Origin of the sequence: Maribacter taeanensis, from assembly GCF_047345145.1 — a bacterium.
Classification (GTDB): domain Bacteria; phylum Bacteroidota; class Bacteroidia; order Flavobacteriales; family Flavobacteriaceae; genus Maribacter_C.
Genome location: NZ_JBLFER010000001.1, coordinates 692057 through 749727 on the forward strand (window position 1 = coordinate 692057; position 57671 = coordinate 749727).

The window sequence follows — 57671 nt, forward strand, 5'->3', positions numbered from 1 at the left end:
GGGAAATTTGACGAGGTAAAGAGAGCGGGCTTTCAGGTTGCAAACGATCCTGCCTATAAATACTACGATTTTCAGGAAGAATTCGGAACAGCAGGCTATAGATTATTGACCAATGGAAATCCTGAGGGAGGTATTTTCATATTGCAACTGGTGGCCGATTTTTATCCGGAGTCTGTGGGAGCTTGGTATAATCTTGCTGCAGCCCAAGAACAATTAAACCAAATCGATAAGGCTAAAGAGAGTTATAAAAAGATAATGGAATTAGATCCTGAGGGTATGACTGGGCGTTCCGCAAAAAATAAACTCGATAATTTGAATAAACAGTAGGCATTTGATATCTTTTTAGAATGACCAAGATAGATCTTAAAGGCAAAACCATATTGCTCACCGGAGCTTCAGACGGAATAGGGAAGGGGCTAGCCGCTTATTTACTAGAAATGGGAGCGAAGGTTGCGGTGCATTATAATGGCAACAGGGCTTCCGCCGAAAATTTGGCAGAAGCGTATCAAGGAACTGCAAAAACTTTTCAAGCGGACTTATCACAAGAAAACGAAGTGTTTTCACTTTTTGAAAGGGTAGAAGCGCATTTTAAGAAAATCGATGTAGTTATTTTAAATGCGGGAGTTTTCCTAAAACATTCCGCTACATCAGATACCAAAGACTGGTTAAAAGTTTGGAAAAAAACCATGGCGATTAATTTAGATTCCGTGGGATTACTTACCAAATTGGGTCTCGATCATTTTCAAAAAATAGGAGAGGGGCGCTTTATTTATATAGGGAGTAGAGCAGTTTTTCGAGGTGAAACCGAAGAATATCTAGCCTATGCAGCCTCAAAAGGTGGACTAACTTCACTAGCCAGAAGTGTTGCACGTTCGTTTGGGAAACAAAATATAAAATCCTTCATAGTTTCTCCAGGATTTACAAGAACCCAAATGGCGGAACAATTTATTGAAACCCATGGCGAAGAAAGAGTACTGAATGAAATTGCACTTAATATTTTAACGACTCCTCAAGATTTAGCCCCCTTAATCGCACTCATGTGCAGCGGAGGAATGGATCATGCCACTGGGGCAACCATCGATGTAAACGCCGGAAGTCATATCCGCTAAACGCTATGCGCTACACGCATATCGCATATCGCATATTTGTAATACGTTTTGCGCAAAGCGTACGACGTATAGCGTGCAGCGCATAAAGATTATTTCGTATCTTAAGAATAAAATGAACCCTATGAAAATGCTCAGAATACTCATGATATTGGGAATTACGCTACTTCTTATATGTTGTGGTGCTTCAAAAAGTGTTCAAGAAGCAAACCCAGATTTAGATCAGATGATTGCAACAAAAGATCTTGAATTTCGCGCAAAATTTGCGCACCCTATGGTGACTCAATCGATGAGTCAGGTTGCCTCGAGCGGTATGTTGCCTCCAGGAAGTAATATTGGTCAGATTGATGTATCAAGCAGTGCAAATTTTCTAAAAATACATGGAGATTCAGTGTCTGCCAACTTATCTTATTTTGGTGAACGGCAAATGGGTGGGGGATATAACAATAAACCTGGGATTGTATTTCAAGGTATTCCTAAGGATATGAAAATTGTAAAAGACGAAAAAAGCAATGCTTATGATTTACGCTTTAGTATTGGAGACAAATCGGAGACTTTTCAGATTACTACGCAAATCAATCCTAATCTTTCAAGTACGATTTCCGTTGCCTCTTCACATCGGACTAGAATAAGATATACAGGCACCATTCTTAACGCAACGGACATCAAAAAGGAGTAGATTTTGGCCTTAGTTCATATGGTATTGGAGCGGGTAGTAGCTATTTAAAGAAAACAGTTTTAGTTTTTAAAATTTAATGATTGTTTGTGAGAAGGAGAAATAATAAGTGATACTAAATTTGTGGCATCATAATTGAAATACCCTTTGTAATTATTAATATTAAATTAGATTACAATGAGTAAAGGAACAGTAAAATTCTTCAACGATGCCAAAGGCTTCGGATTTATTACAGAAGAAGGTTCAAACACCGAACATTTTGTTCACATTTCAGGATTAGTAGACGAGATTCGTGAAGGCGATGAAGTAGAATTCGAGCTAACCCAAGGAAAAAAAGGATTAAACGCAGTTGACGTAAGAGTTATAGAATAAGACGCTTAAACTTTAAAACTGAAGCCCCTCAATAGTTGAGGGGCTTTTTTTGTACACTAATTTTTAAAGAAATACAATGGAGGTGTATTGGATTTTTAGACCCATGTTGGACTAAAGGTATAGAGTTCATTATTTTAGGAAAAGATTACCATTTTTAATATACGAAGCTGTCGGATATAAAGTTATACTTGTAATTGTATGAAAAAACACCGTAATTTCTTAATTTTCTACAGCCTTTGGTTAGGGGGCATTTTCCTGTTATTTATAGCTTTTGATACTACTCAGGATAGAAAGATAGTCCCGATGAATGAAAGCGATGCGGTCTGTACGCTAAATACAAATTCTACAACATATTCTGAACGAAGTGAATGTGATAAAACTCGTGTTGCTCACTAAGCGCTCCGTATCATACTTCGAAACATAAATAATTCTATTTACATACGCGAGCTTTTAGATTATCCTGTGGATTATATAAAAGTCGGCGAGATGGAGTATGTAGGCCTTGATTGCATTGGGTTTAAAATATTCTATTTTACATACGCGTACTTTATGAATCATCCGGTGGATGATTTAGAAAGACGGCGAGACGGAGCGTTGGCCTTGAAAGTAGTGGGTTTAAAATATTCTATTTTACATAATATAAATTATGATACAAAAGTAAACGTAAGTAATTCAGGGTCCGCATCTTAGTTGTAATTCATAATTCTATATTATGTAAAATATCCCTTAAACCGCTGAGAATCAATTAAAACTTACAACAGGGTCATCAAACTTTTTTAAGCGGTGTCTGCGACGCATATTTTCATTTGTCCCATAATTAGTCGTTATGTAAAATAGCCGCTACCAAGCACTCGATTGCTTTTTAAAATCAAATTGCTCAGGCAATTTATTTTAAACACAATTTTCCATCGCTTGCCAACGCCATTTAAAAGCTAACCTTTTAGATTGGTTTAAAATTCTCGTATTCAAGGAAATGTGTGCAAGTTTTTTTTCTACTGCATTCTCGTCAGCTTGCCGCAACAGCTAAAAATTACGCTGTGCGATAATTTCTTAGCCCTTGCTAACCTCCCGTCTTGTTTGAATCTTTTCTTTAAGTACTTCTAACATTATGTAAAATAGGATTCCTATTAAATGCTCGGTTTTATATATTCGTAAATATAAGTTGAAGCTCCTTTTTCATGACCAATAATTTCTCTTCCAAAAAATTGTCGAAAATTTTTCAGTAATGTATCATAAGTCTCAGGATAATCATCATTTCTATAATCTACAACTTCTATTTCAGTATTTTTATCAACCATTCTCGACAAAAGTTGTCTCATTTCAAAATCTGCTTGCGGTAATGAATATCCTATAAACACAATTTTTTTTGCCTCTGATAATTCTATTCCTGCATTTTGCCAGATTATCTTGTATTGTGGATTTGACAAATCTTTTAAAAATGTTGGCATTATCAGATTTGAATTCAAGTGGTGTGACTCAAATTTTCCAAAATTATAGTTACAATGTCTGCATGTAGGTTTAGTAATATTACCATATGGATTCATAGCGATTTTCTCGTTAAATTTCACATAAATTCTATGGCATTTTGGACATTGAAGCCAATTTAATGAACCATGTAATTTCAATAATTTGACGTTGAATCCACCTTTTCCAAGTATTTCTAATCCTGGTTTAACAGTTTTGTCTTCTTTATCATATGAACTGATGTAACAACAATAATCAACAACACCAAGTTCTCCACAATGTCTAATCTCGTTGTAAATCGAATTATCTAAAAGAATGTCCCAATTTGCGCTAATTACGGAAACTGGGTCAACCTTTTTATAGTTATTGTCGATTCTTTTTATTGATTGTTTTACCAAATACTTTGCGAAAGTATCAATATAGTGTTTATCTGAATTTTTTAATAAATATTGAAGAGTAAGTCCAATCAGTTTGAATATCAACTGACGTTTTTGTTTTAATTCGGAAACACTTAGATTTTTATAAGATAAGTTACCTGCAATGCAACTATCCAAAGGAGTAAATATATCTTCCAAAGGAATTGTTTCCTGCAGCTCATTGGGTATACTTATTGTTGAGCTTAAAAAATCCTGAAATTCTCGGAATTTATTTGCTTTAAAGACGTCAGGATTTGATTTCTGTATTTTGAATATTTCAGACACCAATCTTTCTTGTGATGGTGCATTGGCTTCTATTGAGAATCCTGCACCAAGAATATATACTGTCTTTTTCTTATTCATCATTTCGGTTTTTATTTAGTTTTTCTTTTTTTCTTGATAAAAAAAGAAACAAAAAAATCAAGGCTTACAGATAATTTTGGAAACAATGTACGGCTCAATCACTATATTTTAGGATCCATTGTAACTCTTAAGATTGCTTTAAGGTTTATGAATCTTTTCAATCATCAAGAAAACTTGTAACCAGTCCCCTAAAATATGGCCGCTCCCCTCGCCTATTGTTTTGCCAAAACTCTCTTAGGTCAAAAAAAATATATTCATAGAAAACCTTTGGTTTATAAGCCTATATCCTTAACAGCTTTGAAAACTATCTTTATTTTTCATTATTATCTATATTATCAGACCATTTACTTACTAAATCAATGGTCTTATTATTAGGTTCGTACTTTTTTTCTATAGAATTAACTTTAATAATAACTGGAATTTGAGCAGCTAGACCAGCAACCACACATGTACCAGTAGCTAAAACTGGTAAAGCCTCAAATGAAACTTTATCTAAGTAGGATACAGTTTTTTCAATGGCATTTATGTCTTTACTATTAATCAACCTATGCAGAAAATAATTGTGCAATTGAGAAATAATTGTAGAGGAAATATCAGAAGGCCTTTGACTTGCAATTGTCAGGAAAACACCAAATTTCCTACCTTCTTTTATTATTTCTTCAAATGTTTCTAAACGATAATCTTTCCAAGTTTCACTTTCTCTTTGAGATGCGTATGACAATATATTATGTGCTTCATCTATTATTATATTCAACGAACTATTCGTCTGATTAATTTTCTTTTTTTTATGTTCTGAATATAGTTTGTAGGATACCAGCAAAGGAACTAGTTTCTTAATATTTAAATTTGCATTGTTTAAATTGATTATGGTAAAATAATTATCATTCCAAAAATCTGAACTTTCATCTTTGACAACTCGAATTACTTTACCAATATCCTTTTGAAAACTCCTTAATTTATTGATAGCTGGGGCTATATGCTCATTTTGAGCTCGGCTACTAATAACATCATAGATTAATTGCAAATAAAGGAAATCAATGATTTTTGATATGAAATTGTCTGTAAACTCATAGCTATCTACATGCCTATGTATTATAGTATTCTCTATTTCATTAGGTGTAGACCTTAAAAAAACTCCATCCAACATAAACTCCGCCGACTTATTATGAAATTCTAAATCTTCTGTTAAATCTCTCTCAATTCCATTGTCATCATAAGATTTTGGAAGAATCTCCTTTAAGTAATCAAGTAATAATAATGCTCTAACTTTATCCGACATTTTGAGTATGTCAACGACTCTTTTACGAAGCATGTTTTTAAAGAATCGTAATGCATCATCAGAACTTGAAACAGTTTTATAAAAATTTAATGTTCTAGCCAAAAATGGACGTTGTGTTTTTTCCGTTGCACTTGCCATGATCGAAAATAGCTCAACATCTAACAAATCAGCTTCACTAAATTCTAATTTTTCATTGCCTTCTTGTGTTTTAGTTGAAAGATTAATAACATGCTTTGCTTCAACTATAGCATTATCGTCATTGTACTCACCATTAAAATCAAATAAAAGGAATTTGGCATTTTCACGAAACTTTTTTTCGTTTTCAAACCGTTTAAATAAAGTGCGATAAAGTTTTGCTAACGTATAGGATTTACCACTTCCTGTATTTCCAAAAATACCTATATGGCTAGCAAATAAGGCGTTAACTCCTAAACTAATGGTCTGACCAGTCTCCAAAGCAAGCGTGCCTAATTCTAGTGGAACATCCTCTTCTGGAACAAAATTGTGAATGCTCTGTGCTTCTTCTTTATCAAGTAAATGACATTCATTATCTATTAATGGTAATTCATTAATGCCACCTATAAACTTGTTATTTTCAATATAGCCTAGCAGCTTTACAACCAAAATTCTATGAATTTTGTTTTCTGCTTTTGAATATTTTACATTAAATATTTGATCTTCCCTTATTTGCTCGCTTTCTACCTTGGCTATAATTGCAATAAAACCTTTTACTATTTTTAAATTACTACCAACACTTACATTTTTTAATAATTCGCCTTTATATAGTAAATGAGATGCATTTTTTTGTTTATCAACGCTTATTTTAATAACTCTACCTTCTACAGAAAAAACCTTACCTATTCTAAAAATAGAATCCTTTAATAGAGTTTGTTCTGTAACCCCAATTTTCTTCGACATTCTAAATGATTTTTGGTGTTACTTTATTTTTAAGTGGAAAAAAAATCATTTCATTAATTTCAGAGAAACCAAATTCACTAAAACTTTTTATATCCATATCTTCTTTATTATTAGAATAAAAATCAACTGGGTCAATAATTTTTAAATTATTATTATGCAAGTGATTTTTACTAACACCAAGAGTTTCAGACACATCTTTTTTAGAATTTTCATTATGTGCGATAACATAAATTTGTAAAGTTGGATTGGAATTCGCTGCCCTTATTGTAATTTCTCTTATATGTTCATCGGCAAATGAAAATCCAAGTACAAATAGAACAGAATTTTCTTTTTCCATTTCATTAGCATACAACCTTAAAAGTTCATAATAGTAATTGTTTAATATAGTAGTCTTGAATTTTTCTTTAGTTGGGTTTACAAGTTGAAGGTCTTCGTAAGCATTAAAAAAGTCATCTATTTTATTAATGACTTCTTCCTGTTGTGTTTTGTCTAACTCCTTAATTTTAGCTTTGGCATTTAAGATTAGTTTCGCAAAATCATCTTTTTCATCTATTGTTATGAAACAATTTGTATGAAACTTTGAAAGAGTGTCACGAACTTCAATATGTTCCTTTTGATTAGAAAAAATTATTTGCTCCTTTTCTCTTTTCCAACTTAAAGAACCATGTAATTTGTTTAAGTTGAAAACAGGAATTTCAGAAGTGTTTTTATAATGTAAGCTTGTTTTATTATAAGATTTTTGAAAGTTGCTTAAGTTAAAAGTAGGTTTTATTCTACCCTTAAATCCATCATTGAATTCGACCATAGTGCTCTCAAGAGCCTTTTCAAAGAACAAATCAATATTTGTTGTAAATAGATTTACCTGTTTGTTTAGAATAGGTGTGTATCGCTTCAATAAAATTACATTGATGTTTAGTAAAAAATCTTCATAATTTCCTAAAACTTCTTCGTAATCTTGTTTCTCAGCTACTGTTTTTGAATAGTCATCAAGACACTTGTTCATTACTTGTTCAAAATATATCTTATAAATTGAAGCTTTGATTAAATAACGTTCAAGCTTATTTAGAGTACTATCTTTCTCTAGTTCTTCAAGAAATAATTCAATCTTACCAAGGGTAATAAGATATGGTCTTGACAAGCCTGAACCTATTAAAAAATTAATATTACTTGACTGTATTGTATTTTTAATTACTTCTAATTTCATTATTCTTTGTATAAATTATCTTCTCACAAAGAGTATTTCAAAATCTCTTTTATAAACATTGATAAGTTTTAAATCAAGTACTGAAATTTTAGTCTGAGGAGAGTTTAAATATACTATTTTTTAACAAGTAATTATTTACCTAGAACAGTAACCAAGATTAAAAAAGTAGTAAAATAACTTTACAATGCAATAGTCTTTATCTTATCTGACTATCACAAAATATTGACTAACATGCTTTTATAATAGATTGTGTTTTTGTACTTTGGCAATCCTCTTTTTGCAAAATTTGAAATTTCCAAAACATTGACCACAATAGAGAAAGAAAACAGTTATTTAGAAATTGCTCTACCAGAATATTCATATGTTGGAAGGGTAGAAAAACATTTTCATGAAATATATGATAGCAATAGCTACAGCAGAACTTTAGTTATAAGTTTTGAGGATGTTTCATATATTCAATTAACTACTTTAGTTTTTTTAGCTCAATTAATTTATAAAAGAGAAAAAACGAATCTCAGAACCAGAATTAAACGTCCATTGGAAAATGATGTAAGAATATTTTTGTTCACATGGCGATTTTATGAGATTATAGAGGAATTAACAGGAAAGAGTATTCATCAGTTTTTTGTTAATCAATCAATTGAAACTTCTAAGCCTACGTTCTTAATTGATGGAGTAACTTATTTTGTCGATTTAAGTAAAGATTTCTTCAGTAAATATTACAAAGAGGAACAATTAAAAAGTTTAGTGAAAAAAGGTTTTTTTTCATTAATATGTGAGCCATTTAAAGAGGAAAAGCAGAAACTACTTGCACTTAAAAAACAAAGAAGAAAGTGGACAACAGAAAAACTCATTACTGATGTTTTGCAAAAAAACCTTATTGAAAAACAGCCTATAGGAAACTTATTGGCAAACACAATAATATTTGAATGTCTTACAAATGCGGCTAATCATCCATCTTCAAACAATCTTGTTATTGGTTCTTTTTATGATTATACCAAAAACAGCAGATCTAAAACAGGGAAGCGATATTACACGGTGGTTTTATGGGACAATGGAGATAGTATAATAAAAACTTTGACTGATTCTATTCTTGATTTAAAAAATATTAGAGCTGAGGAATCATTTAAAGTTGCGAAAAAAGCTAATCTTAAGTCATGGTTTAGAATAGTCAGGAAAAATTACAATAATGAAGTTGAGAATGAGGACTTATTCTTTAACTATCTACCAAATAAAAATTCTTCGCCGGATGAAATATTATTAAGTTCGTTTTTTCCAGGAATTTCACGAATGCCTAACAATGACTTATCAGAAAACACTGTTACTCATTCTGATTTTGATACAACATCAGGGTCTGGCTTAGGTCTTTCACTTCTTCTAAAAGCAGTAATTAAAGATTTACAGGGGTCTATTCACCTTAGAACCGATGATTATTTATTGGAAATAACCCCTGCAAGAAAAGGAGGTGCCATTGAACATAATGATTTACTTTTCTTTAAAAGAAAATACGAAAACGGAGCAGAAGATGTTGATTTTAAATGTAAATGCTCTCTCAGAAAATACGAGACAAACGAGCTGAAATTTATGGGAAACATGATTACAGTTAAATTGCCCTTAGAAGAATCATAATGGGACAATTACATTTAGCAAAATTCGCGTTTGGAACGAATATACATCAAGATGTTTCCTCAGAAGAGTTAGAATATTATCAATCATTCTTTTCAAACTATTTTAAGGAAAAATTAGATAAAGTTAAGGAAAGTTCCTTATCAAGGAAAACAATACCTATATCTTATAAAAAATTAAATTCTTCAAACATTCTTAAGATTGAATTAAATTATTTTTTAAAGGAGGAAGGTCTTTTAGATAGTCAATTCTCTTTGATCCCAAATAAGGATTTAATTGTTGTCGATATAAAATATAGCTTTCGAAATACTACAATGTTATTTTTATTTAGTTGGATTGATGAAATATTGAATAATTCTTCTCCAGTAAATAAAACAAGATTTGTTATTATTATTGAAGATATCAATTCAAACATTGATGTCCTATCAATTTTAAACCCGCATTTTGTTGATGGCAAAATTTTGCTAATAGATAAAAAGAAAAGATTCAAAGATTCTGCTGATCATGTTTCCTTTAATAAGACTTTTTCATTTGATAGTTTCACTAAAAATGCGCTGAAGAGAACAAAGTTTAAACTGATTAGAAAAATCGGTCATTTTATTAAGCATAAAAATAATGATGAAAAGGAGGAAATACTTGAATGTAATAAGTTCTTTTATGATGGCAATGATTGTGTTAACGACATTCAGGACTTATTGTTACATAAAATCTTAGACTTCAGCCAAAAAAAATTTAATGTAGATAGAATTATTTATGATTCTGTAACATCACCTTGGTTAGATGATTCTATTTTGCTCTTAGATTCAGAGTTACAAGAATTAAAAAATGATTATGACTTAAAATATAAAGATTTCACGAAAACTGATGCTATGGAGGAAGATTTTACTTCAAGTGATAACATATTATTGGTTTTTGATTTTATTAATACGGGTAAAGTTTTACGAGAAAAACTAAGTTTGGTCAAAAAGAAGTTCCCCAAAGCGAATATTAAAATTCTTGCCATTATAGTTGTAGATAACAATGCGTATTTAGAAGTTGATAGTGCTGAGAAATTGGCATTAATAAAATTGTCTGAAGATGAGAACCTTGAATTTGATTATTTCCTAGAAGTAAAACAAACACGATATGAAAAATTGGGAGACAGTTGCCCTATGTGTAAAAGATTGGAGCTTAATAAATATGACGATACTAGTTTCATTAATGATGATGTTTTAAGCAGTTTTGAGGCTTGGACGATGTGTGATGAAGCGGATTATATGCCAGAAACCTTTTCCGTTGAAAGAGAAAAACCATATGTACAAGAAATTCCATTGAAGCCAGATACAAGAAAATTGATTGAGAATAATTCGGCTTATTTAGCCATAAAATATTCTACTGCAATTAAGAATAATTCAAAACTTAATAGTGCCGACTTGGTTATCATATTTCCAGATGAAACTTCGAATAAAAATGCTCAAAAGCGTGCTGGCAATGAAATAAAATTGGAAGAGACAGCATCAGGCTATTTTGCTGAAACATTACATCAGTTGAAGGAGATTGAATACTTAGGGATTCCACGTAAAATTTTAGACAAAATTAGTATCTCTAAAAACGAGACTCCAAATCTCACATTTATAAAAGAAGAATATCCAGTTTTTTATGACAGGTTGCGATTATTACCTGGAGAAATTGTTATTATGGATGAGTTTGGGTACTCTGGTGGAACGTTAAATAAAATATTATCAGTTTTAGAATATGTTGAAAAAAAGCCTCTAGCATATTTTCCAATTTTTAATTTTGGTCCGAAGAACAAAGAACATTCTACCAACGTTCCTTTTTTAAATTTATACGAGTTTAATATCCACGTTACCATATAATATGTATAAGAGTCTTGTAAAGATTGCGCAGAATCTAAAATCACTAGCGTATTTTCTGGAAATTTCGAAAGAGGACAAAAGTCTTCCGTTAAAAATCGCAGATTTAGACTCCAAAACTTCAGAACTGTTAAATCTTATTAAGGAAAATAAAAGCAAAATATCTATTCTGGACAAATACTTTCAAGAATCCAAGGACTTAACCGAAGAAAAATACTTAGCAGGTTCAAAGATTAGCGCTATCAATAAGGGGCATCAAGTTCTTGCTAAATTAAAGGATTTAGATATTGATATTTCAAATTACGCTTTTGTTTCTCTGGGAGGAGGAAATGGTACTGAACTTTATACTGAAATAGAAAATTCGAAAGCAAATTATGGCCTACTCTTAGAATATGATTTTCATTCAGTCCATGATTTTGTGAAAAAGTATGTACCATTTCAACTAAATAATTATGAGAGAATTGATGAAATTGATATCGAGGTTATTGAATGTGATTTGTTTGACAAAGTAAAATTAGATATTGCGAAAACGTTAATATCGGATTGGAATGTTGATGGAATTATCATCTCAATTCATGCTGTTTTACATGAACTTTCTACAAGGTCACAACTAAAGTCAAATTTCTTGGCTAGAGATAAAGATGGCAATTTGGATTTAGAACCATTTTTTCGGACTATTTATGAGTGGCATGATAACATTATACTACTTATTAGGGAGCCCGGAATAGCTGAAAATTGGAAAAATGAAACTAATATTTATCTGAAATTTAAAGAAGAATATTTTGAAGAATTTAAAAATATTTTAATTGATATAAATGGTCTACATTTTGGAGGAAGCGAAGGTGTTAACTTTCAAGTTTATGAAGAACAAAAGAAAATTAGATGTATACCTACTTTGGCAATGGAAGCCTTAACCAAACTATTTTATAAAGTTGATTACGAATACGAGAAAACTGAAAAAATCACTTCAATAAGTAGAGAGATTTTAATTGAATCTTTGAAGGTAGGAGGCTCTTTATTTAAAATTATGGAAACTAATCCTTTCTATACAGACTCTGTAAAAGCTAACATGAAGAAGTTTGGAGTTGAAATAACAAAAAAAGGAGATATTCCTCTTGGGTTGCCACAATGTTTTTCATATACAATAGCTTCTAAAGGAGAGCATAATAAAATATCGGACTAATTCCCATTCCGTACACATTACCACTTCGCTCCTATCGTCGCTTGGGCAAAGAGTATTCCATTACCTTTTGAGAAGAAAGTTTTTAGAAAGAAAAAAATTAATGAAGATTGTAACAACTTTCGCTTTTAATCAAAGCTCAAGTTACATAACGCGGAACATTATAGAGCAGAAAATGCTCTATAACCCGACGTTATATCAAATAGCGATAAGTTATTTAAATTTTAAAGGAAATACTATTTTATTAACTCAGACTATCCTTAAATAGGTACTACGAAGAATTATTTATGAAATGATAATAGTACCTTAAAATATTTTATGAAGAACCCTCTAATTCTGAGACTAATAATCATCGCCATATGGCAATCTGATTTCAAGTAAATCTATAGCACTAGTAACACTTAGCGTTTCATTGATCTCATCTGAAACGATAATCACTGTGCCACTATGATTATACTCTGCATGATCTGCATAAGCCTGAGCTAAGTTAACTTTTACAGGATTAAGGACACCTAAGGGCGTCGTGGTTGTAGAAATGGTAAGTATTTTTCTCCAACTAAGGACGTCTTCGTACATTATATTTTCATTATTTAAATCGGTATATTCAGTGTCATTAGGCATTGAATAAAACGAAACAGAGGCTTCAATCTCTTCTTCTCTTTGTACTGAGGTTAATAAAGTTTCGTATTTGGGTAGATGAATTGAGCCTATCAGATTTTTGAAATCTGAAGGTTGCATTTTTAGTTCATCAAAATTATAGCGAATTAGTGAAAATATTTTTTCTTCATTGTCAATAAAGCCCTGAGTAAAAAAATCAACCTCTTCAATCTCCCATGGAATAAGCATTTTATCAAATGTTAAATCAGCGTTGCCAACTTCAACACGTCGGTCTCGCATATTTAAGAAGCGTTGTGGCTTTCCATCGAAATACAGATCAGTAGTTCCTTTTTCGATTTGACCAAAACTGAATTTACCTGCTGCATCGGTTATATCTTCATATTCTTCTTTTCCATCAAAAGCCACGCGTACTCCATTTAAAGGAGTACCACTAGGAGAAGTAATTGTGCCACTAACCGAATATTTTTGAACAGGAACCGGAGTATCATCTACTTTATCTTTCTTACTACAACCAACAAATACAACACATACAACGATCGCTGCTATTTCTTTAAATCTCATCTTAAACTATTCTAATTAGTGTTTCAATTCTTCAAAATAAAAAAAAATTAAGACTAACTCCTTAAATTACAAGAGCTTATTCGTTAAAAACCTTCTTTTAACCCATCAATAACCGCTTTCTAAAATGGTACTAAGCTTAATCTGAAAATATCATGTTCTTTTTTTATTCCAAAAAAAATAAAAGAAATTCTAAACTTAGGCTCAAGAATCTGTTTACAATTCAAGGTAGTATCTTTGTTAAGTCCATTATGAATAAGTAACTGACACCTTTTTGATTTCTATGCCTTTTAAAAAACTACATTCTGATTTAAGAGAGTCGCTTGAGCGTCTAGAAATCGAAGTGCCCACTTCTTTTCAAAGCAAGAGCATACCTGTAATTAAAAGTGGTACCAATGTGTTTTGTAACGCGCCCAAAGGCCAAGGGAAAACAACTACGATCGTATTGACCACCCTACAGAAACTAAAATGTGAAGCTGACGGACATGCACCAAGAGCGGTGATACTTGTTGAAAATAAAGAACGGGCTCTTGAGTTGTATGACTTATTTTTGACCTATACCAAATACAATTCACTTCGTGTTTATGTAGGATATGAGCAACTACATATTGATGTACAGAAATCTGAAATTTTTGAGGGAATAGATATTCTTATCTCCACGCCTAAGACCATGAATAAATTATTTTTGTTAAACGGAGTAAGCACCTCACAAATAAAAATTTTGAGTATAGATGATGCAGATTTTCTGATTCAAAAATCTGATTACAACGCTATTATGTCTATCACGCAAAGTATTCGAAAATGTCAGTATGTTCTTTATTCAGAAAATCTACATCCGAAATTAAAACGTTTTGAGGACTATTTCATGGAGCGATCCAAAATAGTGCAAGCATAGATAGACAGGCTGTTAAAGCTAGTAAAAGTCGTTAAAAAAATAGATTACTTTTTGTTTCCGTTTATATCTAATTCAATAACAGGCATTCCCAATTTTTTTACTTCTTCAAATTGTGTTGCTTTGTCACCAACTACTACATAAATCATTTCCTTTTCTTGTAAATAAGTGTCGATGATATTTTTGTAGTTTTCTAAGTTCATTGCAACTAATTCTTCCTGATATTTTTCCGCATAATCAGATGACCTATTGTATTTGCTAATATTGCGAACCATTCCTAGTTTTGCACCAAGGCTTTCAAAGGCTCTGGTATCAGCTTTTAAGAGTTTGTTTTTTGTTAATTCCACATCTGCTTCTGTAAAATCTTTCGAATAATTGCTCAACATGTCTTTTATAATCTCTAAGGATTTTAAAGTTGCATTTGCTCTTACACTTGTTCGCACTAAAAATGGAGAAACTTCAAGACTATTGCGGAAGCCTGAATAGGCTCCATACGTATATCCTTTTTCAATTCGTAGAGTTTGAAATAACCGTCCACTAGAACCACCACCTAAAATTTCGTTCGCAAAATCTAGATTATTTGCATTTTCATCGGTAGCCGATAAGGACAATTTTCCAATTCTAATAACAGATTGTTTAGATCCTGGAACGTCGACAAAATAGAGATTACCAGCTTTAGATTCTGTAGGTAAAACTTGTTTTGGAAGTGGTACTGCATCCCCATTAAAATCATTCAAAGCATTTACAATTGCCGTTGTCTTATCTTTTGAAATGGCACCTGCAATGTGCAGAGTAGCGTTTTTCGGTGATAATTTTTCGTAATAGCCTTTTAGGTCAGCTACTGTAATTTCTTTGATAGAAGCCAAAGTGCCTGAACCTGGAATGCTAAACTTATGTTGATCTCCATAAATCAATCTGTTCGCCACCAATGAGGCAATCGCATTTGGATTTGCTTCAAGACCTTTTAACTCCGTTTCTAAGGCCAGTTTTAGGCGATCAAACTCTTTGGTATCCCAACGGGGCTCTAGTAGAATCTCTTTAACCAATGCAATGGAACCTTCAAAATTCTTTGCCAAACAAGAACCGTAAATGTGGAGCTCTTCATTTGAACTATACATACCAATAGTTGCGCCTAATAGACCTATTGCTTCTTCAAGCTCAGCAGGTGTTTTAGTCGCCGTTCCTTCCATCATCAAATCGCTCAATAAGCTACTAACACCTTCTTTTCCATTTGGATCTAATAAAAGACCTCCAGGAATTGTAATATCAAACTGCACTAAGGGCACTTCATTATTTTCGATACCATAAACTTGCATTCCATTATCTAATGAGGCCGACCAAACTTCTGGTGATTTGAACAATGGCAACTCACCAAAAGCAGGCTCGCTTCTGTCGTGTACGCTTGGTGTTTTTTCATACTGTGCTTCTGCTCCTTGCCCTACTTCTTCATTGGCAACATTCTGCTTCACTTCTTCAATCCATACGGTCGCTTCCTTTGCATCTGAAACAGCTAGCTCTAATTGCCCTTTGGGTACTACACTTGTCATCACGTAATTTTTTCCCTTAATATATTGCTCATAAACCCTCATGACATCAGCAGCCGTGACTGCATTTGTGAGCTTTGCCGCCTTTGTAATATAACTCGGATCTCCATTAAACTCATTGTCTTGAACCAATTGAAAGGCTTTGTTTAAAACCGTACTAATGCCTTGATACAATCCTGTTTCAAGTTCTGCTTTAATCCGCTTTAAATCCTTCTCACTCACACCATCCGTCTCAAATCGCACCAAACCTTCGTCAATAGCTACTTTCAAATCATCTAAATCAGTTCCTGCATTTGCTCTTACTCTAAATACGAACTCTCCAGCAATTTCACTTCCATTTTGATAGGTGCCGATTTCAGGTGCTAATTTTTTCTCTTCAACAACTACTTGATAAAGCGGTGCAGTTTTGCTACCACTCAATAATTGTCCTAATACTTGAAGGGCATAACCATCTTTATGGTATTCTTCTATAGTTGGGATAACGATTCTTAGCTCGGGAAGTTTGGCGAAGTTATCTTCAAAATACAAAGATTTGCTTTCGGATAATTTAACCGGCATTGGTTGTAATGTTTCTACATCAGGACCACTCGGTATTTCACCAAACCATTTTTCAACCAATGTCTTGGTTTCAGCAATATTAATGTCGCCAGCAATAACTAAAGATGCATTTTTCGCTCCGTAATATTTGTTGTAAAATTCTTTAACGTCATCAATGGTTGCCGCTTGTAAATCAGGCAAGGCGCCAATAACAGTCCAACTATACGGATGACCTTCAGGATACAGGTTCTTTCTAATAATTTCATTCGTATACCCATAAGGTGAATTATCAACGCGTTCACGCTTTTCATTTTTAACCACTTGCTTTTCTCGTTCTAGAGCAGCTTCGGTTACTGTATTTATCATATACCCAAAACGATCAGAATCGATCCAAAGAATTTTTTCGAAGGCATCTTTGGGCACTACTTCATAATACACCGTTCCATCACTCCAAGTGCCCCCATTACGACTTCCTCCCCATTCAGGAATCATTTTTCGATTGGCTCCTACAGGAACGTTTTCAGAGTCATTAAAACTCATATGTTCAAAGAAATGTGCGAATCCTGTTTTGCCAGGTTTCTCTCGATTAGAACCGACATGCATCATAGTTGCCACAGCAACGATAGGATCACTATGGTCTTCGTGCAGTATGACTTCTAAGCCATTGTCTAAAGTGAATTTTTCATAATCAATAGTAAATTCTTTTTCGGTCTGAGATTGGTTTTCTGTTTTGCAAGAAGAAAGAAGTAGCGCACAAAAAATCAGTAGTACTGTTGAAAATTTCATAAAGTGTGTTATTTGTTGTTTAAAAATATTTCGGAATGAATACATATGCTTAAGATGCACTCATTCAATAATTTGCTAGATAATCAATATTTAAATGCTCTCAGGCTTGCATCGAAATTTTTGAATAATATTCTTTCGAATACCTTGAAGGTTTGACCCGAGGTAGTTGGTTTAAAAAGATTTAGTTGCTTGCCAGCTGCCCTGATTCATAGGTAACACGATAGATGGCATCACCAAAGTCATCAGAAATCAACATAGAACCGTCTTCTAAAAATAACATATCTACAGGTCTACCGAAACGCTCCTGCGATTCCTCATCTAACCACCCTTCAATAAAAGTATCATATGCAACTGACTTACCGTCTTCAATTTGCACTAAGGCAATTTTATAGCCAACTTTCTTGGTTCTATTCCAAGAACCATGTTCAGCTATAAAAGCATATTTTTTGTATTTCTCTGGGAACATAGCTCCAGTATAAAATTTAACTCCCAATGGCGCAACATGAGCCCCTAAAGCTTGAACAGGAGCTACAAAATCTGCACAAGGCTGTTGATCACCAAATTCAGGATCTTTGACCACTCCCCCATGACAATATGGATAACCAAAATGCTGTCCCGCTTCGGTAATTCTATTCAACTCGCAAGGCGGAATATCGTCACCCATCATATCACGGCCGTTATCTGTAAAATACATGTTTTTTGTTTCCGGATGCCAAGTAAATCCGACCGTATTTCGAACACCTTGTGCATATATCTCACGATTGCTGCCGTCAGGATCCATTCGTGTGATTGTAGAAAAACGTTTATCCGTTACCGTAGAATCACAAATATTACAAGGCGCACCAACCGGAACGTATAGTTTGTCATCGGGACCGAACGCTATATATTTCCATCCGTGGTGAAATTCCGTAGGGTAATCATCATAAACTACCGCTGGTTTTCCAGGATTTTCCAATTTTGATTCAATACTGTCATATCGAATCAATCGCCCAACTTCCGCTACAAACAACGAACCATTTCTATATGCAATACCATTTGGTGCTACCAGGCCCGTATCTAAAATGATAACATTATCCGCTCTAAAGTCTTTGTCTCGATCTTGTATGGCGTAGACGGTACCTTCATTGCGAGTTCCTACGAAGAGTGTTCCATCATCACCGATTGCCATTGAACGTGCGCCATCAATGCTGTCAGCAAAGACTTCGATTTTAAACCCTTCAGGTAACTTGAGTTTGTCAATAGGTAATACTGACATCGACTCTTCATATTGCGTAATCGATTCTGCCGCATTTTTGTTGGTTTCTTTTTCTTTACAGGATAAAAAGACTGCAGAAAAAGCAATAAGTATTACTAACAAGATGCGAAACAGTAGTGTTTTCATAAATATGGGTGATTGGAATGAATATTATAAAAGTAGCATCTTCTAATCAATTATCAATCTATAAATTGAATTTAAGGTATCTCCACCGTTTCAATAAAGATTTCATCATACTCAGTGAAACTTGATAGTCTTTCTCTTTTTATTCCACTTGAAATGCTAATTATTTGGCCTAAGTGATTTTCAAAAAGCAAAAGCGGATATCCAATGGTTGGAATGAATTGTACAGAGTTGCTTTCTCTATTAAATATAATGGCTTCTTTTTGATGTAAACTTTCACGTTCTACACGCCACTTAGGGTCATTATTACTTCCCAGAATTAAATTACCATCTGCACTAATTCCACTTGGAAAATTGGGATTGGTTAAGTTTTCTAAAACACTTAAAGTATTGGCGGAATAGAGTATTTTTTCAGTACTGTTAAGAATTATATTTTGAGCAGCATTAAATATTGTTTTATCCCGAAAGTTTGAAGCGAATGCTACAGGAGTCGTCTGCACATTTTCAGCAAAAGTACCATCGGTATTCAACTCATAAAGAATACTAGTAGTAGAGTTATGATGGCCGGCGAGAAACCGGTTAGTATCAATTGCTATAAGTTTATAGCCCGAATAATTACCATTTTCTATGTCATGAGATTGCCGATCTATGAAGACCAAATTGTCATTTTCTCTTTTGAAAACATTTAATTCTCTGGTATCTATAAATACATACAGGTCATCACCCATATATTGAAAATCATCAATAGTAAAGAATACATTCTCACTTTTAATTTCATATTTAAAACCTAAATCCAAAGCATCATAAGCGTAAAGCGAGTTGCCTTGTTGTACCAATAACTCTTTACCGTAATTAGAATTGAATAATTTCATGTCTGAGCCAAAAGAAGTTGAAATTTCTTCTGTAGCAACTGCCTCTGTAAGATTGGTTTGATAATTATACTTTTGTAATTTAAATCGAGCTGGAATTTGGTTAGCTTCTCTTCCATAAATGTATACCGCTGGTTCTGAATCATGAATTGTCAGTTTATCAATATCTTGAAAACCAATAAGCTCCTTTCTTTTGTAACTTACTTGTTGGCTACTGGAATAATTGTCGTTTTGTAAAAAGCTTTCACGCCCAAATATATTATAAACTCTTACGGTGTAAACAGGATCTGCAAAGTAAGGCGGGTTTTCATCAATAAAAGTAGTCAGCTCTTTGTCCGTTATTTGCGTTAGAACAATTTCATGGGTATCAAGATTACCGAAATAGGGCACCCTATTATTGACTGTAATTAAATAATGTGAAAAGTAGTTGCCTGAATAGGGCTCCCAGTTTACGGTAATTTGATTTCCGTTTATGACTGGTTCATTGATTTCTATTGCTGGGACTTCAATGTCTGATGTTCTTACACTCTGCGGAAAACCATCTTCTAGCTTTCCTCTATCCGTATAAATAATAAAATCGTAACACAATTCTTCACCTATTGTTGGAGATTCGTCAATAAAACTAACTTGATTTACGTCGCGAATTGTTGCTATAAGAGTCATCTCACTGGTATCACAACCGTCATCACCTCTATAAATCTCATACCTGTCAAATTGATTAAACCCGGAATATTTATTCCAAGTAAAGCGAATTACTCCATCATATTCATCTTCAGTACTTCGAGAGAATGTTTGTGTATAAACATCAAACTCATCTGGTTCATACCGTCTTGCTCGTAACTTCAATTCTTCCAAATCTCCATCTTCGTCAATATCTAAGCGTCCTTTAAAAACAAAAGTACTTTCATTCAAATCGGTCACAACGAATTGATCAGTATCTGAACCATTACTAAAAGTTATAACACCTTGGTCAAGTGACCAACGCAGACTTTGCACCTTGGGTTTGCAATTACTATCTTCAAATACAGCTTCAACATAGGTGCCATCTTCGTAGTAGGTGAAAAAGTTATTACCGCAATTATAGTAGTCGGTGGGTACATCATATGTTTCACCTTCAAAATCAGCAGCAAAAATGGCCCATGTGCCTAATAAATTAGTACGATCGGCTTCTATAAAGGCTTCACCAAAAAACTGTTTTTCTTCTTCATTTTTCGAACATGAAAGTTGAATTGTTATAAAAAAAAGAATACCTATCTGAACGAGTTTTTTAAATTTCATCAAAACACTTCTATTTTCTAAATTTATGAAATAGTCATTAATTTATGCTTGGAACTCGACAAACAACTAGATTTATTGACGCTGAGATCAAAAGTTTAGCTTAAAAGTATAGATTAATTTTTTGCACCGCAGATATAGAAGTACAAATTGCAAGCGACTAATTAAAACACCTTTTGATCATCATAAATTATATCAATACCATTTAATTACTATTTTAGCTTAAGAGCAATTATTTTAATTATGAAAAAATCTATTCAACGTATATTTCAAATCACATTAATTTTAATGGTTTTAAGCCTAAATACTGTAGCAGCTCAAGATCAGATGGGTGGCTTAGCCTTATACACCGTTAGAAATGATATGGGTACAAATGCGAAAGCAACTTTGCAAGCTGTCGCGGATACCGGATATAAGAATATTGAAGCTGCAGGCTATAAAGACGGTACTTACTACGGAATGTCTCCGAAGGATTTCAGAACTTACGTAAAACAAATTGGTTTAAAACCTATTAGTACGCACCAGTCTGACGTAACGCTTGATAATATGAGTAAGATGTTTGTCGATGCTAAGGCAGCAGGATTCAAATACTTCGTTGTACCAATACCTCCTATGGGATGGTTTAATTATGATGGCGCTACAGCAACCATGAGTATGACTTGCACTGTTGAAGAGCTTGCAAAAACTTTAAACGCTATGGGCGAAAAAGCACGAAAAGCGGGACTTAAGCTTTTGTATCACAATCATGATTTTGAGTTTAAAAAAGATGCCAATGGTGTTGTACCGATTGACTATCTTTTGGAAAACTGCAATCCCAAATATGTTAATTTTCAAATGGATTTGTTTTGGGTAACTAAAGCGGGTGCAGATCCCCTAGCCTATTTCAAGAAGTATCCCAAACGTTTTAAAATGTGGCATGTAAAGGATATGGATGATCAAGGTCGTTTTGCGCCCGTCGGAAGGGGAACTATAGACTTCACTAAAATACTCGCTCAGAAAAAGTTATCGGGAATGAAATATTTTATGGTAGAACAAGATCAAACTTTTGACGACATGAAACCTCTTGATGCTATAAAAATCAGCCGTCAAGCAATTGAAAAGATTGGATTTAAATAGAACTGCCCTATAAATACTTCTGCAAGTGCTTCTTAAAATAAGCAGCACTATCGGTTATACTTTGCATTGAATTACTAGCAAAATTACCGCCTTGTTCAATATAATAGTATTCTAATGCGTCAACATCAATTTTTGATAAGATGTCTATGTAGTCAATAGATCCATTACCCATTTCGGTATAATCCCCAGTAACCTTATCCATATCCTTAATATGCCACATTACATATCTACCAGGCTGTTTTGATATCCATTCTGCGGGACTCAATTTTGAGGCGTGTTTGATCCAATACATATCCATTTGCAGTTTTACTAATGATGGATCAGTCTCATTTAAGATGATATCATAACCAATTTGACCGTCATGGTCAGTAAATTCAAAATCATGATTATGATAGGCAAACCCTAGTCCTGCCGCATTTACTTGCTCGCCTATCTTATTTAGCTTTTCTGCAAGTGGTTTGAAGTTATCTAAAGTTCTATATTCCGGTGCTAACCAAGGCCAAGTAACATAGCTTTTATCCAAAGCTTTTGCGCCTTCAATGCACTGATCAGTGAAACGTTTCATAGCATCTGAGGACTTCTCAAAATAGTCTGAAAAACCATAATGCCCACTAGTTGCTGTTAAACCTAAATCATTCAAAATTTGTTTGAATTCTGCAGATTTATATCCGTAGTACAAGCCTTTCTCTCCATCATAACCATAAGTTTCCAAATCTTGATACCCCAAGGCGGCAACTTTTTTTAGACTTCCAAGGGGATCTTTTGCCATTGCATCACGAATGGTAAAAAGTTGTAATCCCATTTTGAATTTGGGCTTTTTATCTGAGGAAACACATGAAATAGGAAGCATAGCGGCGGATGCTATTAGGGCAGATTGTTTTACAAAACTTCTTCGGTCAATAGTTTTTTGATTTCTCATACGAATAGCTCACAAGTATATAATCTCAAATATAAAGATATATTTAAGCATTCGAAGTTCCTAAAATTAGAAAACCTACTAGCTAATGGTTACATTAACATAGTAGGCTTAATTTAAAAGTATTTGAGTATTAAATCTTTACAATTATAAATTCTGTTCTTCTATTGTTCACGTGCTCTTCTTCTTCACAATCTACATTGTCAACACATCTATTTAAAATTCTATTTTCACCTTGACCATCTATTCTTAAGCGATACTCTTGAATACCATTTTTCATGAGATAAGCGGCCGTTGCAACAGATCGATCTTTAGAAAGGCTTAAGTTATATGCATTTCTGCCACGACTATCTGCATGCGCAACTACCTTAACATGAACATTTGGATACCTCTTTAAGTAAGCAACAACTTGATCTAGTTCTATTCTGTTTCTATCTAAAGTTTCTGGGCTGTTATATTTATAATAAATAGGTTTTAGATCTAGAATATCAATAACATCACTTCCAATTTTTGGGGCAATGTTGTGCAACTTCACCTCAATAGATGGTTTGGTTACAGACCATGAAGCCTTGTACTTCTGTATTTTAGCCATATAATCAGTTTTACTTGCGTGAATGGCATAATTTATATCAGCGCAATCGTAGTTGGAGCTCATCATACCATTTTCATCAGTCTTATCAGAAATGACTACTTCACCATTCTCATTTTTAAATTCAATTAGAGAAGCACTGATGGGCTGGTTTGTTTTATCATCCAAAACGGTTAGTTCTAAATTTCCAAAGCAGTTTCCTATAAGGGACTTACTTTCAACAAAAGTGTATAAGTCATCATCACCCATTCCACCTTCACGATTAGATGCAAAATATCCTTTTCCTGTAGATTCATCAATGATAAAAGTCACATCATCTGCTGGACTGTTAACCGGTGCTCCCAAATTAATTACTTTGTTATTTAAAACTTCTCCTGTAGCGAAAACATCAAGTCCACCAAGACCTAAATGACCGTCAGATGCAAAATACAATACTCCTTTTTCCGTGAAATACGGAAAAGTTTCTCTTCCCTCTGTATTAATATTAGAACCCATATTTGCAGGAATTCCAAAACTTCCATCTGGTTTAATATCCACCTTGAAAATATCTGACATACCCCGTGTTCCTGGCATATCAGAAGCAAAATACAATTTTGTCTCATCTGCATTTAATGAAGGGTGTGCAACCGAGTAACTATCATCATTAAAAGGCAGCTCTTCAATATCGCGCCAGTTTCCGCTTGCATCCATTTGAGCTCGAAATATTTTCAATCGGACTTGACCAGTGGTATCAGTTTTGAAACCTATTCCTTCCACATTGTTTCTCGTAAAATATACGGTTCTTCCGTCTTTGGTAAATGCTGCTGTTGATTCGTGTAATTGGGCATCTAATTTTTTTGAAAATGCCTCTGGTTTGTACAATTGACCATCCTCCATGATAGTCGCTCTAATTAGGGAAAGATAGGATTGTCCCGTCCACTTGTTCTTGGCCTCCCCGCTATTACCATTCCCTCTGGCCGAAGAAAATACGAGTTCATTTTTGTAGAAAGCAGGAGCAAAATCAGTTTTAGCAGAATTTACACCAATATTTGATAGCATGTATCTACCTGAAGTTGCCGTAATATCTCTTAGGTAATCAGGTAAAGCACTCAACTTCGCCGCTCTTGAATCGTCACTCTTTAGTTTACTTAATTCTTTTAATAATTTGTCTGCTCCTTCAAAATCACTACTATTCTTTAATGCTGATGCTGTACGGGCATAATACTCGGCAGGAACATCCTTACCCAAAGAAAGCATTTTTTGGTATGATTTTAATGCATTCTTCAAATCAGAATTATAGTAGTAACTATCACCCAATTTTTGATATATATCGAAATCGGCTTTTCCTGCATCAACAATTTGCTCATATAAATTGATGGCATCTTTATAGGCTAGGTTTTCGTAATGTTTATTTGCTTTTTTGAGCAATCGCTTTTGAGCGGTTACTGATCCGGCTCCTAGAATTAGGAAAAAGAAAAAGAGTGTAATTATTTTTTGCATGATAAAACTTTGTGGTTGTATTAAAAGAATCGGGGATATACTATTTTTCGTTTGTTGAACAATTCAACACGCAATACTACTTCATAAGAACCCGCATTAAATTGAGTGGCGCCTAGTGAACTGGGTTCCCAGTCGTATGCAAATCCAATTAAAAAAGACTGTTGTATGCGATATGCCATCTGAGCGCTTACAGCGGAACCCCAGCGATATGCTAAACCAAGTGTTAATTTTTCTTTGATTAAGAAATTCGCTGATACATCTACTTGCAATGGTGCTCCAGACACCATTTTGAGTAAGCCTGCGGGCTTGAATTTTAAATCAGAATTGAGTTGAAAAACATATCCTGTAATTAAGTAATAGTTGATTCGTTCTGTGGCCAAACTTGTAAAGCCATTTTCTGAATTTGCAGATTTGTCAAAGTGTTTTGTTTCTAAAATATTTGGAGCCGACAAACCTAAATAAAAGTTGTTTGTGTAATAAAATGCACCCAACCCAACATTTGGAGAAAATTTGTTATCAATATTGTCATCGATTAAAACATCATTACTTGAATATTCATTTAAGGTTTCAAAGTCAATGTTTAAAAGGTGCCCTCCAGCTTTTAGACCGAATGCGAGCTTTCCTTTTTTAGAAAGTGGAATGGTGTATGAGTAGTTTATATCAAGATACGTTTCTTGAATGGGACCAATTTTATCGTTTACCACCGATATGCCTAACCCTGAATTACTAAAATTTCGTAAAGGGGTGTCTAAGGACAATGTTTGTGTTTCAGGAGCTCCTCCTACTCCAATCCATTGATTGCGATATAAAGCAGAAAGAGTAAAGCCATCTCGTGATCCTGCATAGGCGGGATTTATACTAAGTGTATTGTACATGTATTGGGTGTACTGAGCATCTTGTTGCCCATATATGCCTGAACCAATAAGTAAAAACAGGAGAAGTATATAATAGTAAGAATACGTTTTCATTAGGTTAAATTTATTGTGATAATACGGTGGCGTACCATCATTCTTTATCTAGTTTGTGTTATCGGTTTATGTATAGAAAATCAGATCTCTTTTTAATTTTCCCATCTGGAAATTGATAAGAAAGCACAAAGAAATATACCCCTTCAGGTAGTTGTTTGTCTTTAGAAATTGTAGTGATAGTCTTAGATTCACCGCTGAAGAATCGTCCGCCTTTTCCATAATCTTTAGCGCTATATACTATTCGCCCCCATCGATTGAAAATCTCTATTTCGTTGGCGATCATCTTATCAAGGCCTGTAATGATTAGAACATCATTTTCTCCATCACCATTAGGGGTAAGTGCATTAAAGATTTCAATACCATCTTCTGCATTTGGGTCACCATTATTTTCTTCTAAATAATCAGGAATACCATCATTATCTAAATCACCCAACTCGTCAATTGTTGGAATTCCATCTCCGTCGTCATCTTCATCTAGATAATCTGGTATGCCATCACCATCGGTATCATCATTGGTTGGGTCTCCATCTTCATCAATATCTTCATCAACTGTAGGCACACCGTCGCCATCGTCATCGGTATCTAAATAGTCAGGAATTCCATCACCATCTGAATCGTCATTAGTTGGATCTCCATCTCCATTGATATCTTCATCTATTGTTGGTATTCCATCTCCATCATCGTCTATATCTAAATAGTTGGGAAGTCCGTCAGAATCAGTGTCATCGTTAGTAGGATCACCATCCATATTGACATCCTCGTCGATGGTATTAATTGTATCTCCATCATCATCTAAATCGATATAGTCTAAGATTCCATCTGAATCAGTATCGTCATTCAAAGGGTTTCCATCTCCGTTTACATCTTCTACTTCAGTCAATACATGATCATCATCATCATCAATATCTTGAAAATTAGGTATCCCATCAGAATCACTATCTAAAAGTTCGTAATTGATGTTTTGAGAATCTGGTGAGCTCTGTACTTCATCAGGAATACCATCTGTTCCGTACGGACCTTCAAGAACGCCATCATTGTTTGAATCTTCAGCTCCACTACCCGATTCTACTAGATCTAAAATTCCATCTCCATCAGCATCTAAGTCCATGCCATCAACTTCCCCATCCATATCAGTATCTCTATTAGGGTCACCGTCTTCTTCAATACTATCGGGTATACCGTCATTATCATCATCTAAATCAGCCTCGTCAGGCACCCCGTCTCCGTCAAAGTCACGAACATTAATAGCAACATTTACCAATGCAGTATCAGAATCACCATCGCTATCGTTTAAGGTGTATTGAAAAACATCAGTACCAAAGAAACCTTGTTCAGGTACATATTCAAAAACACCGTCACTGATTTCTGCAACTGAACCATTTGAAGGTTGTGATGTGATTTCGTAGTTGTCAGTATCTCCGCCATCAAGCCCTATAGCATCATTTAAGGAAGCATCAATTTGATTTAATAAGCCTGCAGTACTATTTTGATTGACCTCTAAAACATCATTTACAGCAACTGGTAAAGTATTAGAATCTCTAAAATCTACATCACCTCCAGGGGATTGTGTGTCTGGTAAAATGGTGGGATCATCAATATTTCCATTAACATCTAAATATCCATCAGTAATATCGGTAACAGCATCTAGACCATCTTTATCGATATCACTTTGAGAAAGTTTCAGATCTGTTTCAAAAGTATCTGTTAGAGTATCATTATCACTATCTGTATCTAGAAAATCTGGAAATTCATCACCGTCAGTATTTACAGGGTTTAGACCTCCAGGATAATTGGTATCGACTCCTTCTAAATCGTATACTTCAGCTGGTATGATATAGGAATTAGTTAACTGCGCTTCAACATTATCTGGAATACCATCTCCGTCGGCATCAAGGTCATATTGATTTATGATTCCGTCTAAATCAATATCGAATTGGTCGCTGATATTATCTCCATTAGTATCAATAAAACCACTGAAATCAGTATCTGCATGGTCAAAAACACCATCACCATCTTCATCTGATAATGGAAAAAGACCTTGTTGTTCTACGGAATCTAGAATTCCATCGTCATCATCGTCTAAGTCATTGAGGTCGATTATGCCATCATTATCATTGTCTTGACAACCGTCAGAAATGTTGTTCAAATCAGCGTCTGGACCAATTTCTTGATAATCAGGAATACCATTGGTATATAAATCTCTCGGGGTGGTGTACCCTTGATCCATTTCTCCACTGGTTACTGCACCAAACTCATTTATGCTAACTGGAAAAGCAGAGCCTAAATATCCATCAGGAGTTACGCCAGATAGTGCATCAATAAAACCCGCTTCTGAAGTATCAAAACAACCGTCTTTATCAGAATCTAATTCTAACCGATCTGGAGTGAAGTTATCATCAGTATCAACTTCACTAAATCGGTATCTGCCACTATCTTCTTCTCCAGGCGCTTGTAAAGCGTCGATCATTCCGTCATTACCAACTGGACCTATAATTCGTCCGTCTTCATCTATGGGTTCCCCATGACCCGCTTCAATAGCATCGTAAATACCATCATTATCAGAATCAACATCTTGATAATCTTTGATACCATCGCCATCAGTATCTGGTGCAAATTCAAGTTGAAGGTTGATATCTGGATCATTAAAACCAGAAATAGAGCATTCATCAAAGAACAATGAATATTGTCTCGCAAAAGTTTGTTCAGTAGTTTTAATCAATTGGAAGGTAAAATCAACACTTTCTACATTATTGATTTGCCAAAAACCTTGGTAAAGAGGATTAGTACCAATAGAAGATTGATTTGCAGTGCCATCAGCAGCAAACTCTATGGCGCCCCCGCCTAAATCAACTACATCAATTGCAGTTGGATTATCAAGTGCATAAATACTAGGGTTATATACAATATAAGATTCTTTAACAACATCAGAAGAATCAACATCGTTAATAATGCCTCCAAAACTTTGAATCATTCTTGGATTATTAGTGCCTGCATCAACAAATCGAATGTTGTATGTTATTCTGGGTTTGCCAATACCAGAAAAACTCATATTGGGTTGAAAAGCATCAACGAATCCTTCATCGGTGTCATCAAGTTCGTTAATAACACCATTTGTCATTTCAACTATAGTTAGCAGGGCATCTGTTGCATCTTTCGGATTTACATCTGTAAAGCGGAATACTTCACCCATTTCAAACAACCCATCACCATCTCCAGATTCTTCGATAAAATTTATAAATTTGAGCCTTGAGCCATTACAGTTTAAAGGGTCAATTTGTACCCCTCCTACCTCTTCATAATCCGAAATACCATCATTATCATCATCTTGATCAATGTCATCTGGGATGCCATCGCCATCAAAATCCATAAAAATTTCCTGAGGGTTGCTATTTGAAATTGGAACGAAACTTTTTTGTGTTACGAAATCAGTACTTTTAGAAAAGAAATAAGTTTCAAGAGAATCTGAAACAGGACTGAAAGTCAGACCTATAATCGTTAAATTTATAAAAGTGCTTCTTATATACTTTAAGTACATTTCTAGTTGGGTTAAGTGTTTAAATCCTTCTAAAAACGTCGATGTATTACAAATATTGTCGATGAACTACATTATTTGTAGTATTTTTATTACTTTTTTGCTTTTTATCGATACTAACCTGATTACCAGTTTATTAAAAAAAATATCATGAAAGTAGCTTGGAAAATTTTACAAGTTGGGCTATCACTCTTCCTTATTTACGCAGGAATTCAGCACTTTCTAAAACCTGTATTTTATGAACCTTTTGTTCCACATTTTTTACCTTTAAAAACTACCATTATATATATATCTGGTATCATAGAAATTTTGTTGGGGATTTTTATGTGTATTCCTAAGTACACCAAAACTGCTGCCGTAGGTGTTATACTATTGATGTTGCTTTTTCTACCCATCCATGTCTGGGATGTTATTTCAGATACTCCAGCAATTGGAAGTCATAGAGCTGCGCTGATTCGATTGCCATTTCAGTTTGTTTTTATAGGTTGGGCCTATGGTGTTAAAAGGTTTTCCTCGTAATACAATACTCATGTTGAATTTAGTGTCTTAGTCCTATGGTGCCTATATTTAAGCTTTTAAAGAACAAGAGATATGACAACGGTTATTGAACTAGAAGAAATAAAGTCCCTTTTAAAACAGGTGGATGTGGTTACCGCCATGTCACAAGGGTTTGTTCAGTATAGTAATGGCAATTCAGTGGTGCCGCCAGTTGGTGAACTCTTATTTGATAATCCGCCTGGTGATGTACATATTAAATACGGATATATTAAAAACGATGATTTCTATGTTATAAAAATTGCCTCCGGTTTTTATGAGAACAAGAATTTGGGACTCCCTTCAAGTCAGGGAATGATGTTGTTATTTAATCAAAAAACAGGACAAACAGTTTCTGTTTTATTAGATGAAGGATATTTGACGGATGTTAGAACAGCAGCTGCAGGAGCGGTTGCTGCTCAATATTTTGCGCCAAAAAATATTGAAGCTATCGGTATTCTAGGAACTGGTATCCAAGCAAAAATGCAATTACAATATCTTCAAAAAACCAAACCATGTAAAAGGGTTTGGGTTTGGGGGAGAACAGCTGAGAATGCTGTCCGCTTTAAAGAAGAATTGGGCGATGAATTTGATATTCAAATTGCGGAATCAGCAGCTGAAGTTGCCAAAAACTGTAATTTATTAGTGACCACTACCCCATCTGAATTAGCGCTGCTTAAGGCAGATGGCATTCGACCTGGCACTCATATTACCGCAGTCGGTTCTGACACATCAGAGAAACAAGAATTGGATGGTACCATTCTTCAAAAAGCGGATATCGTTATTGCTGATAGTATTCCTCAAAGTAAAAGTAGAGGTGAGATTTATCAAGCCGTCTCTAAAGGTTTTATTTTTGAAAATAAGATCATAGAATTAGGTAAAGCAATTCAAAACACCGATTTACAGCGAATTAACGACCAACAGATAACTGTGGTTGACCTAACAGGAGTTGCCGTTCAAGATATTATGATAACAACCGCTGTATATGAAAAGTACAAACAAGAAAATGCCTAAATGATGCAATTTGTAAGCAATACAGGCGGAGGAATTCCAGTGGATTTTGAAACTGCTATTCTTGATGGCTTTGCTTCGGATGGCGGATTGTATGTGCCCAAAGAACTTCCGAAGATATCTCTGGACCAATTAAAAGATTGGAAAGATTTAGGTTATGTTGATTTGGCCTTTGAGATTTTATCTCTTTTTATTGACCCTTCGGTTATTTCCGAAATTGAATTAAAGAAGATATTAAAGGATGCTTATGCTCCTTTTGAGAAGTCCGAAGTAATTCCCCTATATAAATTAAGGTCTGGAAAAGACACCTATATCATGGAACTGTTTTACGGACCAACCATTTCCTTTAAGGATGTGGGTCTGGCTTTCCTTGTCAATCTGGTGGATTTCTTTTTGACACGAAAAAACGAATTCAAATCCCTCATAGTGGCTACTACAGGAGATACAGGGCCAGCAACGGCCTATTTTACCGCTGGGAAGTCAAATTTATCTGCCTGGGTATTGTATCCTAAAGGATTAATCACGGAAGAACAGGAACGGCAAATGACCACTTTGCCACATGCAAATGTTCATCCGGTCGGAGTTTCGAATTGTCCTGATGGCGGAGATGACCTTGATTTGGTGATTGCTAATCTGTACGCGAACATTCCGTTTAAAGAAAAAGTCCATCTGTCTAGCGTGAACTCCATCAATTGGGGGCGAGTCATGATGCAAACAGTTCATTATTTCTACGGATATCTTCAAGTGGTGGATACTATCGGAGAAGAAATCAATATGTCAGTGCCGTCTGGAGCTTTTGGTAATCTATGCGCCGGTGGACTAGCCCGAAAAATGGGATTGCCCGTGGATAAATTTGTAATAGCAAATAATACGAATGCTTGTCTACATCGCATTTTTTCTGAAGGTGTATTTTCAAAACAACCTATTTTTGAAACGCCCTCTTCAGCTATTGATATTCTAGTGCCCTATAATTTCTGGCGCTTTTTGTATTTCTGTGTGGATGAAGATGCAACGAAAATTAAAAAGTGGTCTGATGAATTTAAGGCATCTGGGAAGGTTCAGTTTGATAGAGAAACCCATGCATCCTATTCTCAGGGATTTTTATCCACGAGTATTTCGGATGAACAAACACTAGATAGAATTAAGACGGTATTTGACACCGAAGATTACTTGCTTGACCCGCATGGCGCTGTCGCCCTGGCTGCTGTTCATCAATTAAAAGATAAACTTGGGGATAAAAAGTTGGTTTGTTTGGCTACCGCACATCCAGCGAAATTCCCAGAGGTTATAAAGAATGCTTTGCGAGTAAAAACTATTCCTGAAGCGGGAAAACATCATTCCTTAGAAAAAGCTAAAACTCTTCTTGAAAAGGTAGATTTGATTGATTGTTCCAATTTAGAAGATGAACTTTTGAATCTTATGAACGCTGACTGGGATTTAAAACATAATACCAAAAATTAGAATGTCTCAGTATTCCATATTAAACAAAAATGACATTGATGAGATTTGTCGTCAATATGGTATTGGAAACATAACTTCATTTTTAATTTTAAATGGAGGTTCAGAGAATACAAACTATCAGATTACAACTCAGGACGAACGCTATGTTTTAACTATTTGTGAACAAAAAACAGTGCAAAGTGCTCGGGAACTGGCTTATTTATTGGAATACCTCGCAGAAAACAAATTCGAAACTTCAAAACTAATACGGACTATAATCAATGAACCCATTTCTAATTGGAAGGGCAAACCGGTAATGTTCAAGGTATTTCTCAATGGAGAAATCATTCAAGACATTCCCAACTCTATTCTAGAAGCCATTGGGGAGGAAATAGGGCAATTGCATAAAATAGAAGCTCCTGATTATTTGCCAAAAGTGTTGACCTATGGGAAAGAGTATTTCCATGAAGCGCATGCTTACGCCGCTGACTCTAACTTTGAAAAATGGTTGCGAGAAATCGAAGATTATATTAAACCCTACTTTTCAGAAGATTTACCCAAATCCCTTATTCATAGTGACATTTTCTTCAGCAATATTGTAGTAAATACAGCTGAAAATGATGTTTGTATTATGGATTTTGAAGAGGCAGCAAACTACTTTCGCATTTTTGATATCGGTATGACCTTGGTGGGACTTTGTTGTAATGAGGGAGCTCTCAATCTCAGTAAGGCAACTCATCTCTTGAGAGGCTACCAAAAAGAGCTAGCATTGAATGCATCGGAAAAGTCCTCCTTACAAGCCTTCACTGTCTATGCCGCTGCTGCAATGACTTTTTGGAGACATCGTAATTTTAATCATGTAAATCCTGAACCAGAAATGTTTGACCATTATTTGGGTTTAAAGGTCATTGCTGATTCGGTAAAAAATATGCCGGTCTCAGATTTTCTGAAAATCCTGAACTAGTTGTCTATTTTAAGATTTTGAGGACATTTTACCAAACCTTGAAAATATAGTGAGTTTCTTTTTGGTGTTTATAAAATATACCCCGGTCAGCAGTATGGCCGCCGCAACAATGGATTGCGTCGTAATCTGTTCGTCTAGAAAATACCAGCCTAAAACAAGTGCAATAATCGGGTTTACATAAGTAGATGTAGCTACTTTTTCCGGGGATACCACTCGTAAAAGATAGTTGAATGATGTAAAGGCAACGATACTACCGAAAACTATTAGTAAAACCATAGAAAGTTGAACATCAGTGCTCCATGTTAGCGGTGATGACCAAGTCTCCCCAAAAATTAGACTCGCTATTATCAGCATGATACCACCAGTAAACATTTGGTATCCAGTATTGACAAAGTAGTTTTTGGGTAAGTCCGCTTTCCCTACAAATAGACTTCCATAACCCCAGCTAATCATGCAGACAAATATCATCACCATTCCCAGAATAGAGTTTTCTTGACTTAATACCTCTTTTTGACTTACTAGAAGATATATTCCGATAATGCCTAGAATTACCCCAATAATGGACATTAACTGTATTTTCTTCCCTTGTAAGATTAACATAAGAATCAATACCAGTAGCGGCTGAGCTGATATTTCGAGGGCCGCGAATCCACTATCTACGTATTTTAAAGCCCAAACTACGACACCATTACCGAAGGTTAGAAATAGGAAACCAGCAAATATGGTATTTTGTAATTGCTTCTTTGATATGGCGATTGAAATGCCCATGAATTTGCATATGGCGAAAATTAAAACACCCGCAATTACAAAACGAGTAGCTGCCAACATAAATGGCGGTAATTCCGATACAGCAATTTTATTCAGTAAATATGTGGAGCCCCAAATGACATAAATAGAGAAAAAAGCGAGAACAACTAATAGTGTGTTTTTGGATTTTTTCATTCGGCTAGTAGCAATTCCATCATAGCGCGAGCCGATTCTCTTCCTTTTGTGGAAATGAAATCCCTTGGTGTGTCATCACCAATTTCATAAGTAATACCTGTAGCTCCAAATTGCCGATTGAACCAAGCACTTGAAGTGGGTCTTTCATTCATACCCGGACTCTCATTAATATCCTCAAGCCCGACAGCAAATCTAATTTTCTCGAGCCAGGCTTTTGTAAATTCAGGAATCTTTCTTTCGATGCTCTGGTCTGGTGTATAGTATACATCACGATAGGTGGAGTGAAAATCAAGTCCGAGAACCACATCATTCTTGTTAGTTACGGTTTCGCGAACCATATGACTTGTAACTTGTGCAATTTCTGGTTGATGGTATTGACTCCAATCTCTATTTAAGTCCACTCCCCCAGTATTATGCCGATAGTGTCCCAAATCGACTCCATCAGGATTCATCAAGGGATATACCATCACTCGATACTTCTCTAAAAATCCATTGGTAGCGCCTTCTTCAATGATGGTTTCTACAAACGATTTCATGCATAAAAAACCAGTAACTTCAGGTGGGTGCTGTCTGCTAATAATCAAAATCGTTGGCTTTTTCTCATAAGAACCTTTACTTAAATTTAAATGGTATAAGTCTCTTCCTAGAGCGCTTTTACCGGCTGATTTTTGAGTCACCAAAGTGTGCTGTGCTATTTTCTTTACCCATTCTCCTACTCTTCGGTGGTCTTGTATTTCTTGGGCTGCTAACCATAAAGTATCTTTTCCGACTTTCAACTTCAATTGAGCACTTGTGCTATCCATATTTCGTTGTACTAAGGTGGAATCAAGAAGCATCCAGTTTTCGCCGTCTTTACTCAATTTTGGAGAGTACCGGTGTTTTGCTCCGTTGGAATACTCCAGATTTAGATAGACATCACCCTCCGTTTCTGACCATAATTTAAAGGCAAACCAAGGACTTGGGTTTATGGGATAGTTCTCAGGCCAAATGTTTACAGTATACGTGGAATCATTGTCTTGAGTCATGCTATTCAGTCTTGCTGCTGGAAAGTCGTTGCGGGCGCTTAGTCCGTCAAAATGATATATCTTCTTCTTTTGATTTGAAATAGGCCTTTTGGTTGTATCAACAGGTCTCGCATATTCATGCTTTGAAGCGGTTAAAGAAGAAGCGCTTTTGCAGCCAAGACTTAGCACAAAAAGCAATAACAGTATTTTTTTCATGGATGGTTTTTAAGCAAAACTAAAGTAGCGAAATTTATCAAGTTAAAAGCTACCTTTACCATCAACTTTCTGCCTATGCATCCGAGTAATATTCACAATGCTCCCTATGATTTTGAGTCCCTTATTGAGAAGTATTCTGAGCTGAGTTCTTATGTTTTTGAGAATGCGAATACAACCAAAACCATAGATTTTGCTAATCCTAAGGCTGTATTGGCCTTAAACAAAGCAATTTTAAAGCATTCTTATGGTTTGGTAGACTGGAATATCCCGGAAGGTTATTTATGTCCTCCAATTCCTGGTAGAGCAGACTACATACATCATATCGCTACTATTTTAAAAGAAGAAGGGCTTGAAGGAACTATAAGAGGATTGGATATCGGTGTAGGTGCAAATTGTATTTATCCCATTTTAGGGGCTCAAATATATAATTGGCAAATGATCGGAAGTGATATTGATGAGAAGGCTGTACTAGCTGCTCAGGCAAATGTAAATTGCAATCCTAAGTTGTCTGAATCCATAGAAATAAGGCATCAGCACGACAATGCAAATATTTTCGATGGAATTATAAGAGCTGGCGAATATTTTCATTTTACACTCTGCAACCCTCCTTTTTATGGTTCTAAAGCGCAAGCGGAAAGGGAGACGAAACAAAAGCAGAAGAATCTCGGCTATTCTGCAGAAGCGAAACGCAATTTTGGTGGGCAGGCCAATGAGCTCTGGTGCAATGGTGGAGAAGCCCTGTTTTTAAAGCGAATGATAAAGCAAAGTGTGCATTTTAAAAAGCAAGTTTGTCTATTTACTAGTTTGGTTTCGAAATCTGAGCATTTGCCTAAAATCAAAAAGCAACTGAAGAAGCTTGAAGCTGAATACTATACAGTTAAAATGGAGCAAGGCAATAAAAAAAGCAGAATTATAGTCTGGAAATTTAATTGATGTTTTAAATCATATAAAATACCATAATCAATTTAAAGTAAATTACTTACGCTTATTTCTTTTGTTGTAATTCTTATCCCCTTTGGTCTTTCGTTTTTTATATTTCTTTTCAATAATTCGTTTGTAAGAACCTCCTTGGTTGACGCGTTTGTTTTTGTCTTTCTTCTCATGAAAGCTAGCGCCCCGTTCATCATCGTTCAGTGATTTATTAGGATTGTCCCGCTCTTTAATTTTCGGAGTTTCTGCAGGAGTCAACCTTGTTGCTATCTCAACCGTCTTCGGAAGTTTGAGTTCAGGAATCTCATACTTCATTAAAGCTTCAATCGCGTCTTTGGCTGGCTTCTCTACCTCTGTATAAAACAAAAGCGAAGCACCCTTCTCCTCTGCCCTTCCTGTTCTGCCTATGCGATGCATGTAGTTTTCTGGAAATGTCGGGGCATCAAAGTTTATAACATGAGAGATACGGTCGAGGTCTAATCCACGGGCCATTACATCTGTTGTGACCAATATTCTGTTCTCTCCTTCCTCGAATTGTTTGATGGAACGCAGTCTATAATTTTGTGTTTTATTGGAATGTACGATGCAAGCCTCGCTTCCATAGAATTCATCAATTTCTGTGAATAATCGGTCCGCTGTTTTTTTGTTTAAGGTAAACACTAATACTTTGCTAAAGAGATTTTTATCTTTAAACAATTCAACTAATAAATTAACTTTTGTATAAAAGTTGGGAACGGCATAGCAATGCTGTGAAATGTTGTCTAAAGGAGTTCCGCTGACGGCAATTGTGACCTTTTTGGGTGCTTTGAAATAATCGTTTATTAGTTTATCTACTTCTTGAGTCATAGTTGCAGAAAACATTATGTTCTGACGACGTTGCGGCAACAGGTCCATAATATTGGTCAACTGAAATCGGAAACCCAAATCAAGCATGACATCCACTTCATCAATAACAACTTTTTTAATGGACTTTGTTCGCAAAGCTCCACTAAGCATTAAATCATATAATCTCCCTGGGGTGGCGACAACAATATCTGCCCCTTCTGCCAAGGCTTCCTTTTGTCGGTTCATATTGGTTCCCCCGTATACTCCCAATGTAGTAAGGGAAGTATACTTTCCGAATTTTTCGATTTCCTCAGCTACCTGCACTACCAATTCTCGTGTAGGCACTAAAACCAGTGCTCTTGGATGTTTATCCTTAGAAAAAGGAAGCATTTGCAAAATAGGTAGCATGTAGGCAAAAGTCTTTCCGGTACCCGTTTGTGCAATACCAACCATGTCATTACCCGAAAGGATAACAGGTAAGGCTTTAGCTTGTATAGGTCTCAGACTCTTGAAGCCTAAATCAGCAATGGCATTTCGTAAAGGATTGGAAATTTTAAAATCGTCGAAGGAAGACATGTATTATTATTTTGAAAATCAAAGGAATTCAAAACAAAGGTACAACGCTTTATGGGTTATTATGATTAGTCTACCGGCGGATGCCCATGAATCTGCTCAAAAACCTCGTCAAAGTTCTGTCGCAAATAGGCATTTAACTTCTTTTTATAATCGTCTTTCAACCAGTGTACAAAGTTAAAAGTACTTCTACTAATACATTTAGCATAGGTTTGAATTCGTTGGTCAATATCGTCTTTGAGCATTTTGGCCAAACCTAGCGCATCATATACATCTTCACTGTTCTCAATACAAATCTTTGCATGTTGTGCTATTGAGCGTTCTAAAACTACCTTTGAAGACTCCCCTTTGCTGGTAGCATCCGTGTAAACTTGTTTGATATCGAAAAAAACGTCTTCTGACTTTGAAAACTCCTCGCGAAGCTCCTCTGGCATTTCATGTTTGAATCTTCCCTCAATGGTTTCATCATCTTGAATACGGTCCACATAAAAATTAGGGGATTTAAAAATGGTCTGCCAATCTAAATCAGCACCCCACGGCCCAAAACGATACATGTTGTTTCCTAAGTCAATCACCGTAAACTTCGATTTATTGTTCAAAATACGAGAACCACGTCCGATCATTTGATAATACAAAGTCAATGACTTGGTAGCACGGTTTAGAATGATAGTATCGATAGTCGGTTCATCAAACCCGGTAGTTAAGATACTTACCGAAGTTAAAATCGCATCGGGAGTCTCTTTAAACCATTTCAGAATTTGGGCTCTTTGTTTTTTGGTAGCTGTATTGTCCAAATGCATAATGGGCAGTCCAGCAGCATTAAACGTATGATATACGTTGATGGAGGTATTAATTCCATTATTAAATATCAAGGTTTTCTTGCCTTTTGAATGCTTTTCATACGCTTTGAGAAGCTTTTCAAGCATTGCCGGACTAGAATATAAATCTTCTGAAGATTTCACTGTGTAGTCTCCATTGGAACCTATCTCAAGGGAAGTCAGTCCCATATCATATTGAAAAACTTCAGCTCGCGCTAGGAAATCGTTCTCGATAAGTGATTCAATCGTTTCACCAACAATAAGTTCATCGTAGTTACCTTTCATTGGCAACTCCTTATTTGAGCTCAAAGGCGTTGCTGTAACACCCAGAATAAATGATTTCTCAAAAAACTTGAATAGCTTAGTGAAGGAATTGTAGTGCGCCTCATCAATAATCACCAAACCGACATCAGAAATATCTAATTTGTCATCATTTAAGCGATTATTCAAAGTTTCGACCATGGCCACATAGCAACTGTAGTCCGCTTGATCATCTAAATCAGCCTTGCTATCTACCACTTTGTTTGTTACCCCAAAACTTGTTAGCATTTCGGAGGTTTGGCGACATAATTCAACTCGATGCGTCATAACAAGTACTTTCTTGTTATGCTTTTTTAGGTATTGCCGCACCATTTCAGAGAAAATAACTGTTTTTCCTCCTCCTGTTGGTAATTGATAAAGTAGATGATGGTCTTCAGGTGCTGTTTCGAACTTATCGAAAATCTGACTAATAGCACCTTGTTGGTATTCGTATAGTTCTTTGTCGGTCTTTTTGTTCTGTACTGCTGATGCAACTTCCGCCATATGATCCTTTTCTTTTTGGGACTGCAAAAATACAGATTTATAAGGGTTTATGGAATTATTACGTCGAAACTATCAAAGTAATCGCTATCGGAAATGTGTAATACATCGAAAAACAAAAAAATTATTCGGTCAGTTCTGAAATAGAAGTCAGCACTACCTTTCTAAACTCAACTTCAGCTCCTTCGGCTTGAAGTGCAATTTGACCTTTATTCGCTGTGGCATTGTAGCCGTGATTGACCAAATCACCATTTACCCATACTTTTACTTGGTTATCTAAACATTCTATGGACATGCTATTCCATTCCCCTAAAGGTTTTTCAGAACCATCGGTCAAATTCAATATGCGACGTTTCTTACCTTCTGTAACGCCCCATTCCGATTTTGGGCCACGTCGCTCTATCATATTATCAGTGGTAATATCTTCTACAATGCACCAAAAATCACCAGCATTTTCATGCATCATTTGAACTTCAATAGATTTCGGAAACATTTTATACAAAGACCTAGGTGTCGAAGCAAATACTAAAACCCCACAATTACCGGGTTCTCCAGCGAAACGATATTCAACTTCTAATCTAAAATCTTCGTAAATAACATCCGTAATGATATGACCTTGAGGGGTTCCCAGACTTACGAGCATTCCATCTCGGATTATGAACGGATTACGAGCATCTGGAATACTATCCATTTCTGGGACGTCTATATGCCAACCTGTTAAGTCTTTTCCATTAAAGAGGCTTTTGGAGTTTTGAGTGGAACATGATGCAAGTATACTTAGTGCGAAAAAGAAGAATAGGTTTTTCATAATTGGAAAAATATTGATCTATGCTGGTTAAATTCTACTATTCTGTTGGAGTTTGTTTGGCAACAACTATCCACATCTGTTTTTCTTCGTTTTCTTGCCAATCACCAAAATCCTTGACTTCCTTGGTAATCGTAAACCCTGCTTCTTTGAGTTCCGCCTTTACGTACTTCGAGGATAAAGTATGTCCCCTAGCCTGTTCTTCCCTATTTTTGCCTCGCTTTTGTTCTTTTAGTTTTTCAAGGATAAGAATTCTCCCATTGGGCTTCAAAGCTCTCTTAATATGACCCAAGACTTCCATGTAGTTATCTATTTCATGGTAGGTATCCATAACTATAACCACATCAAGAATTCCTTCGGATAATTTGGGATTGTCATAGTCACCTAAAATTACTTCTATGTTCTCGACTTTCCGCTGTTTTGCGTATTCCTTAAGCTTGTCTAAGCGATACTCTTCAACATCAACGGCAAAAACTTTCCCTGACTCCCCCACTCTTTTTGATAAATGAAAACTTAGGTATCCCTCATGACATCCTATATCAGCTACTTGATTCCCTTTTTCTATTCCTACCAAATCAAAAATTTCGGAAACATTCATCCATGTATCTCTATCCTCCCAATCTTCTTCTGAATATTGGGCAACTGCATTGCTAATACAAAGCAAAAAAATATTTGCAAAAAGAAACCTTAGTGCCATTTCCCTAAGATATTATATAAAGGTGTATATCGCTATTAAATTTCTCTTAAACACAGGCTTTTAATCACAGAAGAGGAGCAGTTGCCTGAATTTAACGATACATATCTATGAGAATCCTTATATTTCACTTTTGAGAAAAATTACACTATGAAATTGAAATTACTAATATTGCTACTTTTAGTTACAGTAAAAACAAGTGCCCAGGATACTCCTCTTCGGGTAGAAACCAAAGATATTCCGAATCGTTTGGCATTTTATGCTGTCAACGAAAATGAACAGGATTTTGATGTTCAAATAAAAATATCTGGCACAAACTTTAGACAAAGTCAAGGGCGTCCTAGATGGGTGCGTGTACCGGCGGCTTCCAAAGTACATCTAAAGACAGTCGTTTTGATGAGAGGGAAAAGACCTAATTACACTTATGATCTATTGGTAAATGACAGTCTTTCTAGAAGAGCATTGAAAAAGGAATTCGAACGGATTAAGATAAAACCAAAGAAACCAGTAACATTATATATTACAGACGCCTGTCTGACTTGTGACAGCATTGTAAACCCTTTGGAAGCCAGTAATTATAAGTATATCAAACACTTGCTAAGCGAAAAGCCTGAAATAGCAGATCAGTTGAAAAGTTACTTACCAGCTCCAATAGATTCTATTAAAACACCTATCCTTAATATTGGAGGACGTTTGTTCACACAAATTGAGACTTATGATAAGTTACTTGAGGAGTTGAATAAATATTAACTCCACTACTTAATACTTCCTTGCGCAACAGTAAAGTCAAAAGTTGCTTTTTCTTTAGTCGCTAACCAGAAGTTTTTTGTGTTTCCCCATTTTTCATGTGGATTCCCCTGTATGGAAAAATTGTCGAGATCAAAGGTTATGTCATCTATTTTATCTTGAGGTATTGCTTCAGTAGAAATAACCACGGTAAGTGCTTTGAAAGATTTTTGAGAATCTGCGACGGAAGGTACTCTTGCTCCATGTTCGTTGATAAGATCTTGCGCTGTATAGGTTTCAATAGCATCCGCTGAAAAACCTCCAAAATCAGAAATCTTTACAGGATTTACTGCTACTTGAATAGGTTCAAGCTCATCAGCTCCAATTAGTCCCATAGTGTACAATTCTAAATCACCATATACAATGGAGTTCCCTCCGTTGGCAAAAAATCCAAAACCATTTTGTCCGTTTAATTTGCCTTGATAGCTGTTATTTCCAAGATCTTCAATTTCATCAAAGCCACCTAGTTGTCCTGCTATACTTGCATAACCCCAATGTCCACCCACGGTAGTTGGAATAATTCCTTTATTACCCCAAGAATGGGCAATTTCGTGTAAAAATGGTCCGCTTTTAATGTATTCTGTTCTCGGCATATAAATTATGCTCTTAAGTTTTCCAGCGGAACCGTATGCGGCTGAGTTATTATAAGTATTCGAGCCTAAACCTTGTACATGATTCTGAATCAAATGAGATCTTCCATAAAATAAACCTGAAGGCTGTGTGGCTTCTACGGATAGAATAATAATATAGTCGAAATCATCCGCTAAGTACTGATATGCTTTTTCAGCCACTTGTGTAATATTGCCTTCTCCCTCAAGAAATTGATTGTAATCTGATTGTGATAACACGTAATTCGCGACAGATCGACTCGCATCAAGGGTGAAATTTTGATCAAATACTACTTCACCTGTTGTAGGTATCTCCGTATTGTCAGAAGGATCATCATTTGAGCTGTCATCATTCATTTCTATTGCATCTTCCTGCTCTGTAAGTATAGTAGCATCTTTACTACATGATGCAATTATAATTAGGAATGCAAAAACAAATAGATAGGATAGTTTAAACGAAATAGGCTGCTGACGAATAGTTTTCATTATTGGGACATTTTAGATAGGTCTCTATATAACCCTCTTTTATCTTATTTATTTCCCATGAAATGGAAAACTCGATAAACCGTAATTGCATAGACTTCTCCCCTATTTAATTGAAAAATATAGGGACTCGAATGTATACTTTCAACCCGTTTTCTAGAAATTACAAATTTTAACAAAAAATAAAATTCAAAGAAAATAAATTTTAAATAACTTTAAATCAGTGATTTAAATATTTTTGCATGGATTTTCAAAGTCTAATATTGTTAAATATTCCATAAAATAGTACCTTTTTATACATAGTACTGTAACAAAAATAATTTTGGCTCGTCTATTAGTTGTAAGTCAATTGGAAACAATCAAAAAACAATTCATCATTTCAATTCGACAGTTCGGAAACATAGATTATCAAAAGCAGTATAAAAACAACAACTTTACACCATCAATAAAAAACAACAGTATTATGAAAACATTACATCAACATCAATTAAGACCGAGAGTTTATTTCACATTAGGCTTTGGTTGGAATACAGATAGATTGTATGACCAAAGATTAAAAAATAAAAATATTCAATCATAAAAAGACAATTAATCATTAAAAAACAACATCATGGAAAATTCGAACAAGCATTACATTTTAAAGTCAACGGAAATCTCTAAAAGTGATATCTGGAATACTAAAAGAAGATATAGATAAGTAGTTTCAAAAAAATCATCATCAATTAAAAAAAACAACATCATGGAAAATTTAAACAAGCGTTACGAAATTAAATCATCAGAAATCTCAAAGAGCGATATCTGGAATAGCAAAAGGAGATACAGATAAGACGTATCAAAAAACAAATTCATCATTAATCATCAAAAAACAACATCATGGAAAATTTAAACAAGCGTTACGAAATTAAATCATCAGAAATATCAAAAAGCGATATCTGGAATAGCAAAAGGAGATACAGATAAGACGTATCAAAAAACAAATTCATCATTAATCATCAAAAAACAACATCATGGAAAATTCAAACAAACGTTACGAAATTAAATCATCAGAAATATCAAAAAGCGACATCTGGAATAGTAAGCGACGTTACAGATAGTTGAGGGACAAGAAAATCGCAGAACCCTTAAATCGTAGAAATCATGAGAACAATCATCAATCAATCATCGATAGTTTCAACAACTTCAGTTTTTTTCTCAGAGTCTAATCACCTCGATAGAATTCGTTGGACAAATTTAAAGTGTTAACTCCTCTAATCAAGGAATTTGAACCTATCAAAATAAAGGCCCGTACTTCATCAAGTACGGGCCTTTATCTTTTCATAGCTTTTCCACTCCCCCAGGGAGTGTTTTGTATTATTATACTTAATCTTTCAAAGATATTTCTTCATTAGTGCCATCAGGATACGTAAGTGTTGCCTTATCATCACAGGTACCATCTCCAAAATCAACGTCAACTTTGATTCCGTTTTTATTTAATTGCATAATCCCTTTTCCAAAATAATCACAATTACCTATAATTTCTAGTGGTGTGGTAATATTGATTACATAGGTATTTCCATCAGCTTTTACAGTCCAGTCACCATCAACGGTTAACCCACTATTTTCAAGGTTATTGAAATCAAAAACAAAACCTAAAACTTTTGCTCCAGTTTCTTCAATGATTGAACCATCTTCCAATTTTATAGTCATATCACTTGTTATGCTAAATGAAAGTCCACTCTGACCATCACCAATAATAGCGAAGCTTCGGGTACCATTGATTTCGTACTCACCCACCATTAGGTTTGTGTAAGTTGCTGTAAAAGCGTTTTCTTGACCTTCAATATAGGACATGCTAATGCTACCGGTTATCACTTGTCCGCCTTCATAGGTACAGCTATCGAAAGTAACATTGAATCCGGTATCAGTGAATTCGGTAACATGACAATCCTCTAGTTTGGAAGATTTTCCTGATTGTCCATTGCTAAAAACGTCTGCAATAATGCTGTCGGCTGCACCAGATATATCATCGGTGTCTAGAATTGTTTTCAATTCTACTGAAGTTACTTGCTGATTATCATCTGCTAAAGGATTTACCTCATCTTTACTACAATTAAATGTAAGTAACGCTAAGCCACCTAGTAGCATAAATTTGGTTGCGAAATTAAATAGGGTTTTCATTGCTAAACTTGATTTACAGTTATGTTCATTACTTTGAACGCAACATAATCAAGAATAGTGTTTTCTGTAGGTGCCATCCGATGAATGACACAAAAAATTAACAAATTTCAGAACGAAATCACTCCGGAAATTAAAATTTTAGGGAGTATGTATCGTAAAAGGCTTATACTTTCTTTACACGAACAGCATTCATTCCTTTCATCCCTCTTTCGAGTTCAAAGGAAACCTTGTCGTTCTCAGCAATTTCATCAATCAATCCACTTACATGAACAAAGTATTTCTCATTGTTTTCTGAATCGATAATAAACCCAAAACCTTTTGATGTGTCAAAAAAGGAAACTTTCCCTTTTCTAATAGGATCTTCCGCTTCTTGTTCTTCTTTCTTTGGAATACCCAAAACTATACTTTCAGCATCAACTTTTACCTTTTTGGTAGGATCTGGCGGTGTATCAGTAAAATGTCCGTTTTCGTCAACATAAACAAGTTGGTCCTCGAAAGATGCCCCAACTTTAGAATTTGCTTGACGTTCCGCTTTCTTTTTAGCTTTTTCTTCCCGCTTTTTTAAACGTTTCTTTTCACGTTCTTTTTTACCATAGGTTTCTTGAGCTCTAGCCATAGTTTATATTCAATTGTAGTATTAAGTTTTCAATTGCCAGTAGTGGCAATTGAAGTAAAGGATAGAAGTACCTTATTACGGTTCAAATATAGCCTTGTATATAGAGCTTAGCAAATACTTTGCCAATTACTTGTTAACTATACTATGCTTTTTAGACGAAATAACCACAACAACCTGCCATATGACAACATAAATATCCAAAAATCGTATACGATGTACTATATTTAGCATATGATAATCAAGACCAGTTTTAGAGATCAAGTGCGTGAATTTCTATTAAATGAGATGAAGCAAGGTAATTTACAAGAGGGTCAGACCATTAATTTGGCAGCTTTAGCTCGTAAACTTGATGTTAGCGTTACTCCTATTCGAGAAGCTCTTACACAACTGCAACAATCTCGGATTATTACCGCGATACCCAATCGTGGATTTATTATTTCTGAATTAAGTTTGAAGGAAGCCAAAGATCTCTATGAACTCGTCGCAGATTTAGAGGTTTTGGCAATTGAAAATTCTGAGTTTGATCAGGAATCAATAGAGCAACTAAAGGAACAGCAAATTGTATTTAAAAGTGCAGAAGACACTGTTGCAAGAATCAATGCCAAATTGGGTTTTCATAAACTTCTTACGCAAAAATACGGTAATAGTCTCGCTCAGCATATTCTTGATGATTTGAAGATTCGCATTTTCTTTTACGAGAGAGAGTTTATGGCGGATGATCTCTTATATTCAAAATCGGACAATCAGCATGATGCTATAATCTCCGCAATTGAGGATGATAACCTACCCACCGCATCACTAGTTTTAAAAATGAATTGGATGTTAATTTTAGATTATATACAAAGACAATTACTAGAGGTTTTATAGGCAAAAACTTGCATTTTGAATGCTACCAAAATTTCGGAATCAACTTGGGTACACGTTTTCTATACTCTCGATATCCAGATTTTCGAATGATCATTCGATCTTCTTTTAATGGGATTGATATTACAACAAACAAACATAGCATTACTATTGAACCGACAATGCTAATTATTTCAGTGTCAAATGCATAGCCCATTAAAAATATTCCAAACCAAAATAGAATTTCGCCTAAATAATTCGGATTTCTAGATTTCCCCCATATTCCAGTATCTAAAAGATCTTCAGGCTTAGGGTTTACTCTTTTACGAAACTTAGCCAATTGGTTATCGGCAATATACTCCAAGGTAGTACCTGAGAGACTAATAAACATTCCGATAAAAAATAACCAGGAAATTTGCATGTCGCTAGAAAACAAACTGAACAAAGGCCACATACCTGCAAAAACCATGGCTGTTGGGAAAAGATGAATTCCAAAAAAGTTAACAAATGGATAAAATTTACCAGTCTGTTCAGCGAGGTCAACATAGCGCCAATCTTCTTGAGAAAAGCCTGCCCATGATCTTGCCCAATTTAAGGTCAAACGCCATGACCAGATACTTACTGTCATAAGCGTTAAATAATGAAAGAGATTGAGGTTTTCAAAATTTATATAACATAAAAGTAAAACAAAGTAAAATGGAATTACGCTCCAGAAAGCATCATAAACCGAACTATTTCTCTTGATTACAGAGTAGATAAAGCAAATAACAGTCATCACAAAATCAGCGGCCATGAAAACAAATATCTGGCTATCAATAGGAATATACTTCCAGGTAATCAAACCACCTAGGGCTATAATTATATAAATGATGACAATCTGAAGGAGGTGATTGGTTCTAGTATTCAATATGGGGCTTTTAAGTTTATTTTGGTTGCAACATAGTTGTCTTATCGGTAACCTTTTCTATTTTTTCTCTGGAATAATATGAAGGAAAATATTCATTTTTTGCCCAAAGCTCAAACAAATTACTATAATATTTGCTATCCGGGTTTCCTGATTGTCCAGGGGAATTTATCATTAAGGCTTTGTCCCAATCACTTAAATCAGTTATAAACTTAAAGCTTCCACCGCTTATTTGGTTATCATTATTTCCTGTAGAATTAGGTGTAAAACTGTTCCCACCTCTCGGTAGTGTTCCTAAATCAATTTTCGCTCTTATGCTATCATTCACAAATTGTGATAAAGCATTTTTCATGGTCGAATGCTTGAAACTTGCTTGTCCGTATTGCCATTTCGTCATATCGTCTCCTAGTTTTTCGTTGAGCTCATTCACAGTGAGTTCAAAGGTTTTCTGCAGAAATTCTCTTTTATTCAGCTTTTTAAAATTTGGTCCAAAAGTGCCTCCCTCTGATTGTAACCAAGTAACTATTTTCTCCATTTGAATGGAAATTAAGGCTTCCACTTCACTCGGAATGAAGGCTGCTTCAGCTTCCTGACGGATTATGCGTTCCCACATGGCATAAATTGCCGCTTCAACCGAACTTCCATCCAAAACATAATTCCATTGTAATAGTTTATTTTTTGCCTTCTCCCCTTTCTCTGAGGTCATTTTTATTTCCTGAAGCATGGGCACTAATAACCTTCCTGGCATGGATAAATAATCTGATTGAAGCTTTTCCATGTCCCTCATAGTAAAGGTTTTGTCTTCGGATAATACTTCATCGATGCGCTTACCACGATACGAATCAGACCACACATAATTCAAAGTCTTTTGGTGTTTGTAATCTGGAGATGTTACATTTTGATTCGCTGTCGCCAAATAGCCTTTTTCTGGATTGTAACTATTCGGGCGTTCTTCGATGGGTAAGTATCCTTCCCAATCATAACTACCGTCTCCGGGGACAGGAACTATACCACTATGATTTTTGCGGATGGGAGTGATACCAACCGCCTGCCAGCCAATATTTCCCTCTTTATCGGCCCAAACCATATTCTCTGCAGGAATGTTACTATAGGTACAGGCATCTTTAAACTCTTCCCAAGTTTGTGACTGATCCATCCGAAGGGAAGCCAAATAAGGAGCTCCCCCTTTTTCAAGCCAAGCGGATTTAACGGCGTACCCTTTGTAATTTACCGAATCGATATATGTTACTGGGCCATGAACAGAATATCTCAAAGTAGTCTCCACATTTCCTTGGCCTTTTACGGCAATCTCATCTTGAATCTCCTGCATTGCTACCCACTCATCTTTGTATTTGTATTCTGATAAGTTCTCTGGATTTAGATCATACACATACAAATCTTCCCCATCAGTTCTGAAAATGGTAAGTCCCCATGCTCCATATTCGTTATGTCCTATAGAAACACCAGGAATTTCAGGTTCACCACCTCCAATAACATTCCAACCTGGGGCAACTAAGTGCACCATGTAACGCAGGGAAGGTAAAGCAACTCTGCGATGTGGATCGTTTGCTAACAGAGGAAATCCATTTTCTGCTTTCGAACCTGTTATCGCCCAATTATTGCTTCCATCATCTAAATAGTCTTTGTCGATGTCTTGTTCTTCAAACTGAACTCCACTGGCATAGGCTTTATGAAGTTCTAGTATTTTTTCGGACAGCAAACTTCCATCAATCTTAGGATCTAGAGAAATAATAGGATCATTCGGATGAAACCACATCAATTCTTTTACCTTCTCCTCCCCGATTTTGGCCACGGCCATTCCATATTGTAATTCGCGATTCACATTCCCTTTAAGGCCTTGATGCCTTGAAATCACTACATCAGGCGTCCATTTTCCTGGATATATATCAAGTATTTTAAATTCTATGGGAAGTTTTTCAGGGGTTTTAAGAATTTCTTCGATATATGCATTTACACCATCGGTATAGGCATTGATAATTTCCGAGCCCTGCGGATGGTAATGATTTAATTCCTCCTCTAAATCTCCTCGAAATTGGAACAAACGTGTACCTATATCGCGTTTCAGCTCATCAGGACCAAGAATTTCGGCAACCGTTCCTGTAGCTTGTCTACGCCATATTTCAAACTGAAAGAGCCGGTCTTTAGCGGCGGCATAACCTTGCGCAAAAAACAAATCTTTTTGATTTTTGGCGTAAATATGGTTGACACCCCACCGATCTCTCAGTATCTCAACAGGTTCGGAGAGACCCTCTGCAAAGATTTCACTTTTTTCAGGAGCCAACTTACAAGAGGACACTATAAGAAAAGCAATAGCAGACAGAGATAGTTTGGATAAGTACATTGTGGTTGGTTAAACAGTTGGATTCTTAAAAATACGAATTTCTAAGTATCCTTTTCAAAACAACTTACTTCCTGTCTTTTATACGATACATAAATTTTAAGCCACTCCAGTCTTGATCAACTGCGCATACTTTGACATCAACTAAACCATTATCTAGAAGATATTCCCGAATATAATCACGGTTAAGATCCGTTTCTATTTTTGAACTTCCTTTAGGCCAGCTTACCCAGAGCATTCCTGTCATCTTAAGGACTGGTTTTAATTCCAACGCTAGTTTTTCAAAAGCAGTTTTAGTTTTGCAGAAAAGATGAATAAAATCAAGAGATTCCTTTGATGGATTATCGACATAATCAACCTCAGGCATATCTTCAAAAAGTAAGATATAGTGACTAGGTTCATTAACTAACAAAACAGTATTACCTTCTTTAATCCCTAATTTCTTTGCTAAAGGAGTACTTGAATATCCAGAAGAATTCATACTGCTATGGTTTTCTACAAATTACTAAATTTTAAATGGGAATAGGCTATTCAAGTTCCTTTAATATATTTTCAGCAGAACTTGTAACACGATTATAAGCGCGATAGCCCCAATATGAGCAAGCAACCGCAAAGAGTACTGCAAAAACAATAGAAAAGTTTGCCCAGAAGTTTCTTTCAATCATAAAGAAATCTTTGTTAGACCATACTTTGGCAAATACTCCAGAGACCGCAAACATTAGAATAAAACTAAGAAAAATGCCCGTTTTCTGAAGTTTTAAAAGGTTCTGTTTAGCCTGTTCATAATTTAGTAGGGTTTCTTTGTAATTCTTATTAGTAATATTCAAGTTTCTTATTTTTTTCAATGCATTTAGAACCAATACTGGAAGAATGAAAAGAACTGCCAAAGTAAAAACTCCACAGGCCTGTAAATACCAGGTGTCTAGCTTTCCAAAATTCACCAAAATGTAAAGCCCTATTCCAACGCAGATCACTGCCCCAACTTTTTCATAGTTTGAAAGTGTTCTAAATTTATTTGAGTATCGTTCTTGTGTCATATCTATGATAATTTTATCTGTTAATTTCTTTTGATGTTCTAATTGGTCACTCATTTCAGACCATAGCGCTTGCATTTCTTCTATTTCCATAGTCTTAATTTTTAATAATTTGTTTTGTTAGTTTTTGTTTGACACGAGAAATTTTGGTTCCTACGTTACTAGGTGAAAGTCCAGTTATCTCGGCAATTTCATCATACTTTTTCCCTTCCAACAGTAATAGCATCAATCCTTTTTCTATAACATTCAGCTGTTTAATATGGGCATATAATACTTTTAACCTTTCCTCAAATTCAGGATCGTAGTTCTCAATCTGTTCCACAACAACTCGGTCGATAGAAACCGTATTTTCCATTCGTTTGCGTTTCTTAAGTCTTGTCAGCGCTGTGTTTAATGCAATGCGATACATCCATGTGCTGATTTTTGATTCTGCCCTGAAGGAATCAAAAGACTTCCATAATTGATAAACCACATCTTGATACAGATCTTTTTGATCATCACGATTATCAGTATACATTGTGGTTATCTTAAAGATGACGCCCTCATGCTCCTTTATGACGCGAACAAATTTTTGCTCTTTCTGCATTTATGGTGAATTGGTTTGTGGTATTAGTATACCCAAACTTGAATTTATCACAAACTTTTTTGAAAATAGATAGGAATAGAATGAATTCAGTGGCTTTACTTGCCCTTTTTAGAAAGAGCTTTATTTATAAAATCACTTACGGAAAGCGGTAAGTTATGCTCATCATAGACGGACTTTACTTCAGAATTTCCGTCAATAATTTTCACATGATAGATGAAACCATCATGGATTTCTTGAGATGGTTCTTGCTTTTGGGAAAGAATTTCAAGTAGCTTTTTCTTTTCCCTATTCGGAAGGATTATCTCTCCCTTGTACTGTTTCGGAATATTAGCAAAGCCACCATTTATGAATATCTCGTACTTCATCTTCAAATGCTTTTATACTCATGCCACAACTTTAGTAATTCCAACCGCAGAAAAGCCATTTTCTATTGCTTCTAGTGCCGTATTACAAACTTTATTCTCTTTCTGGAGATTCTCGGTAACACGAAGAATTACATCTAACATATCATCAAAATCCGCCGTACGCCAAAGTGCTTTCAAAGTCTCAAACCAGATTAAAGCACTTTCATCCAATCCGATTTCTAAGCAAGATAAATAGAAGGCCTTATTGGGAATCCCGGAATTAATATGCACACCCTGATTATCAGCATTACCCGAATAATAGTTATCCATATGATCTGGCTGAGAATCAAAATCATTTGCGGTCCCTGGGGCTTTCATAGACCGAATAGCCACTCCCGGGAATTCTTCCGTAACTACAGTGTCTCCAATTAGCCAATCCGCTTCAGAAATATCTTGTTTCAAATACTTCTGCTTAATAATGGTGCCGAATACATCGGAAAAATGCTCGTTTAGGGCTCCTGATTGACTCCGATATTCCAGATTTGCCAAAAATTGGGTGATTCCGTGTGCTAACTCATGAGCAACTACATCAATCGCACTTGCGAAATCTTTAAACTCTTTGCCATCTCCATCGCCGTAGGTCATTTCATCACCATCCCAGAAAGCATTGTTGTACTCTTTGCCATAGTGGACATTGGAAATAATATCCAAACCATTATCATCAATAGAATTTAATCCAAAGGTATCCTTGAAATAATCACGCACAAAACCTGAAGTTTCATAAGCCTTATCGACAGATTCGTCATCAGAGACATCTTCTCCTTCTTTTCGAACCAATTGCACACGTTGTTCTGTCTTATTTTGACTATCATAAATAAATCGATCTCCGTCACCTTCTTCAAAATCTCGAATTAGCAGATTATTTAGAACGGTATTCCGTTTCTGGAGAATTCTATGCGTATCGTTGAGGGTTTTTTTGCAGGAAGTATTTCCGCGTTTCGCAAGGGCCTCTAAAACATGAGGAGGAATAATAAAACAATGATGTTTATCACACATGGTTACAAGAAATTAGGGTTACCCTAAATTTCTAACCTTTTGCGGCGATTCACAAATTATGTGCGTTAAGATTTTTCTAATACTTAGAGGATTTATTCCGCTGGAAATAGACTCTTATCGAGTCCGGGAATAAGTCGTAGTGCATTTTTATAGTAGACTTTCTTTAATACTTCATCAGACAAATCTAATCCGTACATAGCCCAAAAAGCATGGTATTTTTTGTAGTACGGAAAGTACTCATCATCTGATTCTAAGACTCTGAAATAGGTTGGAAACTCCTCGGGCTTCCAGCTATCTTTTCCGAAAAGAATGCGATCTTGATATTTTTCAAAAAAGGCTTTGGCATTTCTAGGTTGTCTCCCCAACTCAGCAATAACAGCAGCTATGCCGACATTCATATTCGGAATTTCATCTAACAACTCCCCTAATTTTCCTAAATTATTCGCATACCATCCCATGTGGGCATTAACGAAGTTTGTATTCGGGTGTTTCTTAAACATGTTATGTTGCTCTTCAATAATTTGTTCCCAAGGGGCAGGATCTGTAGCGGAACGTTTTCTTCTGGGACGCGTTTTTAGTTCTAACCAACGCTCATTATCTGCATCCATCGGATCCCAAAAGGACTTCGGATCGGCAGCATGTATTAAAACCGGAACCCCTAATTCCCCACATTTTGCCCAAATCGGGTCTAATCTCGGATCATCAATTGCAACCCGATTCCCATTTGAATCCTTATAACGAAGCCCTAAGCTTTTATAGATTTTCAAGCCTTTAGCACCGGCTTTGATATCTTTTTCTAACTGGGCAGCAGCTTTGGCACCCCACCCTTCTTGTCCTACCCCATCAAAATCAACATTTGCAAAAACAACAAATCGATTTGGATAGTTTTTTTGAATGCTTTGTATTTTTGCATTTAAACTTTCACCCGAACCCCCACTAAGATTGACCATGATACCCTCATTGAGTATCTCCATATCGTTAATAAGCCCCGCTAACGCCGTTGCATCCATATTTCTTTGGTGACTATGAACATCTATAAATGGAAATTTTGCCCTAGTAATTTCTTCGCCCTCAACTACCAAAGTAGATTTCGGATTATAATTCTCAAAACTCATTTCTTGTGCCGAAACGGAACTAACAAAAAAAAGAAATAAAATTATCGGTAATTTATTGGTAAACATAAGTTTATAGGTTTTACTTGGTTTTTTGATTTAATATTTCCTGATATCCTTCCCAACTATCGATATCAATTTCTTTTCCTTCGGGATTTAACGCTAAAATAAGATCTTCTTGGGATGCTATGATGTCTTTGGCACCAAAATCTTTTTTAAGCTTTTGAAGTTTCTGAAAATGTTCTTTTCCAAAAATAGCAGGTACTCCAGACCGATGCTCATATTGTGTGGTTATAATCTTAGAAGGATTGCCTTTCCAATTCCCTATCATTTTATTCAGGTAATTGGTATCTATTCGTGGCTGGTCTGCTAGCATTATTAGCACAGCATCGTAGTCCAATGCTTTCGATGCAAAGTAATCCATTCCAGCTGCTATGGAGCTACCCATGCCATTTTGCCAATTTGGATTTTGAATAATTGAATTCGCATCGAAATCTACTTCTGCCTTAATAATTTCTTCGTAGGCACCTAAGACAGTAAAAACAGATTTCGCTATGCTACCTTTCGCTTGTTGAAGCGCATGGCCTAGTAAATTGGTGTCATTCCAGGGAAGTATTTGTTTTATTTGCTCTTCCATACGGGAAGATTCTCCTGCTGCTAATATGAGAATAGCAATATTGTTATCCATCCGAAAACCTAATTATTTCTAACTATTTTATCACGTAATTCGCGCCAAGTTACCAAAGTAATATTATTTTCTTTTAATAGCGTAGCACACTCCGGACTGCTAAAAAAGTCTACATCTGCTTGTCGCCACGGGGAATGCCAATAATCATGCTCTACGGTCATCGCTTTCATTTCAGCATCGTCATAAGCCAAGTGAATCAATATACTATTTAAACCGGGTTCAAGGTTTTGCAAAACTTTGGTATAGTAATTTGCCATGCCCGAATCATAGTCCGCGGGCCCTGCAGTAAATATGTGATCATTGATTACAACCGTATCATCTAATAGAACTTGTATTTTTTCATTTTTAAGAAATGCCATGTTTTTGTCCAGCAACACGGGGAGTTCAAACTCTTTTCCCAATTTGATATAGGCCTCTAAAAATTCCAGTGTACTGCCAGCGGTTCCCATATGGGCATCTAAGTGTGTGACATCAATACCAAATTTATAGGCTTTCTTAATTTGATTTCGGAGTTCTAGAGCAACGTGTTCGGGTTTTGCGTTTTGAACTACATCTTGAATTTGAGGGTAGAAATAACCATTTTCGTTGATTAAGGTTGAAACAGAGTCCTGAGCCGTTACTGGTCCCCATTTGTAATAAATCCATTCACTATTCAATGTCAGGTGTAAACCTAAATCGGCAGTTTGATTTTCTCTAGCATACTTTGCGATTTCAGGAAACCACGGACATGGAACCATAATACTGGCGGAGTTTACCGGAGTTTTTTCCAAGCCTTTAATACTAGCCATATTCTCAGAATGTGAAACACCCAAATCATCGGCATGAATAATCAAAAGCTTCGCATTTGAATCATAACCTAAACGCTCTGCAATGGTTTTGTTTTGTGCGTTGGCCCCGAAGTGATGCAGAAAAAACACTACTACTAAAAAACTGACTTTCATAATCGTATAATTAGGCCTTTAAATTAGTCGAACAGTTAAATTATAGAAAGAATTGCTCCCTTCTTTAACAATCTTTAACAGTATTCTTTTGAAAGCAACCATAATTTAAATGGATTTTGTCCGTTCTGAGAGGTGAACCCAAAATTTAGAAAATGAAACCATTCACCAAATTATTTGTCCTGCTTTTCACTATAGCTTTTGTTGTTTCCTGCGGAAATGCTGATGATGATGTTAACTTTAGATTGAATACAGGAGAAGGACTAGGAAAAGGAAAAGAAGTAGACGAGTGCCTTAACCTTGGAGAAAATGATTTAATACTTTCCATTCAAGAACAGTTCACCACCCTACCCGGCAAGGTATCTATACTTTTTAGAGTTTCTGATGCAGACGGAAGTCCCGTTGCGGGTCTCACCGCAGATAAATTTACCATTTATGAGCAGGGAAGGAACGATGACTGTTTTAATACCATCTCAACTTCGGAATCACAAGCCCGAATCTCTTCTAATTCTCAAGTTTTTAGTACAAATACCCTTTTAGTACTCGATTTGAGTAATAGTGTATTAAGCAGCAGTTTAGACGAACTAAAGCTTGCAAGCTCTAGTTTTGTTGATAATGTAATGCCTAGTACAGAGATAGCATCTGTTCAAATGGCGATATACTGGTTTGATGGAGAAAATGAATTGCACTTGTTAAATGATTTGTCATCTTCAAAAGATGAACTTAAAACTGCTATTGACGGAATTACTACTGATATAAGCAATGATCCTTCAACTGATTTGTACGGAGCCGTAATCAAGTCAACTGATAAGGCTACTGAGCTATTGGCAGCAAGTACTCAAGGAGATAAAATTGGAGCTGCTTCAATAGTAATTTTTACTGATGGTACCGACCAAGCATCTCGATTTACAAGGGCTGCCGCACAACAGAAAGTCGATGAAGCGGATTCGAATATTTCATTTTTTACAATTGGACTAGGGGGAGAAATAGATACGCAAGTGCTAACTGATATTGGAAAAACCTTCAGTGTTTTTGCAGCAAACAAAGAAGAACTGGAAGATACATTTAGTGATATTTCACGGCGTGTTTCAGAAAGAGCAAATAGTTTCTATCTTTTCGAGTACTGTAGCCCTAAACGCGATGGAAGTGGCGAAAATAATCTTGCCATCCAAGTTACTGACGGTAGTAAGCAAGGTGCTGTACAAACAAAATTTGATGCAACTGGGTTCACCGGAGGCTGCGAATAGACGTAAAAAAGAATCATTTCAAGGGAGAAACATACCGTTTCTCCCTTTTTTTATGCAGTTCATCCAATTGTTACAATAAATGGTCGGGTGTTTCACCTGATAATTGTTTCTTTACAGAGTCCCAACTCATTTGCCGCCTACACCTAAGACTATGAAATTGTATAATCCTGCTTGTCGTGAGACAGGCGTAAAGAACACAAATCATGGGTGTAATCAACAATCTTATTCAAAACAGTTCTCTGAACGGAATGCCAAAATGGATTCAGGCGACGGCAATTCTTTTATTTTCTACAATCGTCACTTTACTTCTTATAATGTCTGTAACGCTTATTATTTACGGACCATATGTGAATATTCGTTTCGGGTATTAAACTAAGAATACCCTGTTTTCAGGGGTAGCAATTTCACTTTTGATAGTGAGTTTTACCCTGAGTTTCTAAAGTAACTTTGTCTTGTAAACAAGTTCAACTAAAACTTTAGAAATTATGAAAACGATTAAAAACATTATTCAAGAGAGTCCAGTAGGAACTTTATCAAATACCTATAAATATGCAGTAGTATGTTTATTTTCAGGTATTGTAGTTACTGTAGCATCACTTCTAGTATTTATGTTGAATAACATAGATCACGTAAGTACAAGTTTCAACTTTTAATATATACCCCGGTAGCAATATCGGGGTATCTTTTTATGTCAAATTTTGAATAAAAATATTAGAGATGAAAAAACACTTAACTACAATACTATTGTGTGTTACGGCACTGCTTTCCGTAATCATGCTTACGAATGCCTTTAAAAATCGAAACAAATCAAACGATATGATTAATGTTACAGGTTTGGG

Annotated in this window: 51 protein-coding genes (2 of these 51 running past the window's edge); 21 read left to right on the forward strand and 30 right to left on the reverse strand. The window is 35.4% G+C overall.

What is annotated here, in order from left to right; all coding sequences use genetic code 11:
• The 5 genes from ACKWCD_RS02990 to ACKWCD_RS03010 all read left to right on the forward strand — a co-directional run.
• A protein-coding gene (locus tag ACKWCD_RS02990; protein ID WP_413982444.1) for a tetratricopeptide repeat protein crosses the window boundary here: on the forward strand, nucleotides 1-327 show its 3' portion. Its footprint begins 1341 nt before the window's first position; only the last 327 of its 1668 coding nucleotides appear in the window; its start codon lies beyond the left edge, outside the window; its stop codon occupies nucleotides 325-327.
• A gap of 20 nt (nucleotides 328-347) precedes the next feature.
• Nucleotides 348-1109: an SDR family NAD(P)-dependent oxidoreductase gene (locus ACKWCD_RS02995; RefSeq protein ID WP_413982445.1), complete on the forward strand. Its 762-nt coding sequence runs from the start codon at nucleotides 348-350 to the stop codon at nucleotides 1107-1109.
• A gap of 127 nt (nucleotides 1110-1236) precedes the next feature.
• The gene (locus ACKWCD_RS03000) at nucleotides 1237-1785 is read left to right on the forward strand and encodes a DUF4251 domain-containing protein (protein WP_413982446.1); all 549 of its coding nucleotides are present in this window, start codon (nucleotides 1237-1239) and stop codon (nucleotides 1783-1785) included.
• Between the two features lie 174 nt (nucleotides 1786-1959).
• Nucleotides 1960-2154 carry a cold-shock protein gene (locus tag ACKWCD_RS03005; protein WP_413982447.1) on the forward strand — a complete coding sequence of 65 codons (195 nt, stop codon included), beginning with the start codon at nucleotides 1960-1962 and terminating at the stop codon, nucleotides 2152-2154.
• A gap of 462 nt (nucleotides 2155-2616) precedes the next feature.
• Entirely contained in the window at nucleotides 2617-2844 is a 228-nt protein-coding gene (locus tag ACKWCD_RS03010) for a hypothetical protein (protein ID WP_413982448.1), read from the forward strand.
• A gap of 437 nt (nucleotides 2845-3281) precedes the next feature.
• On the opposite strand, the gene ACKWCD_RS03015 is transcribed toward ACKWCD_RS03010, so the two are convergent.
• The 3 genes from ACKWCD_RS03015 to ACKWCD_RS03025 form a co-directional block, all read right to left on the reverse strand.
• Entirely contained in the window at nucleotides 3282-4400 is a 1119-nt protein-coding gene (locus tag ACKWCD_RS03015) for a hypothetical protein (protein ID WP_413982449.1), read from the reverse strand.
• 307 nt (nucleotides 4401-4707) lie between these two features.
• The gene (locus ACKWCD_RS03020; protein WP_413982450.1) at nucleotides 4708-6594 is read right to left on the reverse strand and encodes an ATP-binding protein; all 1887 of its coding nucleotides are present in this window, start codon (nucleotides 6592-6594) and stop codon (nucleotides 4708-4710) included.
• Nucleotide 6595: 1 nt separating this feature from the next.
• Nucleotides 6596-7798 carry an SIR2 family protein gene (locus tag ACKWCD_RS03025; protein WP_413982451.1) on the reverse strand — a complete coding sequence of 401 codons (1203 nt, stop codon included), beginning with the start codon at nucleotides 7796-7798 and terminating at the stop codon, nucleotides 6596-6598.
• A 303-nt stretch (nucleotides 7799-8101) separates the two neighbouring features.
• Between ACKWCD_RS03025 and ACKWCD_RS03030 the strand changes: the two genes are divergently transcribed.
• From ACKWCD_RS03030 to ACKWCD_RS03040, 3 genes are read left to right on the forward strand one after another with little or no spacing between them, the layout of a single operon-like run.
• The gene (locus tag ACKWCD_RS03030) at nucleotides 8102-9427 is read left to right on the forward strand and encodes a hypothetical protein (RefSeq protein ID WP_413982452.1); all 1326 of its coding nucleotides are present in this window, start codon (nucleotides 8102-8104) and stop codon (nucleotides 9425-9427) included.
• Entirely contained in the window at nucleotides 9427-11280 is a 1854-nt protein-coding gene (locus tag ACKWCD_RS03035) for a hypothetical protein (protein WP_413982453.1), read from the forward strand. The genes ACKWCD_RS03030 and ACKWCD_RS03035 overlap by 1 nt, the downstream gene beginning before the upstream one ends.
• Before the next feature lies 1 nt (nucleotide 11281).
• Nucleotides 11282-12460, forward strand: a complete 1179-nt coding sequence (locus tag ACKWCD_RS03040) for a hypothetical protein (protein WP_413982454.1) — start codon at nucleotides 11282-11284, stop codon at nucleotides 12458-12460.
• Nucleotides 12461-12799: 339 nt separating this feature from the next.
• Here ACKWCD_RS03040 and ACKWCD_RS03045 read toward each other — a convergent pair whose 3' ends face one another.
• Nucleotides 12800-13636 carry a carboxypeptidase-like regulatory domain-containing protein gene (locus ACKWCD_RS03045; RefSeq protein ID WP_413982455.1) on the reverse strand — a complete coding sequence of 279 codons (837 nt, stop codon included), beginning with the start codon at nucleotides 13634-13636 and terminating at the stop codon, nucleotides 12800-12802.
• A 280-nt stretch (nucleotides 13637-13916) separates the two neighbouring features.
• Between ACKWCD_RS03045 and ACKWCD_RS03050 the strand changes: the two genes are divergently transcribed.
• Entirely contained in the window at nucleotides 13917-14528 is a 612-nt protein-coding gene (locus ACKWCD_RS03050; RefSeq protein WP_413982456.1) for a DEAD/DEAH box helicase, read from the forward strand.
• Nucleotides 14529-14572: 44 nt separating this feature from the next.
• On the opposite strand, the gene ACKWCD_RS03055 is transcribed toward ACKWCD_RS03050, so the two are convergent.
• The 3 genes from ACKWCD_RS03055 to ACKWCD_RS03065 form a co-directional block, all read right to left on the reverse strand.
• The gene (locus ACKWCD_RS03055) at nucleotides 14573-17392 is read right to left on the reverse strand and encodes a M16 family metallopeptidase (protein ID WP_413982457.1); all 2820 of its coding nucleotides are present in this window, start codon (nucleotides 17390-17392) and stop codon (nucleotides 14573-14575) included.
• A 181-nt stretch (nucleotides 17393-17573) separates the two neighbouring features.
• Nucleotides 17574-18773: a PQQ-dependent sugar dehydrogenase gene (locus ACKWCD_RS03060; protein WP_413982458.1), complete on the reverse strand. Its 1200-nt coding sequence runs from the start codon at nucleotides 18771-18773 to the stop codon at nucleotides 17574-17576.
• 71 nt (nucleotides 18774-18844) lie between these two features.
• Nucleotides 18845-20917, reverse strand: a complete 2073-nt coding sequence (locus tag ACKWCD_RS03065; protein WP_413982459.1) for a lipocalin family protein — start codon at nucleotides 20915-20917, stop codon at nucleotides 18845-18847.
• Between the two features lie 240 nt (nucleotides 20918-21157).
• On the opposite strand from ACKWCD_RS03065, the gene ACKWCD_RS03070 reads away from it, so the two are divergent.
• Nucleotides 21158-22030: a sugar phosphate isomerase/epimerase family protein gene (locus ACKWCD_RS03070; RefSeq protein WP_413982460.1), complete on the forward strand. Its 873-nt coding sequence runs from the start codon at nucleotides 21158-21160 to the stop codon at nucleotides 22028-22030.
• Nucleotides 22031-22037: 7 nt separating this feature from the next.
• Here the strand turns inward: ACKWCD_RS03070 and ACKWCD_RS03075 are convergent, their stop codons facing one another.
• From ACKWCD_RS03075 to ACKWCD_RS03090, 4 genes are all read right to left on the reverse strand, one after another.
• Entirely contained in the window at nucleotides 22038-22949 is a 912-nt protein-coding gene (locus ACKWCD_RS03075; RefSeq protein WP_413982461.1) for a sugar phosphate isomerase/epimerase family protein, read from the reverse strand.
• Between the two features lie 130 nt (nucleotides 22950-23079).
• Nucleotides 23080-25014, reverse strand: coding sequence for an OmpA family protein (locus ACKWCD_RS03080; protein WP_413982462.1), 1935 nt, complete (start codon nucleotides 25012-25014; stop codon nucleotides 23080-23082).
• Nucleotides 25015-25034: 20 nt separating this feature from the next.
• Nucleotides 25035-25982 carry a PorP/SprF family type IX secretion system membrane protein gene (locus ACKWCD_RS03085; protein ID WP_413982463.1) on the reverse strand — a complete coding sequence of 316 codons (948 nt, stop codon included), beginning with the start codon at nucleotides 25980-25982 and terminating at the stop codon, nucleotides 25035-25037.
• Between the two features lie 58 nt (nucleotides 25983-26040).
• On the reverse strand, nucleotides 26041-29517 hold the full coding sequence (locus ACKWCD_RS03090; RefSeq protein WP_413982464.1) for a T9SS type B sorting domain-containing protein: 3477 nt from the start codon (nucleotides 29515-29517) through the stop codon (nucleotides 26041-26043).
• A gap of 147 nt (nucleotides 29518-29664) precedes the next feature.
• Here ACKWCD_RS03090 and ACKWCD_RS03095 point away from each other — a divergent pair, with 147 nt between their 5' ends.
• From ACKWCD_RS03095 to ACKWCD_RS03110, 4 genes are all read left to right on the forward strand, one after another.
• On the forward strand, nucleotides 29665-30033 hold the full coding sequence (locus ACKWCD_RS03095) for a DoxX family protein (RefSeq protein ID WP_413982465.1): 369 nt from the start codon (nucleotides 29665-29667) through the stop codon (nucleotides 30031-30033).
• Nucleotides 30034-30105: 72 nt separating this feature from the next.
• Nucleotides 30106-31062, forward strand: coding sequence for a Rossmann-fold NAD(P)-binding domain-containing protein (locus ACKWCD_RS03100; protein ID WP_413982466.1), 957 nt, complete (start codon nucleotides 30106-30108; stop codon nucleotides 31060-31062).
• Nucleotides 31063-32520 (forward strand): threonine synthase, encoded by a 1458-nt coding sequence (thrC, locus tag ACKWCD_RS03105; RefSeq protein WP_413982467.1) that lies wholly within the window; start codon nucleotides 31063-31065, stop codon nucleotides 32518-32520.
• 1 nt (nucleotide 32521) lies between these two features.
• A complete protein-coding gene (locus ACKWCD_RS03110; RefSeq protein WP_413982468.1) occupies nucleotides 32522-33463 on the forward strand; it encodes a phosphotransferase in 942 nt (313 codons plus the stop codon).
• A 9-nt stretch (nucleotides 33464-33472) separates the two neighbouring features.
• Here ACKWCD_RS03110 and ACKWCD_RS03115 read toward each other — a convergent pair whose 3' ends face one another.
• Together ACKWCD_RS03115 and ACKWCD_RS03120 are read right to left on the reverse strand one after the other, a co-directional pair.
• Nucleotides 33473-34405 carry an EamA family transporter gene (locus ACKWCD_RS03115; protein WP_413982469.1) on the reverse strand — a complete coding sequence of 311 codons (933 nt, stop codon included), beginning with the start codon at nucleotides 34403-34405 and terminating at the stop codon, nucleotides 33473-33475.
• Nucleotides 34402-35625 carry a M14 family metallopeptidase gene (locus ACKWCD_RS03120; protein WP_413982470.1) on the reverse strand — a complete coding sequence of 408 codons (1224 nt, stop codon included), beginning with the start codon at nucleotides 35623-35625 and terminating at the stop codon, nucleotides 34402-34404. Before ACKWCD_RS03120 ends, ACKWCD_RS03115 begins: the two co-directional genes overlap by 4 nt.
• Before the next feature lie 75 nt (nucleotides 35626-35700).
• Between ACKWCD_RS03120 and rlmF the strand changes: the two genes are divergently transcribed.
• Nucleotides 35701-36558, forward strand: a complete 858-nt coding sequence (gene rlmF / locus ACKWCD_RS03125; protein ID WP_413982471.1) for a 23S rRNA (adenine(1618)-N(6))-methyltransferase RlmF — start codon at nucleotides 35701-35703, stop codon at nucleotides 36556-36558.
• A gap of 42 nt (nucleotides 36559-36600) precedes the next feature.
• On the opposite strand, the gene ACKWCD_RS03130 is transcribed toward rlmF, so the two are convergent.
• From ACKWCD_RS03130 to ACKWCD_RS03145, 4 genes are all read right to left on the reverse strand, one after another.
• Nucleotides 36601-37956, reverse strand: coding sequence for a DEAD/DEAH box helicase (locus ACKWCD_RS03130; RefSeq protein ID WP_413982472.1), 1356 nt, complete (start codon nucleotides 37954-37956; stop codon nucleotides 36601-36603).
• Nucleotides 37957-38021: 65 nt separating this feature from the next.
• Nucleotides 38022-39575 (reverse strand): DEAD/DEAH box helicase, encoded by a 1554-nt coding sequence (locus tag ACKWCD_RS03135; RefSeq protein WP_413982473.1) that lies wholly within the window; start codon nucleotides 39573-39575, stop codon nucleotides 38022-38024.
• A gap of 121 nt (nucleotides 39576-39696) precedes the next feature.
• Nucleotides 39697-40380 carry a 3-keto-disaccharide hydrolase gene (locus tag ACKWCD_RS03140; RefSeq protein ID WP_413982474.1) on the reverse strand — a complete coding sequence of 228 codons (684 nt, stop codon included), beginning with the start codon at nucleotides 40378-40380 and terminating at the stop codon, nucleotides 39697-39699.
• A 37-nt stretch (nucleotides 40381-40417) separates the two neighbouring features.
• The gene (locus ACKWCD_RS03145) at nucleotides 40418-41074 is read right to left on the reverse strand and encodes a class I SAM-dependent methyltransferase (RefSeq protein WP_413982475.1); all 657 of its coding nucleotides are present in this window, start codon (nucleotides 41072-41074) and stop codon (nucleotides 40418-40420) included.
• 147 nt (nucleotides 41075-41221) lie between these two features.
• On the opposite strand from ACKWCD_RS03145, the gene ACKWCD_RS03150 reads away from it, so the two are divergent.
• Nucleotides 41222-41821: a hypothetical protein gene (locus ACKWCD_RS03150; protein ID WP_413982476.1), complete on the forward strand. Its 600-nt coding sequence runs from the start codon at nucleotides 41222-41224 to the stop codon at nucleotides 41819-41821.
• A 5-nt stretch (nucleotides 41822-41826) separates the two neighbouring features.
• Here ACKWCD_RS03150 and ACKWCD_RS03155 read toward each other — a convergent pair whose 3' ends face one another.
• The 3 genes from ACKWCD_RS03155 to ACKWCD_RS03165 form a co-directional block, all read right to left on the reverse strand.
• Nucleotides 41827-42951: a hypothetical protein gene (locus ACKWCD_RS03155; RefSeq protein ID WP_413982477.1), complete on the reverse strand. Its 1125-nt coding sequence runs from the start codon at nucleotides 42949-42951 to the stop codon at nucleotides 41827-41829.
• A gap of 1356 nt (nucleotides 42952-44307) precedes the next feature.
• Complete coding sequence (locus ACKWCD_RS03160) at nucleotides 44308-45105, reverse strand: hypothetical protein (protein ID WP_413982478.1); 798 nt, start codon at nucleotides 45103-45105, stop codon at nucleotides 44308-44310.
• A 163-nt stretch (nucleotides 45106-45268) separates the two neighbouring features.
• Nucleotides 45269-45721, reverse strand: a complete 453-nt coding sequence (locus ACKWCD_RS03165) for a cold shock domain-containing protein (protein WP_413982479.1) — start codon at nucleotides 45719-45721, stop codon at nucleotides 45269-45271.
• A 231-nt stretch (nucleotides 45722-45952) separates the two neighbouring features.
• On the opposite strand from ACKWCD_RS03165, the gene ACKWCD_RS03170 reads away from it, so the two are divergent.
• Entirely contained in the window at nucleotides 45953-46588 is a 636-nt protein-coding gene (locus tag ACKWCD_RS03170) for a GntR family transcriptional regulator (RefSeq protein WP_413982480.1), read from the forward strand.
• A gap of 22 nt (nucleotides 46589-46610) precedes the next feature.
• Here ACKWCD_RS03170 and ACKWCD_RS03175 read toward each other — a convergent pair whose 3' ends face one another.
• From ACKWCD_RS03175 to ACKWCD_RS03220, 10 genes are all read right to left on the reverse strand, one after another.
• Nucleotides 46611-47471, reverse strand: a complete 861-nt coding sequence (locus ACKWCD_RS03175) for a DUF1295 domain-containing protein (protein ID WP_413982481.1) — start codon at nucleotides 47469-47471, stop codon at nucleotides 46611-46613.
• 16 nt (nucleotides 47472-47487) lie between these two features.
• Entirely contained in the window at nucleotides 47488-49830 is a 2343-nt protein-coding gene (locus ACKWCD_RS03180; RefSeq protein WP_413982482.1) for a penicillin acylase family protein, read from the reverse strand.
• A 64-nt stretch (nucleotides 49831-49894) separates the two neighbouring features.
• Nucleotides 49895-50308, reverse strand: a complete 414-nt coding sequence (locus tag ACKWCD_RS03185) for a DUF3052 domain-containing protein (RefSeq protein WP_413982483.1) — start codon at nucleotides 50306-50308, stop codon at nucleotides 49895-49897.
• A gap of 46 nt (nucleotides 50309-50354) precedes the next feature.
• Nucleotides 50355-50954 (reverse strand): hypothetical protein, encoded by a 600-nt coding sequence (locus ACKWCD_RS03190; protein ID WP_413982484.1) that lies wholly within the window; start codon nucleotides 50952-50954, stop codon nucleotides 50355-50357.
• 4 nt (nucleotides 50955-50958) lie between these two features.
• Nucleotides 50959-51447, reverse strand: a complete 489-nt coding sequence (locus tag ACKWCD_RS03195; protein WP_413982485.1) for an RNA polymerase sigma factor — start codon at nucleotides 51445-51447, stop codon at nucleotides 50959-50961.
• Nucleotides 51448-51542: 95 nt separating this feature from the next.
• Nucleotides 51543-51812: a hypothetical protein gene (locus ACKWCD_RS03200; RefSeq protein WP_413982486.1), complete on the reverse strand. Its 270-nt coding sequence runs from the start codon at nucleotides 51810-51812 to the stop codon at nucleotides 51543-51545.
• Nucleotides 51813-51830: 18 nt separating this feature from the next.
• Nucleotides 51831-52847 carry a M4 family metallopeptidase gene (locus ACKWCD_RS03205; RefSeq protein ID WP_413982487.1) on the reverse strand — a complete coding sequence of 339 codons (1017 nt, stop codon included), beginning with the start codon at nucleotides 52845-52847 and terminating at the stop codon, nucleotides 51831-51833.
• Between the two features lie 92 nt (nucleotides 52848-52939).
• Nucleotides 52940-54028 (reverse strand): amidohydrolase family protein, encoded by a 1089-nt coding sequence (locus ACKWCD_RS03210; protein ID WP_413982488.1) that lies wholly within the window; start codon nucleotides 54026-54028, stop codon nucleotides 52940-52942.
• 13 nt (nucleotides 54029-54041) lie between these two features.
• Complete coding sequence (locus tag ACKWCD_RS03215; protein ID WP_413982489.1) at nucleotides 54042-54647, reverse strand: nucleotidyltransferase family protein; 606 nt, start codon at nucleotides 54645-54647, stop codon at nucleotides 54042-54044.
• A gap of 8 nt (nucleotides 54648-54655) precedes the next feature.
• Nucleotides 54656-55588, reverse strand: coding sequence for a polysaccharide deacetylase family protein (locus ACKWCD_RS03220; protein ID WP_413982490.1), 933 nt, complete (start codon nucleotides 55586-55588; stop codon nucleotides 54656-54658).
• 152 nt (nucleotides 55589-55740) lie between these two features.
• Between ACKWCD_RS03220 and ACKWCD_RS03225 the strand changes: the two genes are divergently transcribed.
• The 4 genes from ACKWCD_RS03225 to ACKWCD_RS03240 form a co-directional block, all read left to right on the forward strand.
• Nucleotides 55741-56832, forward strand: coding sequence for a vWA domain-containing protein (locus ACKWCD_RS03225; protein WP_413982491.1), 1092 nt, complete (start codon nucleotides 55741-55743; stop codon nucleotides 56830-56832).
• 203 nt (nucleotides 56833-57035) lie between these two features.
• Nucleotides 57036-57203: a hypothetical protein gene (locus ACKWCD_RS03230; RefSeq protein WP_413982492.1), complete on the forward strand. Its 168-nt coding sequence runs from the start codon at nucleotides 57036-57038 to the stop codon at nucleotides 57201-57203.
• A 114-nt stretch (nucleotides 57204-57317) separates the two neighbouring features.
• Nucleotides 57318-57485: a hypothetical protein gene (locus ACKWCD_RS03235; protein WP_413982493.1), complete on the forward strand. Its 168-nt coding sequence runs from the start codon at nucleotides 57318-57320 to the stop codon at nucleotides 57483-57485.
• A 64-nt stretch (nucleotides 57486-57549) separates the two neighbouring features.
• Nucleotides 57550-57671, forward strand: partial view of an SIMPL domain-containing protein gene (locus ACKWCD_RS03240; protein ID WP_413982494.1) — the beginning only. Its footprint extends 607 nt past the window's final position; the window shows 122 of its 729 coding nt (coding positions 1-122); the start codon lies at nucleotides 57550-57552; its stop codon lies off the right edge, out of view.

Coding starts and splice junctions, on each gene's coding strand:
- ACKWCD_RS03115 (WP_413982469.1), bottom strand. CDS start 34,405: ATGAAAAAATCCAAAAACACACTATTAGTTGTTCTCGCTTTTTTCTCT.
- ACKWCD_RS03075 (WP_413982461.1), bottom strand. CDS start 22,949: ATGAGAAATCAAAAAACTATTGACCGAAGAAGTTTTGTAAAACAATCT.
- ACKWCD_RS03110 (WP_413982468.1), top strand. CDS start 32,522: ATGTCTCAGTATTCCATATTAAACAAAAATGACATTGATGAGATTTGT.
- ACKWCD_RS03080 (WP_413982462.1), bottom strand. CDS start 25,014: ATGCAAAAAATAATTACACTCTTTTTCTTTTTCCTAATTCTAGGAGCC.
- ACKWCD_RS03200 (WP_413982486.1), bottom strand. CDS start 51,812: ATGAAGTACGAGATATTCATAAATGGTGGCTTTGCTAATATTCCGAAA.
- ACKWCD_RS03000 (WP_413982446.1), top strand. CDS start 1,237: ATGCTCAGAATACTCATGATATTGGGAATTACGCTACTTCTTATATGT.
- ACKWCD_RS03020 (WP_413982450.1), bottom strand. CDS start 6,594: ATGTCGAAGAAAATTGGGGTTACAGAACAAACTCTATTAAAGGATTCT.
- ACKWCD_RS03230 (WP_413982492.1), top strand. CDS start 57,036: ATGGGTGTAATCAACAATCTTATTCAAAACAGTTCTCTGAACGGAATG.
- ACKWCD_RS03065 (WP_413982459.1), bottom strand. CDS start 20,917: ATGAAATTTAAAAAACTCGTTCAGATAGGTATTCTTTTTTTTATAACA.
- ACKWCD_RS03025 (WP_413982451.1), bottom strand. CDS start 7,798: ATGAAATTAGAAGTAATTAAAAATACAATACAGTCAAGTAATATTAAT.
- ACKWCD_RS03140 (WP_413982474.1), bottom strand. CDS start 40,380: ATGAAAAACCTATTCTTCTTTTTCGCACTAAGTATACTTGCATCATGT.
- ACKWCD_RS03060 (WP_413982458.1), bottom strand. CDS start 18,773: ATGAAAACACTACTGTTTCGCATCTTGTTAGTAATACTTATTGCTTTT.
- ACKWCD_RS03220 (WP_413982490.1), bottom strand. CDS start 55,588: ATGAAAGTCAGTTTTTTAGTAGTAGTGTTTTTTCTGCATCACTTCGGG.
- ACKWCD_RS03095 (WP_413982465.1), top strand. CDS start 29,665: ATGAAAGTAGCTTGGAAAATTTTACAAGTTGGGCTATCACTCTTCCTT.
- ACKWCD_RS03225 (WP_413982491.1), top strand. CDS start 55,741: ATGAAACCATTCACCAAATTATTTGTCCTGCTTTTCACTATAGCTTTT.
- ACKWCD_RS03170 (WP_413982480.1), top strand. CDS start 45,953: ATGATAATCAAGACCAGTTTTAGAGATCAAGTGCGTGAATTTCTATTA.
- ACKWCD_RS03035 (WP_413982453.1), top strand. CDS start 9,427: ATGGGACAATTACATTTAGCAAAATTCGCGTTTGGAACGAATATACAT.
- ACKWCD_RS03040 (WP_413982454.1), top strand. CDS start 11,282: ATGTATAAGAGTCTTGTAAAGATTGCGCAGAATCTAAAATCACTAGCG.
- ACKWCD_RS03055 (WP_413982457.1), bottom strand. CDS start 17,392: ATGAAATTTTCAACAGTACTACTGATTTTTTGTGCGCTACTTCTTTCT.
- ACKWCD_RS03215 (WP_413982489.1), bottom strand. CDS start 54,647: ATGGATAACAATATTGCTATTCTCATATTAGCAGCAGGAGAATCTTCC.
- ACKWCD_RS03120 (WP_413982470.1), bottom strand. CDS start 35,625: ATGAAAAAAATACTGTTATTGCTTTTTGTGCTAAGTCTTGGCTGCAAA.
- ACKWCD_RS03045 (WP_413982455.1), bottom strand. CDS start 13,636: ATGAGATTTAAAGAAATAGCAGCGATCGTTGTATGTGTTGTATTTGTT.
- ACKWCD_RS03150 (WP_413982476.1), top strand. CDS start 41,222: ATGAAATTGAAATTACTAATATTGCTACTTTTAGTTACAGTAAAAACA.
- ACKWCD_RS03145 (WP_413982475.1), bottom strand. CDS start 41,074: ATGGCACTAAGGTTTCTTTTTGCAAATATTTTTTTGCTTTGTATTAGC.
- ACKWCD_RS03210 (WP_413982488.1), bottom strand. CDS start 54,028: ATGTTTACCAATAAATTACCGATAATTTTATTTCTTTTTTTTGTTAGT.
- ACKWCD_RS03135 (WP_413982473.1), bottom strand. CDS start 39,575: ATGGCGGAAGTTGCATCAGCAGTACAGAACAAAAAGACCGACAAAGAA.
- ACKWCD_RS03155 (WP_413982477.1), bottom strand. CDS start 42,951: ATGAAAACTATTCGTCAGCAGCCTATTTCGTTTAAACTATCCTATCTA.
- ACKWCD_RS03195 (WP_413982485.1), bottom strand. CDS start 51,447: ATGCAGAAAGAGCAAAAATTTGTTCGCGTCATAAAGGAGCATGAGGGC.
- ACKWCD_RS03165 (WP_413982479.1), bottom strand. CDS start 45,721: ATGGCTAGAGCTCAAGAAACCTATGGTAAAAAAGAACGTGAAAAGAAA.
- ACKWCD_RS03090 (WP_413982464.1), bottom strand. CDS start 29,517: ATGTACTTAAAGTATATAAGAAGCACTTTTATAAATTTAACGATTATA.
- ACKWCD_RS03015 (WP_413982449.1), bottom strand. CDS start 4,400: ATGATGAATAAGAAAAAGACAGTATATATTCTTGGTGCAGGATTCTCA.
- ACKWCD_RS03050 (WP_413982456.1), top strand. CDS start 13,917: ATGCCTTTTAAAAAACTACATTCTGATTTAAGAGAGTCGCTTGAGCGT.
- ACKWCD_RS03160 (WP_413982478.1), bottom strand. CDS start 45,105: ATGAAAACCCTATTTAATTTCGCAACCAAATTTATGCTACTAGGTGGC.
- ACKWCD_RS03205 (WP_413982487.1), bottom strand. CDS start 52,847: ATGTGTGATAAACATCATTGTTTTATTATTCCTCCTCATGTTTTAGAG.
- ACKWCD_RS03190 (WP_413982484.1), bottom strand. CDS start 50,954: ATGGAAATAGAAGAAATGCAAGCGCTATGGTCTGAAATGAGTGACCAA.
- ACKWCD_RS03070 (WP_413982460.1), top strand. CDS start 21,158: ATGAAAAAATCTATTCAACGTATATTTCAAATCACATTAATTTTAATG.
- ACKWCD_RS03235 (WP_413982493.1), top strand. CDS start 57,318: ATGAAAACGATTAAAAACATTATTCAAGAGAGTCCAGTAGGAACTTTA.
- ACKWCD_RS03100 (WP_413982466.1), top strand. CDS start 30,106: ATGACAACGGTTATTGAACTAGAAGAAATAAAGTCCCTTTTAAAACAG.
- ACKWCD_RS02995 (WP_413982445.1), top strand. CDS start 348: ATGACCAAGATAGATCTTAAAGGCAAAACCATATTGCTCACCGGAGCT.
- ACKWCD_RS03130 (WP_413982472.1), bottom strand. CDS start 37,956: ATGTCTTCCTTCGACGATTTTAAAATTTCCAATCCTTTACGAAATGCC.
- ACKWCD_RS03180 (WP_413982482.1), bottom strand. CDS start 49,830: ATGTACTTATCCAAACTATCTCTGTCTGCTATTGCTTTTCTTATAGTG.
- rlmF (WP_413982471.1), top strand. CDS start 35,701: ATGCATCCGAGTAATATTCACAATGCTCCCTATGATTTTGAGTCCCTT.
- ACKWCD_RS03185 (WP_413982483.1), bottom strand. CDS start 50,308: ATGAATTCTTCTGGATATTCAAGTACTCCTTTAGCAAAGAAATTAGGG.
- ACKWCD_RS03005 (WP_413982447.1), top strand. CDS start 1,960: ATGAGTAAAGGAACAGTAAAATTCTTCAACGATGCCAAAGGCTTCGGA.
- ACKWCD_RS03085 (WP_413982463.1), bottom strand. CDS start 25,982: ATGAAAACGTATTCTTACTATTATATACTTCTCCTGTTTTTACTTATT.
- thrC (WP_413982467.1), top strand. CDS start 31,063: ATGATGCAATTTGTAAGCAATACAGGCGGAGGAATTCCAGTGGATTTT.